Source organism: Actinomyces vulturis (genome assembly GCF_001687305.1).
GTDB lineage: Bacteria > Actinomycetota > Actinomycetes > Actinomycetales > Actinomycetaceae > Actinomyces > Actinomyces vulturis.
In genome coordinates, this window is record NZ_LZRK01000004.1 from 115,344 (window position 1) to 173,014 (window position 57,671).

Annotated in this window: 49 protein-coding genes and 2 tRNA genes (2 of these 51 cut by a window edge); 18 read left to right on the forward strand and 33 right to left on the reverse strand. The window is 53.6% G+C overall.

Features of this window, described 5'->3' with window-relative positions; genetic code table 11:
• The 3 genes from A9753_RS07335 to rpsT form a co-directional block, all read left to right on the forward strand.
• Positions 1-6 carry the end of a hypothetical protein gene (locus A9753_RS07335; protein WP_067782634.1) on the forward strand. The gene continues 600 nt to the left of window position 1, outside the view, so 6 of the gene's 606 nt are visible here — the last part of the coding sequence; the start codon falls outside the window, past its left edge; it ends in the stop codon at positions 4-6.
• 136 nt (positions 7-142) lie between these two features.
• Entirely contained in the window at positions 143-754 is a 612-nt protein-coding gene (locus tag A9753_RS07340; protein WP_067782637.1) for a type II toxin-antitoxin system PemK/MazF family toxin, read from the forward strand.
• Positions 755-1,060: 306 nt separating this feature from the next.
• Complete coding sequence (gene rpsT, locus A9753_RS07345) at positions 1,061-1,321, forward strand: 30S ribosomal protein S20 (protein ID WP_067782640.1); 261 nt, start codon at positions 1,061-1,063, stop codon at positions 1,319-1,321.
• A gap of 220 nt (positions 1,322-1,541) precedes the next feature.
• On the opposite strand, the gene holA is transcribed toward rpsT, so the two are convergent.
• The 4 genes from holA to A9753_RS07365 form a co-directional block, all read right to left on the reverse strand.
• Positions 1,542-2,480 carry a DNA polymerase III subunit delta gene (gene holA, locus A9753_RS07350; protein WP_245637426.1) on the reverse strand — a complete coding sequence of 313 codons (939 nt, stop codon included), beginning with the start codon at positions 2,478-2,480 and terminating at the stop codon, positions 1,542-1,544.
• Positions 2,393-4,354 (reverse strand): ComEC/Rec2 family competence protein, encoded by a 1,962-nt coding sequence (locus tag A9753_RS10055; protein WP_083090402.1) that lies wholly within the window; start codon positions 4,352-4,354, stop codon positions 2,393-2,395. The genes holA and A9753_RS10055 overlap by 88 nt, the downstream gene beginning before the upstream one ends.
• Before the next feature lie 9 nt (positions 4,355-4,363).
• Positions 4,364-5,383: a ComEA family DNA-binding protein gene (locus tag A9753_RS10060; RefSeq protein ID WP_067782648.1), complete on the reverse strand. Its 1,020-nt coding sequence runs from the start codon at positions 5,381-5,383 to the stop codon at positions 4,364-4,366.
• 100 nt (positions 5,384-5,483) lie between these two features.
• Positions 5,484-6,644, reverse strand: coding sequence for a DegV family protein (locus A9753_RS07365; protein WP_176702762.1), 1,161 nt, complete (start codon positions 6,642-6,644; stop codon positions 5,484-5,486).
• 96 nt (positions 6,645-6,740) lie between these two features.
• On the opposite strand from A9753_RS07365, the gene A9753_RS07370 reads away from it, so the two are divergent.
• A complete protein-coding gene (locus A9753_RS07370; RefSeq protein WP_067782654.1) occupies positions 6,741-8,657 on the forward strand; it encodes a helicase HerA-like domain-containing protein in 1,917 nt (638 codons plus the stop codon).
• A gap of 389 nt (positions 8,658-9,046) precedes the next feature.
• On the opposite strand, the gene A9753_RS07375 is transcribed toward A9753_RS07370, so the two are convergent.
• The 3 genes from A9753_RS07375 to A9753_RS07390 form a co-directional block, all read right to left on the reverse strand.
• Positions 9,047-10,093, reverse strand: a complete 1,047-nt coding sequence (locus A9753_RS07375) for an aldose 1-epimerase (protein WP_067782657.1) — start codon at positions 10,091-10,093, stop codon at positions 9,047-9,049.
• Between the two features lie 287 nt (positions 10,094-10,380).
• A complete protein-coding gene (locus A9753_RS07380; protein WP_176702763.1) occupies positions 10,381-12,144 on the reverse strand; it encodes a hypothetical protein in 1,764 nt (587 codons plus the stop codon).
• A 462-nt stretch (positions 12,145-12,606) separates the two neighbouring features.
• Positions 12,607-15,546 carry a leucine--tRNA ligase gene (locus A9753_RS07390; protein WP_067783310.1) on the reverse strand — a complete coding sequence of 980 codons (2,940 nt, stop codon included), beginning with the start codon at positions 15,544-15,546 and terminating at the stop codon, positions 12,607-12,609.
• 180 nt (positions 15,547-15,726) lie between these two features.
• Between A9753_RS07390 and nhaA the strand changes: the two genes are divergently transcribed.
• The gene (gene nhaA / locus A9753_RS07395; RefSeq protein WP_245637404.1) at positions 15,727-17,247 is read left to right on the forward strand and encodes a Na+/H+ antiporter NhaA; all 1,521 of its coding nucleotides are present in this window, start codon (positions 15,727-15,729) and stop codon (positions 17,245-17,247) included.
• Between the two features lie 265 nt (positions 17,248-17,512).
• Here the strand turns inward: nhaA and A9753_RS07400 are convergent, their stop codons facing one another.
• From A9753_RS07400 to A9753_RS07420, 6 genes are all read right to left on the reverse strand, one after another.
• Positions 17,513-17,944, reverse strand: coding sequence for an HIT family protein (locus A9753_RS07400; protein WP_067783316.1), 432 nt, complete (start codon positions 17,942-17,944; stop codon positions 17,513-17,515).
• Positions 17,945-17,996: 52 nt separating this feature from the next.
• Entirely contained in the window at positions 17,997-18,761 is a 765-nt protein-coding gene (locus A9753_RS07405; protein ID WP_067782666.1) for a metal-dependent transcriptional regulator, read from the reverse strand.
• Positions 18,762-18,772: 11 nt separating this feature from the next.
• Positions 18,773-19,696: a vitamin K epoxide reductase family protein gene (locus A9753_RS10065; protein WP_067782669.1), complete on the reverse strand. Its 924-nt coding sequence runs from the start codon at positions 19,694-19,696 to the stop codon at positions 18,773-18,775.
• Between the two features lie 68 nt (positions 19,697-19,764).
• Entirely contained in the window at positions 19,765-20,541 is a 777-nt protein-coding gene (locus tag A9753_RS07415) for an HAD-IIB family hydrolase (protein WP_067782672.1), read from the reverse strand.
• Between the two features lie 190 nt (positions 20,542-20,731).
• A complete protein-coding gene (locus A9753_RS09550) occupies positions 20,732-20,884 on the reverse strand; it encodes a methionine/alanine import family NSS transporter small subunit (RefSeq protein WP_089024758.1) in 153 nt (50 codons plus the stop codon).
• A 1-nt stretch (position 20,885) separates the two neighbouring features.
• Positions 20,886-22,448, reverse strand: coding sequence for a sodium-dependent transporter (locus A9753_RS07420; RefSeq protein WP_067782674.1), 1,563 nt, complete (start codon positions 22,446-22,448; stop codon positions 20,886-20,888).
• A gap of 257 nt (positions 22,449-22,705) precedes the next feature.
• Here A9753_RS07420 and deoD point away from each other — a divergent pair, with 257 nt between their 5' ends.
• The gene (gene deoD / locus A9753_RS07425) at positions 22,706-23,431 is read left to right on the forward strand and encodes a purine-nucleoside phosphorylase (RefSeq protein ID WP_067782678.1); all 726 of its coding nucleotides are present in this window, start codon (positions 22,706-22,708) and stop codon (positions 23,429-23,431) included.
• Positions 23,432-23,723: 292 nt separating this feature from the next.
• On the opposite strand, the gene A9753_RS07430 is transcribed toward deoD, so the two are convergent.
• The 7 genes from A9753_RS07430 to A9753_RS07460 form a co-directional block, all read right to left on the reverse strand.
• On the reverse strand, positions 23,724-24,422 hold the full coding sequence (locus tag A9753_RS07430) for an N-acetylmannosamine-6-phosphate 2-epimerase (protein WP_067782681.1): 699 nt from the start codon (positions 24,420-24,422) through the stop codon (positions 23,724-23,726).
• An 81-nt stretch (positions 24,423-24,503) separates the two neighbouring features.
• The gene (locus A9753_RS07435) at positions 24,504-25,619 is read right to left on the reverse strand and encodes an ROK family protein (protein ID WP_083090436.1); all 1,116 of its coding nucleotides are present in this window, start codon (positions 25,617-25,619) and stop codon (positions 24,504-24,506) included.
• A 2-nt stretch (positions 25,620-25,621) separates the two neighbouring features.
• A complete protein-coding gene (locus A9753_RS07440; RefSeq protein ID WP_067782684.1) occupies positions 25,622-26,548 on the reverse strand; it encodes a dihydrodipicolinate synthase family protein in 927 nt (308 codons plus the stop codon).
• A gap of 46 nt (positions 26,549-26,594) precedes the next feature.
• Positions 26,595-27,428, reverse strand: a complete 834-nt coding sequence (locus tag A9753_RS07445; protein ID WP_245637405.1) for an ATP-binding cassette domain-containing protein — start codon at positions 27,426-27,428, stop codon at positions 26,595-26,597.
• Entirely contained in the window at positions 27,425-29,629 is a 2,205-nt protein-coding gene (locus A9753_RS07450) for a dipeptide/oligopeptide/nickel ABC transporter permease/ATP-binding protein (RefSeq protein WP_067782688.1), read from the reverse strand. Before A9753_RS07450 ends, A9753_RS07445 begins: the two co-directional genes overlap by 4 nt.
• Positions 29,629-30,594, reverse strand: a complete 966-nt coding sequence (locus tag A9753_RS07455; protein WP_067782691.1) for an ABC transporter permease — start codon at positions 30,592-30,594, stop codon at positions 29,629-29,631. Before A9753_RS07455 ends, A9753_RS07450 begins: the two co-directional genes overlap by 1 nt.
• Positions 30,595-30,834: 240 nt before the next feature.
• Entirely contained in the window at positions 30,835-32,454 is a 1,620-nt protein-coding gene (locus A9753_RS07460; protein ID WP_067782694.1) for an ABC transporter substrate-binding protein, read from the reverse strand.
• Positions 32,455-32,563: 109 nt separating this feature from the next.
• Here A9753_RS07460 and A9753_RS07465 point away from each other — a divergent pair, with 109 nt between their 5' ends.
• Positions 32,564-33,310 (forward strand): FadR/GntR family transcriptional regulator, encoded by a 747-nt coding sequence (locus A9753_RS07465; protein WP_067782697.1) that lies wholly within the window; start codon positions 32,564-32,566, stop codon positions 33,308-33,310.
• Between the two features lie 79 nt (positions 33,311-33,389).
• Here the strand turns inward: A9753_RS07465 and A9753_RS07470 are convergent, their stop codons facing one another.
• On the reverse strand, positions 33,390-34,499 hold the full coding sequence (locus A9753_RS07470; RefSeq protein ID WP_067782700.1) for a sialidase family protein: 1,110 nt from the start codon (positions 34,497-34,499) through the stop codon (positions 33,390-33,392).
• A gap of 312 nt (positions 34,500-34,811) precedes the next feature.
• Here A9753_RS07470 and A9753_RS07475 point away from each other — a divergent pair, with 312 nt between their 5' ends.
• From A9753_RS07475 to A9753_RS07510, 8 genes are all read left to right on the forward strand, one after another.
• On the forward strand, positions 34,812-35,435 hold the full coding sequence (locus A9753_RS07475; protein ID WP_067782704.1) for an MptD family putative ECF transporter S component: 624 nt from the start codon (positions 34,812-34,814) through the stop codon (positions 35,433-35,435).
• The gene (locus tag A9753_RS07480; protein WP_176702764.1) at positions 35,432-36,265 is read left to right on the forward strand and encodes an energy-coupling factor transporter transmembrane component T family protein; all 834 of its coding nucleotides are present in this window, start codon (positions 35,432-35,434) and stop codon (positions 36,263-36,265) included. Before A9753_RS07475 ends, A9753_RS07480 begins: the two co-directional genes overlap by 4 nt.
• Positions 36,262-37,926, forward strand: coding sequence for an ABC transporter ATP-binding protein (locus A9753_RS07485; RefSeq protein WP_067782710.1), 1,665 nt, complete (start codon positions 36,262-36,264; stop codon positions 37,924-37,926). Before A9753_RS07480 ends, A9753_RS07485 begins: the two co-directional genes overlap by 4 nt.
• The gene (locus A9753_RS07490) at positions 37,923-39,770 is read left to right on the forward strand and encodes an ABC transporter ATP-binding protein (RefSeq protein ID WP_067782713.1); all 1,848 of its coding nucleotides are present in this window, start codon (positions 37,923-37,925) and stop codon (positions 39,768-39,770) included. The genes A9753_RS07485 and A9753_RS07490 overlap by 4 nt, the downstream gene beginning before the upstream one ends.
• Positions 39,770-41,587, forward strand: coding sequence for an ABC transporter ATP-binding protein (locus A9753_RS07495; RefSeq protein WP_245637406.1), 1,818 nt, complete (start codon positions 39,770-39,772; stop codon positions 41,585-41,587). Before A9753_RS07490 ends, A9753_RS07495 begins: the two co-directional genes overlap by 1 nt.
• 15 nt (positions 41,588-41,602) lie before the next feature.
• Positions 41,603-42,316: a TetR/AcrR family transcriptional regulator gene (locus A9753_RS07500; protein ID WP_067782716.1), complete on the forward strand. Its 714-nt coding sequence runs from the start codon at positions 41,603-41,605 to the stop codon at positions 42,314-42,316.
• A gap of 194 nt (positions 42,317-42,510) precedes the next feature.
• Positions 42,511-43,899, forward strand: coding sequence for an LssY C-terminal domain-containing protein (locus A9753_RS07505; protein ID WP_245637407.1), 1,389 nt, complete (start codon positions 42,511-42,513; stop codon positions 43,897-43,899).
• Between the two features lie 115 nt (positions 43,900-44,014).
• Positions 44,015-44,773 carry an NAD-dependent protein deacylase gene (locus tag A9753_RS07510; RefSeq protein ID WP_067782719.1) on the forward strand — a complete coding sequence of 253 codons (759 nt, stop codon included), beginning with the start codon at positions 44,015-44,017 and terminating at the stop codon, positions 44,771-44,773.
• Between the two features lie 121 nt (positions 44,774-44,894).
• Here the strand turns inward: A9753_RS07510 and A9753_RS07515 are convergent, their stop codons facing one another.
• The 4 genes from A9753_RS07515 to A9753_RS09830 all read right to left on the reverse strand — a co-directional run bounded on the left by A9753_RS07515 (position 44,895) and on the right by A9753_RS09830 (position 47,337).
• Positions 44,895-45,815, reverse strand: coding sequence for a hypothetical protein (locus A9753_RS07515; protein ID WP_067782722.1), 921 nt, complete (start codon positions 45,813-45,815; stop codon positions 44,895-44,897).
• Positions 45,816-45,967: 152 nt separating this feature from the next.
• Positions 45,968-46,309: a cupin domain-containing protein gene (locus A9753_RS07520; protein ID WP_067782725.1), complete on the reverse strand. Its 342-nt coding sequence runs from the start codon at positions 46,307-46,309 to the stop codon at positions 45,968-45,970.
• Between the two features lie 203 nt (positions 46,310-46,512).
• Positions 46,513-47,166, reverse strand: coding sequence for a hypothetical protein (locus tag A9753_RS07525; protein WP_067782728.1), 654 nt, complete (start codon positions 47,164-47,166; stop codon positions 46,513-46,515).
• 30 nt (positions 47,167-47,196) lie between these two features.
• Positions 47,197-47,337 carry a hypothetical protein gene (locus A9753_RS09830; protein WP_176702765.1) on the reverse strand — a complete coding sequence of 47 codons (141 nt, stop codon included), beginning with the start codon at positions 47,335-47,337 and terminating at the stop codon, positions 47,197-47,199.
• 1,292 nt (positions 47,338-48,629) lie between these two features.
• On the opposite strand from A9753_RS09830, the gene A9753_RS07530 reads away from it, so the two are divergent.
• Positions 48,630-49,322 (forward strand): hypothetical protein, encoded by a 693-nt coding sequence (locus A9753_RS07530; protein WP_067782731.1) that lies wholly within the window; start codon positions 48,630-48,632, stop codon positions 49,320-49,322.
• A gap of 204 nt (positions 49,323-49,526) precedes the next feature.
• Here the strand turns inward: A9753_RS07530 and A9753_RS07535 are convergent.
• The 8 genes from A9753_RS07535 to A9753_RS07570 all read right to left on the reverse strand — a co-directional run bounded on the left by A9753_RS07535 (position 49,527) and on the right by A9753_RS07570 (position 54,932).
• Positions 49,527-49,602 (reverse strand) — tRNA-Ala (locus tag A9753_RS07535).
• Between the two features lie 49 nt (positions 49,603-49,651).
• Positions 49,652-49,724, reverse strand: a tRNA-Ala gene (locus A9753_RS07540).
• 85 nt (positions 49,725-49,809) lie between these two features.
• Complete coding sequence (locus A9753_RS07545; protein WP_067782734.1) at positions 49,810-50,427, reverse strand: histidine phosphatase family protein; 618 nt, start codon at positions 50,425-50,427, stop codon at positions 49,810-49,812.
• Positions 50,428-50,587: 160 nt separating this feature from the next.
• The gene (rsfS, locus tag A9753_RS07550; protein ID WP_067782737.1) at positions 50,588-50,965 is read right to left on the reverse strand and encodes a ribosome silencing factor; all 378 of its coding nucleotides are present in this window, start codon (positions 50,963-50,965) and stop codon (positions 50,588-50,590) included.
• The gene (locus A9753_RS07555; RefSeq protein ID WP_425394254.1) at positions 50,962-52,290 is read right to left on the reverse strand and encodes a hypothetical protein; all 1,329 of its coding nucleotides are present in this window, start codon (positions 52,288-52,290) and stop codon (positions 50,962-50,964) included. The genes rsfS and A9753_RS07555 overlap by 4 nt, the downstream gene beginning before the upstream one ends.
• A gap of 28 nt (positions 52,291-52,318) precedes the next feature.
• Positions 52,319-53,005, reverse strand: coding sequence for a nicotinate-nucleotide adenylyltransferase (gene nadD / locus A9753_RS07560; protein ID WP_281180972.1), 687 nt, complete (start codon positions 53,003-53,005; stop codon positions 52,319-52,321).
• Positions 53,002-53,847: a class II fructose-bisphosphate aldolase gene (locus tag A9753_RS07565; RefSeq protein WP_067782743.1), complete on the reverse strand. Its 846-nt coding sequence runs from the start codon at positions 53,845-53,847 to the stop codon at positions 53,002-53,004. Before A9753_RS07565 ends, nadD begins: the two co-directional genes overlap by 4 nt.
• A gap of 98 nt (positions 53,848-53,945) precedes the next feature.
• On the reverse strand, positions 53,946-54,932 hold the full coding sequence (locus A9753_RS07570) for an ROK family protein (protein WP_067782745.1): 987 nt from the start codon (positions 54,930-54,932) through the stop codon (positions 53,946-53,948).
• 379 nt (positions 54,933-55,311) lie between these two features.
• Between A9753_RS07570 and A9753_RS07575 the strand changes: the two genes are divergently transcribed.
• Both A9753_RS07575 and gnpA read left to right on the forward strand, forming a co-directional pair.
• Complete coding sequence (locus A9753_RS07575) at positions 55,312-56,097, forward strand: DeoR/GlpR family DNA-binding transcription regulator (RefSeq protein WP_067782748.1); 786 nt, start codon at positions 55,312-55,314, stop codon at positions 56,095-56,097.
• 233 nt (positions 56,098-56,330) lie between these two features.
• Positions 56,331-57,671, forward strand: partial view of a 1,3-beta-galactosyl-N-acetylhexosamine phosphorylase gene (gene gnpA, locus A9753_RS07580; protein WP_083090406.1) — the 5' portion only. 876 nt of this gene lie beyond the right edge of the window; only the first 1,341 of its 2,217 coding nucleotides appear in the window; its start codon is at positions 56,331-56,333; the stop codon falls past the right edge of the window.

Consider the following 57,671-nt stretch of genomic DNA (forward strand, 5'->3'; position numbering starts at 1 on the left):
GTCTAAGTAGGAACTAATCCGAGCGTTTGTTACTCAGGGATCTCAAGCGAGAGTTGACCGGCGATTGGTCATCGCCAGGTTGGCCCATTCATGCACTCGCTTCTTCACTTACCCACGTCTCGACTATTTGAAGGCTCCAGACATGTCCATCCTCAGCACCATTGCCGAAGAGTTACTTCAGGGAATTATTCAAGGTGTCTTGGATGTCCTTGCACCATCCAAGGCGAAGAAACGGCGAACCTCATCTCGCTCTTCGTCACACTCCCCCAAGTCCACGAGCCGCAGAAAGTCCAGTAATTCTTCCCGCTCAACAGGGTCGGGGAGCACATCGTCAAGCACTCGCCCGTGGGATATGAGCAAGGGATTGCCGACGTTCTCTTACGAACCGCACCCCGATGGTGATGCTGACCCTGGCGAAGTGGTGTGGACGTGGGTGCCGTTCGAAGAGGATGCCTCGCAGGGCAAGGATCGTCCCGTTGTGGTTCTTGGACGCAATCGAGGAAAACTCATCGTTGCTCAGATGACGAGCAAGGACCATGTCCATGACCGTGACCAAGAAGCTCATTGGGGCCGTTACTGGGTGGCCATCGGTTCTGGCCCGTGGGATCGTCAGGGACGCAAGAGTTCAGTCCGTATTAATCGCCTTCTCGTTGTGAATCCCGATGAGGTTCGCCGTGAAGGTGCCACCATGGATAAGAAGACTTACGACGTGGTGGTCAACGCCATTACTCAGCATCACCGTTCTCACCGCTGACGAGTCTTTACGTTCTCCCCTTCTCTCCACCTCCCGCGCGGTCTCTGGCATCTTTCTCTACGGAGATTTCACATCGCTTAGTGCATGAAAAACGTGTGAGAGTTTGATCTAATTCACGTCGCTCTACCACGCCTGTAGAGGCACGTAATTAGCCAAAGATGCTAAAGTCTTCCCTTGGACCTCTGGCCTGGCCGGCTTCGGGGTCCAGCGGCAACCGAGCCACGGCACCCCCACGCCATCACGTCCGGTTGATCGCGAACCCTCTTTCCGGCCACTGTCCACATCACGACCGACGAAAGTTACACCGTGGCTAACATTAAGTCCCAGATCAAGCGCATCAAGACCAACGAAAAGGCTCGTCTGCGCAACAAGTCTGTTAAGTCCGAGCTCAAGACCTACGTGCGTCGCGTTCGCGAAGCCATCGAGGCTGGCGACAAGACCGCTGCTGAGGAAAACCTCAAGAAGGCCTCCCGTAAGCTTGACAAGGCCGTCTCTAAGGGCGTCATTCACAAGAACCAGGCTGCAAACCGTAAGGCCAAGTTGGCCAAGCAGGTTGACAAGATCTGATTCTTCTCAGAACTGTTTAGTGGTGGCGAGACCTTCGGTCTCGCCACCACTGTTTTTATGCGGCTACGCTGACAATGAGCAATGAGGCTCATCGAAGAAGAAGTGCTGAGTTGGTATGGGTCTAGGCTGATTGAGACCTGGTTGATCTAGGTCTAGGGTCGCTGATCTAGGTCTAGGGTCTTCGAAACCTCGGTTGGTATAGGTCTAGGTTGATAGTGGTCTAACGACGCCGGCCTGAGGCCAGACGAGCACGGCACGTAGTAATCACAGCGCGTTCCACAGCATAGACCGCATCACGAGCCCCACCTTTCACGTCACTATCAGCCTGAGCAATGGCGATAAGCGACGTTGCTAGTGCCTCGTCCGACCACCCAGACAGTTCCTTGCTGGCACGATCAATCTGCCAGGAGGCCATTCCCAAACTTTGCAATGAGCCGCCTTTACTTCGCACGGCAGCAACGCGAGCAAGAGTACGGATCTTCATCGCTAGAGCACTAACGATGGGCACAGGATCAACCCCGGTGGATATTGCATGGCGCAAAGCAGTAATGGCTCCAGCCACGTCTCCCTTAACTGCGCAATCAGCGACCGTAAAGCCTGTGGCTTCAATTCGGCCAGCGTAGTAGGTCTTAACGTGGTCAACCGTGATGGTTCCCTGAGTATCAGCCATCAACTGGCTGAGCGCACTAGACATTTCCATCACATCATTGCCCAGGGCATCTACGAGAGCAGCAAGTGCAGCAGGGTCTGCTTTGCGGCCTGCACGAGTGAGTTCTGCGCGAAGGAAGTCATTCTTATCTCGAGCATTTTTCAAGGGCGGGCAGGTCACTACAGGGAAGGGCGAAGCAGCAATTGCATCAAGGAGTTTTTTGCCTCGGTTACCGCCTCGATGCGTGGCCACAACAAAGACATCAGGTGCCGGTGCACTGACATAAGTGAGCATGTCCTGAAGCAAAGCATCAGTCATTTGCTCAAGATTCTCAATAAGCACCAGGCGTGGTTCGCCGAAAAGGGATGGCGAAGTGACCATGTCGAGTTGATGCGCTTCATATGATGCAGCATCAATTCGTGTCAGTTCGGTGGCTGGGTCCTTTTGCCGGGCCTGTGCGACAAGACGTTCTTGTGCTCGTTGGCCAAGGACTGGTTCACCGGTTTTAATGAGGACAACGGGAGCGAGAGTGACTTGGTCCCAGGTGGGGCCGGTGGGGGCGGATTGTTTCCGTGCTCGTGTTGCCATGATCTAAGCCTGCCATGCTTCAGTTGGTGGGTGAGAACTTTAGGGCCGTGAAAAATCGCCCATAAGAAGATCCCGTGAACAACAACTAGGATCATCACTCCCTTAGCCCCAGAAACCCACGGAATCTGTGAACCAGGTAGGCCAACACAATGCTCCGCAACACTGACGATCCACTGTGCAGCCCATCTGCCAGGAAAAGAGACCAGATGAGCCAAATTGGGCGAGAGTGTCGCGATGATAAGGACCCCCACGGCGTCTGCCACCAGGATGATGATGGCAGGCGACGCAGCCACATTCGCTGGGACAGTCCACATATTCACTGCACTCGTGAGATTGAGAAGGAGAGGTGCGGTTGCGAGTGCAGCACTAAGGCAGATGCTGAGGCTCGCTGCTAGCCAGGGTGGAAGAAAGGCGAATCGGTGGAACAGGGGTTTGCCCCACGCCATAATCGATGCGGTGGCAAGAACCGATAACTGGAATCCGAGATTGGTCGACTGCCACGGGTCGAGAAGGATGAGTATCCATACGGCCAGGCTGAGGGCGGGGAATGACAGTCGTGTTCGACCACCCCAGAGCGCACTCATGGTCAGTAATCCCATGACGCAGGCACGAAGGACAGAAGCACTCGAACCAACGATAAGGGCAAAGGCGAGCATCCCGGCGCCACCGCCAAGTGCTCGAGTGAAGCGCGAGCGCCGATGGAGCAAGCCGATCCATAATCCGCTCACGATCGCCACGTGTTGCCCTGACACCGCCGTGATGTGTGCCAGACCGGTACTTCGCATCGCTGTTCGCAGTTCATGGGGAACTGCTGTTGTTTGCCCCAATGCAACGGAGAGAAGAAGGGAGTCTGCAGGATGGTCGGAGCATGAATAGGTGGTGCAGTGCAGAGCCTGTTGCATCCGCGAACGCAAAAATCCTCGTAGGCTGGCTATCGAGTGCGGCTGCGGAGAGCGAAGAAGTACGGGGCCATTGTGTGTATGGATCACTCCCCCGTACGGTTTACTTGGTTCGGCGTGCTCGATACACGAAGTCAGACTGACCACGTCTCCTTCCCTCAGTCTCATCCATTCATGAGTGGTAATGACAAGAAGGTTTTGTTGCGAGTGATGTAACGGATCATTAACGGTGCTGCGCACAGTGTCAACAGCAAGAACAACGCGGACTTGTGGCCGTCCGGAAGCGGTAACAATAACTCGTGGTGTGGAAACGAGCCGTCCTGTTATTTCAGTGATTGTGCCGTTATTCGCTGCAGTGGTCAGTGGATCTGCCTGTCGAATTTCCTTATAGGTGATTGCCACCAGGGCGATAGATAGAATGCCTGCCATGATGACGGCACTTAGACCAATGAGTGTGTCATGTGTTCCCTGTTGCTCACGGCGCAAGTGACGGCGACGTTGTGGCAGGTAGGTGCGTGCCGAATACCAAGAAGTGGTCACTGTGCCTACCGCAATAAGCCCTATGAACCACGGAGCGACTCGGTGGATCTGCAAATAGGGCATATTGACACCAAGAAAAGCAGTCAACCAGGATGCCACAGCCAGAGGAACAAGTCGCAGATCATGAGGCATAGGGGCAGGCTGAAGGATGATGGAATCATGAGCCTTGTTTCGCTTCGCCGCTTGGACAACACCACCGTCCTGTGGTGTATCAATCCCGCCAATTCCGGTATGTCCATTTGGTCTGTCTTCGCCAACTTGAATATTCTCGGCGCTCTCCGATAATTGAGGTCTCCGGGATTTGTTGCTGTTGTTAGCACTTTGTCTGAGGAAGGTATATCCATTCTTCGCTCTCATGGATTGGCCTTAGACTGTGGCCTGGGGACGAAGGCGAGTGAGTTTTGCTGGTCCTATGCCTGGTACACCAAGAAGATCATCAACTTGAGTGAAAGCGCCATGGTCGGTTCGATAGGTGATGATCGCTTGGGCGATTGCTGGCCCTATACCTGGCAGTGTCATGAGTTCTTGTTGATCTGCCGTATTGATGTTGACCAAGGAACTCTGGTTCGTGGAGTCGCTATGAGTTCCCTGCCCATTCCCAGGCATTCCGGCTTCTAACCCACCGGTTGCTTGGCCTACACCGTATTGAGTACCACGAGTATTCGCTGGATATCCGGCGCTATCTCCATTGTCGCCTAGTGGTGTATTCCCGTACTCGCCAGAAGTAGGCAGAGAAAAACCATCTCCATAGGTGCTGCCATCAGAATGTTGGAGTTCGGGTGGGTCCGACAAGTAAGGAATACGGATGTGTTCACCATCGTTCAATGGGCGCGCACGATTGATGAAATCCACCATAGCGTCATTTGTCAGTCCGCCAGCTAAGGAAATCGCATCATTCAACCGTGAATCACGCGGGAGACTCACGACTCCGGGTGCCACCACGGCACCGGCAATATCGACGGTAATCGTTGTTCCTGTCTTCCCTTTTGTCCTTCGCTGTATAAACACCTTGGCGGGGATATCAGTCCCACGATTATGGCCAACATCATCAGGAGAAGCAGTTCCGTGCTGTGCGTATCCTTGCTTGTCAGTATTTTCGCTTGGAGCACCAGGAGATGATGCGGTACTGGAACGGGGTGTGCGTGCGGCGTCGGCACTCGAAATACCTGAAGAGTCCGGAAAACCGTGGCCAAAGAACTCTGGATTAGTCACAAGTATCCACGCGGAGATGAGCAGAGCGAACACAATGAGACCTACTCCCACACCTACTGCCAGCCGCGGGTGAATTCCCACCCGGACATGGGAAGGCAAACCCTCGGGGTTCTGCGAAGTGCATGCAAGACGAATGTAGCGGCGAATATCGCCCGTTCGGTGCCGACCAGCCATGCACCAACACTGGCAAAAGGGTGACTTTGGAGTATATGCAGAACCATTGCCCAGTGGAGAACAGATCACCATCCATTCTTGTGGGGAATGCTAATTAAACTCAGACAGTCAGCAGAGAGATTGCTAGCCCTCCCGGACCAACATGGAGGGCGGTTGATGCCGCGGCTTGGGTAATCCAGGGGTCCACTGCATAGTCTTTACGCAGTTGATCGACGAGTTTCTTAGCGATGTCTGCTTCGTCGACGTATTCGACAGCGAGGCGCACCGTGTTCTTGATATCTGTCTGCCCAGCATCTATCTGAGCCTCACCACTGTTTCCCTGGCTAGTGTCTGGGTGATGCTCCCCCGGTCTGTCATTAAATCGACGTGACTGGACGGCATCAGATGACGACATAACAGAATCGTCATGAGCATTGCTTACGCACTGTCCGCTTTGAAAAGCACTACGAGTAACAACGGGGCAGCAAGGATCGGGGCTACGCTCGACAATGAGGTCGGCAATGTGATGGAGCATCTCGCGCCGCTGTGTTTTGAGCGTCTTGCATAGGTGATGCACTCTCATCTGTCCGTCATCCATCACCATCGTAGGGTGCAGGGGAAGGTTCAGTGCCTGCTCAGCGGCGTCGCGATCAATACGTCCACCATGAGCAGCATGAGTCATCGCAGCCATGCCCACAGTCATCTCGCTAGCAGCGACTAATTCCTGAGCAAGCGTCTGTACTTCATCCCTGCTGAAGTGAGCCGGTTGCCCGTTGACAGTTTCGGTCTTTAAAGCCCCGCTACCGTCATTGTGATCCTCAATAATCCCATCGTGGTGAGCAGTCTCACCCTGGGTATCACTAGTATCCCTAGCACCACTACCGAGATAACGCACCATCTCGCGAACAATTAAACCGAGTGCAGATCCTGCGGTTCGTGAATCTACCAGTACCATCCGCTCCCCTGCTGGGTCGCATTGGCGAGCCGCACACTCAGCCATTGCATACAAGCTTGAGAGTTTGGCGGACATGTGAAGGGCGAGCACATGGTCAGCCTCGTCAAGAGCTCGCCGATACACCGCAGCCAGTTCTCCTGTACTAGCGGCGGCTGTTGAGGGAATCTCTACCTCGCTATGAGCCAGTACCTGCTCACAACTGATGTCAGAGTCCTTGTAATCAACGCCGTCCATAATGACGTGAAGGTCCACCACGCGCACACCCCATTCCCGTGCTGTCTGCGGTGAGATAGCGCTGGAGGAGTCGGTGACGATGGCCCAGGACATGTGCGCAACACTACCTGCTCTGCGCCTGTCCACCGTGGAGGTAACGATCTCATGTTTATCCACCTGAATCATGCCCCGGCACCATAAGATGAGCGTATGACTGATGCTGCTGAGATTGCCCGACTCAAAGCCGCTGCTGCCCAGGCCGCCGCTGAAGCTGCCGCTGCCCAGGCCGCTGCCGCGCAAGCTGCCTATGAAGCTGCCCTGGCTGAGCAGGGAGAGTCCTCTGATTCTTCCGACGCCACCCCCGCACCCGCCGCTGCTCCTACCCCTTCCAGCGACGCTCCTGCCTCAGCTGAACCAGCCGCTCCCGTACAGGAACCCGCTCCTGCTGCTGAGACTGCTTCCGCTGATGATGCCCCTATGTTCGAGGGATACGCCGCTCAGGTTCAGCAGGGCTACTCCTTCGGTGGCGCCCCAAGCATGGAACTGGGCTGTTTCCTCGATGGTGATGAACCCGTGGGTGACGTGAAGGTCGGCATTCCCCTTTCTTTGCTCAATCGTCACTGCCTGGTGGCTGGTGCCACCGGTACTGGTAAGACTCGTACCCTGCAGTTGATGGCAGAGAATCTTTCTGCAGCTGGAGTTCCCGTGTTTGTCACGGATATCAAGGGTGACTTGACGGGTCTGGCCCAGGCTGGAACTAGCAATGAGAAATTAGAGGCTCGTGCGGCATCGATGAAGCAGGAGTGGAAGGGCGCTTCTTTCCCGGTGGAGTTCCTTGCCCTGGGTGGTCAGGGAACAGGCACAGCCGTGCGCACCACGGTGACCGAATTTGGACCAATTCTTCTGGCTAAGGTGTTGGGTCTCAATGACACACAGTCCAGCGCCCTGCAGTTGGTGTTCCACTGGGCTGATCAGCAGCAGTTGGCCCTTCTGGACCTCAAGGACCTACGCAAAGTCATTGAATACCTGACTCAGGATGAGCAGGGCAAGGCTGAACTCAAAACTATTGGTGGCGTATCTACGGCTACTGCCGGTGTGATTTTGCGTCAGCTCGCCGCTTTGGAAGCCTCTGGTGGTGATACGTTCTTCGGTGAGCCTGGCTTCGACGTGGCTGACCTAATGCGCGTGGCTAATGATGGCCGCGGCGTAATCTCCTCCCTAGAGTTACCTGACCTGGGTAACCAGGGCTCCTTGTTCTCCACATTCATCATGTGGCTGCTGGCTGAACTGTTCGAGACCCTGCCTGAGGTGGGTAACCCCGATAAGCCGAAGTTGGTGTTCTTCTTCGATGAGGCCCATCTGCTGTTCACTGATGCGACGAAGGAATTCCTCAAGGCTGTTGTTCAGACAGTGCGTCTGATTCGATCCAAGGGCGTAGGCATCGTGTTCATTACCCAATCCCCCACGGACATTCCCGACGATGTGCTAGCCCAACTCGGTTCACGCGTCCAGCATGCTCTGCGTGCCCACACACCTGCAGACGCCGCGAACCTGAAGAAAGCTGTAGCGACCTTCCCCACTTCGCCCCTGGATCTACCCCATGTGCTCACTTCTTTGGGCACGGGCGAAGCTGTGGTGAGTGTGCTTGATGCCAAAGGCCGTCCTACTCCTGTGGCTCCCACAAAAATCAACGCGCCCGCGGCTGTCATGGGCCCTGCTGATGATGTAACGGTGGCTGGCATTGTGGCTACCTCACCTTTGGCGGCTCGTTACCGCGATGCAGTGGATAACGTCTCTGCCTATGAGTTGCTTGAACAGCGCTTGGAAGAGCAGGAGCGTGCTGCTGCGGAAGCCGCGAAGGCTGAACAAGAGCGTAAGGCTGCTGAAGCGGCCCAAAAGGCTGCAGAGAAGGAAGCGGAGCGTCAGCGCAAGGCTGCAGAGAAGGAAGCGGAGCGTCTGCGCCGTGAGGCGGAAAAGGAGGCTCAGCGCCAAGCTCGTGAACGTGAACGTGAAGAGGCTCGTCGCCGCCAAGCAACCTCTCGCATTGTGGAGTCCACGGTACGCAGCGCCGGAACTCAAGTAGCACGCCAGTTAACCCGCTCAATCCTAGGCAACCTACTGCGCTGAACAGCTTCACTCATCGGGGAGTCCACGGTACGCAGTGCTAGAACTCAGGTAGCACGCCAGTTAACCCGCTCAATCCTAGGCAACCTACTGCGTTGTGGGGCCTGGCATAACCACCTCACTTAGTGAGGCGTGCTGTTTTGTGCAACGTGGGCCTATCGGCTCCACAATGTCTGGCTTACCGCTCATCGACGTTAGTGAGACTTATCCAGTAAACGTTGGGGGCCACAATCGCAACGCGATTGTGGCCCCCAACGTTTACAAACACTCGGTATCTCATTGACACAAGCGCCTTAAGATCTTCTGCATCTCAAGGTCACGAAGCCTCAGAGCCTCATCATCACGATCACCGTGTGTTCACGAATGGTCAGTACTGTGTGAACGGTTGCATTTTACGGGCGCCAGACCAGGCGTGCGTCAAGGATGCGCTCTTGTCCTGCTGCCAGGCGGATATCAGCAGCACATTCAGGGCGATTAAATGCGTCCGTCATAAATAGGCAAGGCTCCACAGCTACAGCACCACGGGGGCGGTGTGCCAAGGGCTCGCCGGTAAACATCTGAACAATGCCCACACCAGTGGTTTCAGCGGTGATGCGCTGCTCAAGTGTCATCGTGGCGCCGGTGCGGTTGGACAGGACAGTACGGACGATTCCGTCATCTCCGGGAACCAAGGTGGTCCACGCATCATCGAGTGCCACGTCGTTTAGGCTGAGGCGCTCGTGGTCTCGTCCGGAGGTGGGACGGAATGCAGCGTCTCCCATGAGCGGAATGTTGGCGTCATCGGTAATAACGTGGGTACGTGCGGGCACCTCAACGCTAATATCATCGAGGTTCTCCACGCCCACGTACGGGTGCCAGCCGATCCCCACGGGTGCGTCTGTCTGTGACATGTTGCGTACCACCACCTGGCAGTCCAGGCAGTGACCGTTATCTGCCTCGGAGTAGAGCACGTAACGGACATCCACGTCCATCGGCCAGGGGTAGCCGTCTACTGCTGGAAGGTGGGTATGAATCATCATGACGGACTCTTCAGGCGTCTGTTCACTCATTTGGAGTGAATAGGTTGCCTCTAGGCCAAGGCCATGATTGGCTTCGCGGATACCGTTGGGGTCCACACCGCGATCATAGGTAACGCCATCAAAGGTATAAGTGGCGTTCCTAATGCGGTTGGACCAAGGCACGAGGATGGCGCTACGACATCCATTGCCTTCATCAAGTTCTTCTTGGTTGCGGTACCCGTCGAGCAATTCATGCTCGTTTCCGTCTGGCCCTGTCACGCGCCAAGAGAGCACTACGCCGCCGCGTGCGCTAACGAGCAGTGTGGCATTGTCAGTCGCAATGGTGAAGGTTGGCGTGGTGAAGTCGGTGGCCAGCACCGGCTTGTCGCCGCCAACGGATGGTTGAGCGATGGACTCGGTGTTCAGAAATTCGGTAGCCATGGAACAACCTTAGTACCTGTCATGGCATGGCTCACAAGACTTTGTGCACCATTTGTTGTGTCGTGTTATCACAATGCGTTCACGAGGTCGGAGTGTCGTGAAGCGAAAAACTCGAGATTGCTCCACACACTCACCATCATTAGACGGTCTCACCAGCATGGCGCGTACCATCCACTTCTCCGCATCGATCGCCTCACATGACACAATCGCCGTCAATCAACACTCTTATCAAGGCTCTGTGTCCCCGCCATAACTCAACCAGGTCGTCAAGATTCCTGGAGATAGCATTAATGGACGAGTTCACAGGTATTGAGGTAGACGTGGCTAGGCTCAGCAGATTCTGTCATCGCAATCCAGCCGTCGGGACCGAAAACAATGTCTTCCCGCTGTGGATACTCGGGGTTGTCGGAGTACGGAGCCCGCTGTTCCCACCGCGCGTTCCACCGATTGTTCAACGACAGGTCCGTCAAGCACGCTCCGAGTCTCACGTCTGATGGTTCGGCGCTGTCCGTGTGTGTCATGGTGTAGATCGTCGGTGGGATGTCGCTATCGAGGAGGGCGATACCTGCGGCAGTGGGATCGGTGGAGCCCCTCAGTGCATACCCCGAATCGACGGTGGTGCCCACAGCACTGTGCTCACTGATCATGAGAAACATCAGTGAGTCCCGTTCACACCCGTTACTCAGTAAGACGCCGTAGGCCAGGTTGGTCCCGTCACCCACCGGGCCGATGCGACTGTCGATCACAGTGACATCCGGGCTGGTGATGGTGAGTGTGGGCGTATGTGCGGTGAGGCCCGCCTGTTTGGCAGCCTGTGCTGCTTCATGCACAGGTGCCAAAGTAATCGTGGTCTGGTGAGTGGAGAGCGAGGCTGTTGCCGTTATTGAGGTGGAGTAGAAGTCTGCAGCGTTAATCGCTCGCTGAACTTGTTCCGCCTCCTCTCCTGTCAGGGTGTCACTGTCGACTGCTTGCCCCTCGAGAGGGGTATATACCCAATAGGTTTCCCATGCGTCGTCATCGAGTGCAGTGTAATCATGGGTAAGAACACGAGGGTAGGCGGTCACGGCTTGAAGATCATGACTTTCTTTCATCGTGACTTCAGTGCCAGTGCCCGTAGCCGTGAAACGAGTATCAGGCAGAGCAATAACGGGAGAGGTTTCTGTTCCGTCAGGCAGAGTGATGGTGATGTCAGTGTCTATCCACCGTGGACGGGTATCGCAGTCGTAGTCACTCGCTTCCATCCCCCACGTCGATTCGGGAAGATTACGAGCGAAACTGGGGTACCACATGCTGTTCCACGTCAGCATCATGACAAGGGATAACACAATCATGACCGCTTGAATCACGATGACTCGTTGGATGAGAAGCATGTTCTCACCAAGATGACCGACGATGATCATGATGATGAAGGTGACGATGATGGGGATTGCTCGTGCCCAACTTTGCTGCGGCTCTGGCCAGCAATCTTGAGTGATACATGGAACTGGATCCATGGAAAATGGATGTTTTCGTTCATCAGCGGCAAGCAGCACTCCGAGAAGGGTGAGCACTAATCCGGTATATCCGAAAGTAAGAAGCCCAAGATCAGCCTGACGAGATCCCTGTCCTTTCCATCTACCTGCCACTAGTTTCACCGCAGCGAGAACGACAGCCAGGCTCAGCCACCAGGTCCACGATTGCCCCGCCCCAGAGGGGGTGTAGGGAAGGTCTATACGGTTTGCTGGCACCACTTTCACGGGCAATGCTTGAACGCGAAGCGTGGCTGGAAGAACAAAGAAAATCCAGAAAACCACACCAAAAAGTCGAGAGGCCCACAGCCAGTGACGGTGGGGTTGTCTGCCATTCTCAACAGTGGACGTTCCTGTGAATCGAGCGGGAGTGGACCGGACAGTTGGTTGAGCGGGAGTGGACCAGACGGCGTCATAGCGGGCGTCAGCCTCGGCGGCACTAGCGGAGATGGATGACGGCTGTTTCACCGGTGGAGCCCACTGTTCAGCGCTTTGATTAACTCCACGCTTTGTTGAACTGTATGTATTAGTCTGCGACGGCATACACGCGCCCGTCTGCCTTATTTCGGCACCAGACTGAGGGTAAATTCCGTATGTTTGCTGATTATCTAATGGTTGTTGAGAAGGTGTGTCCCCAGACTGTGGCATGCTGGCCCCCGGTTCATGCGATCTCGTCGGGATTCGGCGTGTCTTGGAAGCATGGTGACGGCTGAGATGGGTGATGCGGCGTCGGCTCAGTGGAGGGACCATGACACGAGCGTAAGCAGAGCGAACTTGCTCAGGCTGGCCCCCAAGAGCCTTTTCACAAGGCCGTCACACGACTCTCACGTCTTCTTCACAAATCAACGGTGGGGGGCCAGGGCAAATGCCCTGGCCCCCCACCGGTCACTCAAGATCGAGGATGTTTAAACGCTCAGGAGTGAGTTAGTCCAATCGCTCACAAGTGAGGTTGTCGAATCACTCAGGAATGAGGTTGTCCCATGACTCGGGAATAAGGTTGTCCGATTATTCAGGGACGATGCTCACGAGTTTAGGTGCACGCACGATGACCTTACGGATTCCGCGACCGTCAAGGGTACGTAGAACACCGGGGGCCTGGCGTGCCATGGATTCAAGTTCTTCGGCGCTAATCTCAGGATCCACCTGGAGCTTGTCACGGACCTTACCGGCCACCTGGATGACGCAAGTGACTTCATCGGCCTTGAGCAGGTCAGGGTCGGTGACCTGTGGGAAGGGCTCACGGGCCAGGGAGTGTTCATGTCCCAGACGTGACCACAGTTCTTCAGCGATGTGAGGAGCAATGGGAGAGGTCATAAGGACAAGTGCCTCAATGGCTTCGCGAGGTGCTGCCTTTAGACCGGTGAGGTGGTTATTGAGCACAATGAGTTTGGCGATAGCCGTGTTCAGGCGCATGTTCTCATAGTCGGCTTCAACACCCACAATGGTCTGGGCAACGAGTTTCGCAGTGGCCTTATCCGGAGCATCCTCACTAATGACAATATCTCCGGTTTCCTCATCAACCACGTTGCGCCACAGACGCTGCAGGAACCGCTGTGCTCCCACGGCTGCACGAGTTTCCCAGGGGCGGTCCACATCGAGTGGGCCCATGCTCATCTCGTAGACGCGCAGGGTATCGGCACCATAGTTATCGCACATTTCGTCAGGGGTGACGATGTTCTTCAGGCTCTTACCCATCTTGCCGTATTCACGGTTAACGGGCTGGCCCTGCCAGGTGAATCCGGCCTGCTCATCGCCTTCAACCTCTTCGGCGGGCACGTACTGGCCTCGGGAGTCAGTGTAGGCGTAAGCCTGGACGTAGCCCTGGTTAAACAGGCGGTGATAGGGCTCCACGGAGGAGACCACGCCAAGGTCAAAGAGGACCTTGTGCCAGAAGCGGGAATAGAGCAAGTGGAGCACTGCATGTTCCACACCGCCAACGTAGAGGTCAGCGCCGCCGGAGGTATTGCCCTTCTCGGGGCGCGGGCCCATCCAGTATTCCTCGTTGGCGGGATCCACCATAGACTCAGTGTCACTGGGGTCCACGTAGCGCATCTCGTACCAGCAAGAGCCGGCCCAGTTGGGCATGGTGTTGGTTTCACGGAAGTACTTCTTGGGGCCGTCACCCAGGTCAAGTTCCACCTCAACCCAGTCGCGCACGCGGCCAAGCGGCGGGCGAGGCTCAGAGGAGGCATCGTTGGGGTCAAGGCTCTGAGGTGAGTAGTCCTCAACCTCAGGTAGGAGCACGGGGAGCATGGACTCAGGCAGGGCATGCATGCCGCCATCTTCATCCCACACAATGGGGAAAGGTTCCCCCCAGTAACGCTGGCGACTAAAGAGCCAGTCGCGCAAGCGGTAGGTCACTGCGCCTTCACCCAAGCCACGTTCTTCCAGCCAGGCGATCATGGCTGCCTTAGCTGCTGCCTTGTCCATACCATCAAGGGTGATGGAATCGTTGGAGCAGTCCACGGCCACGCCGTCACCGGTGTAGGCAGCTTCGGTCAGATCAATGCCGCGGGGATCATCAGCGGGGCCGATGGTCTGGATGATGTCCAGGTCGTATTCCTTGGCGAAGTCAAAGTCGCGGTCATCGTGGGCAGGCACGGCCATGATGGCGCCGGTTCCGTAGCCCATGAGGACATAGTCAGCCACGAAGATCGGGACCTGCTTACCGTTAACGGGGTTCACGCCCCACAGGCCAGTGAACACACCGGTTTTGGCGCGGCCTTCGTCCACGCGTTCAGCATCGGAGGTGGAGGCTGCCTTGGCGCGGTATGCGGCCACTGCCTCAGCGGGAGTAGCGAATCCGCCCTTCCAAGCCTCGCGAGCACCGGTAGGCCAGGATTCGGGAACAGCCAGTAACTCGGCGTCATCGCAGGCGCCGCCGGCGCTTCCACCCAAGAGGGGGTGCTCAGGAGCGAGCACCATGAAGGTGGCACCAAAGAGAGTATCGGGACGAGTGGTGTAGACAGTGACAGTTTCATCACGACCGTCGCGCAGACCTTCCACGCCGAAGGTGACGTGTGCGCCTTCGGAGCGGCCAATCCAGTTACGCTGCATGGAGCGGACCTTATCTGGCCAATCGATGGTGTCCAGATCGTTAGTCAGGCGCTCACAGTACGCGGTGATGCGCATCATCCACTGGCGCAGGTTCCGCTTAAAGACGGGGAAGTTTCCGCGTTCACTACGGCCTTCAGCAGTGACTTCTTCATTGGCCAGCACGGTACCCAGCCCAGGGCACCAGTTGACCGGCGCAGAAGAAACGTAGGCAAGGCGGAAGGAGTCAACAATCTCGTTCTTCTCAACGTCAGTCAGGTCAGCCCAGTTGCGCCCATCGGGCACAGCAACAGTGCCATTCTCAAGTTTTTCACGTAGTTCGCTAATGGGGCGCGCCGATCCTTGGGAGCGTCCATCACGGCAAGGTGCCTCAGGATCAAACCAGGAGTTGAAAATTTGCAGGAAGATCCACTGGGTCCAACGCACGTATTCGTCATCAATGGTGGCCAGTGCACGGCGCTTATCGTGGCTCAAGCCCAGGCGGGAGAGCTGGCGAGCAATGTTGGCAATGTTTTCTTCCGTAGTGGTGCGCGGGTGGCGACCGGTCTGAATAGCGTACTGCTCGGCAGGCAATCCGAATGCGTCGTAGCCCATGGTGTAGAGGACGTTCTTGCCCTTCATACGGGTAAAGCGCGCAACGACGTCTGTGGCGATGTAGCCCAGGGGGTGTCCAACGTGCAGACCCTTACCAGAAGGGAAAGGGAACATGTCGAGGAGGAAGAACTTTTCCTCATCAGCCAGAGGGCCAGCGAGATTGCCAACGGGGTTGTCAGCGTAAAAAGTTCCTTCTTTTTCCCACTTTTCTTGCCAAGTGCTTTCAATGCTGCCTGCCAGGTCGGCGGTATAGCGGTAGGCGGTGGGGTTGGATGCGGCAGATGCAGAGGTAGTCACGATGCTCTTTTCTTCTGCGTGGTTGGGCGTGGACATACTGGGTAAAGACTATCGCTTTTGGACCTGCACCTGCCTCGGAATCTTGGGTGGGGCACGGGCCACATTTGGGGAGTGGAGTTGGCTTTTAGTATGCGGAAACCGATAGTCTAATCTTTAATCTCTGTGTTCTGAAAGGTTGATATGACTGCATCTTCACGCAGCCGACGCCCCTCTCTACGTAAGCGTTTTTCCCGATCTCACGACGCCGCCCACTCCCCTATATCCCAGTCTCCCACTCAGATGGATTCCTCAGTTGCGCGCACTGACGCAGCACACACAGGAACAATCAAAGCGGGTAATGACTCACGTAAAAAGGCGGCCACAACCCGGCACACGCACTCCACTCGCCACTCCGCTCGTGGTTCGATGCGTGAAAGTGCTCGTCCTGCCATGGGTAAAGTGCATCGCCCTCACCATACGCACCGTCACCCGCAGGCTACCCACAAGCCGATCCGTATGCACCGCTCATTGTCGCAGCGTATTCTCTCCATTCCTCACTGGCTGGAATCTGAGACCAACTCTGGCCTACTGGTGATGGCTTGTGCGGCCTTCGCATTGCTGTGGGCTAACTCCCCGTGGCGCCATACCTACCATGACATTGCTACCGCAGTCATTGGTCCTGAATCTCTTCACCTTAACCTCACTGTTGAAGCATGGGCAGCTGATGGCCTACTTGCCATCTTCTTCTTTGTAGTAGGCCTTGAACTCAAACAAGAGTTTGTGGTGGGGAGCCTACGTGACTTAAAAGAAGCAACGCTGCCCATGCTTGCCGCATTCTTCGGCATGGTGGGCCCTGCCGTGGTGTACACGATTATTCAGCTCGCTGATGGCGGTGACCTTCACGGCTGGGCTATCCCAACCGCAACCGATATTGCCTTCGCTGTTGCTGTGCTCTCCCTTGCTGGCCGCGGCATGCCACCTGCAGCCCGTACCTTCTTGCTGACACTCGCCGTAGTCGATGACCTTCTAGCCATCATCGTTATTGCTGTGTTCTACAGCGATTCCTTCCACTTCCTGGCATTACTTGGCGCTTTACTGGTGGTAGCGATCTTCGGTCTCCTTGTTCACAAGGGAATGACCCGCTGGTGGCTTCTTGCTCCCCTGGGCCTGGTGGCATGGTTCCTCATGCACGCCTCCGGTATTCACGCCACGATCGCCGGCGTACTGTTGGGCCTGACTGTTCCCGCTAAACCCACCCGCGCTGAGCCCACCGGTATGACTCATCGCTTTGCTCATGCTATGCACCCCATCAGTGCTGGTATTGCCCTACCGATCTTCGCCCTGTTTGCTGCCGGTGTGAGTGTGGTCGATGCTGGCGGTATTGGCCAGGTACTCGTCGACCCTGTTGCTCTGGGTATCTATGTAGGTATGCCCGTGGGCAAGATCCTAGGTATCTGGGGTTCTGTCATGCTGCTGGTTCGCTTCACTCCCCTACACCTGGGCCACGGTCTGGATGGCAAGGACGTGTTCGCAGTGTCTGCACTAACCGGTATTGGTTTCACCGTGGCACTGCTCATCTCTGTACTAGCCTTCGGTGAAGGCAACGCCGTGACCGAGCATGCTCGTGCCGCTGTCATTCTGGGCACCATGATTTCGGCTGGTCTTGGCACTGTGCTCTTGCAGCGTCGCGTCCACACCGCACGCCGAGGCCCTGGAGCCTAAGGCTGTACACTGACCGGCTAACCGTTACGCTTTCGCGATGAACGGGTTTGCCGGGAGGTATTGATATCAATAACAACTTGGGGGCGCCGCTGAAAGCGGCGCCCCCCAACGCGTTTGACACACATCGTAAGTTATTCACTTACACGCTGTATTTTCAGTTGTTACCCGTTGCCCTGTTCCTATCGCATCGTCTTCGACATTAGTCGTTGGGAAGCAGTGCTAGTTCATACAATGAAGCACTCGTCATCGACTCGTGCGTGATGTCTTAACGGACGGCGGGAACTTTGTTCGCGTATCCGGCCTCACGCAGACCTCCACGAATCTTCTCCATGGCTGCATTAATTTCTTCCATAGGCACATCGCTACGCAACGACGAATGGTCCAGTTCTTTGCCATCTTGCAAAGGCATCACGTGCAAGTGAAGATGGGGAACGCCAAAGCCTTCGATTGCCAGGCCTGCACGAGGCGCGTCAAACACCGTTTTTTGAACGTTACCGATGATCTTGGCAACGCTGATGAGATGAGCGAGCAATGCGTCATCAGCATCGGTAAAAGAGTCCACTTCCTCGCGAGACACCACAAGAACGTGACCGGCGGTGTGGGGTTCGATGGTGGCGAATGCGGTACACACGTCATCAGCCCATACAAAGGAGCCGGGGATGTCACCGTTCATAATGCTGGTAAAAATCGTAGCCATAACACCAGTATGCCCCATCTTCCTAATAATTCAGGGGGATCAAGGAGAAGGATCAGTTCGCGGGTTCAGCAAACTTGACGGTGATGAAGTCAGTATCAGGTGTGGTGAATTCACCGAAGTAATTGTGACGGTGCCCAGGATTGCAATGGTCACCAGCTTCCACGAACATGTGGTCTTCGGCCACGGAGAGTACGGTGCCGTTCTCGGTTTCGAGAAGCAGGTCCTTGGTGTCTCGTCCCAGCATGGTGACAGTGCTGCCTACACCCACTCCTGCCTTGCTCAGTTCACGAAGAAGTTTGGGGTCATCCACAATTCGTCCCACCACGGCGCTTTGACCGACCGGAAGCAATTGGATAGGGCACAGCACAGGCGCCTTAATAGTGCCGTCTTCAGCAGGAATGGGATCACCATGAGGGTCACGCGTAGGGTGATCGAGAATCTCATCGATGGCGGCAATAAGTCGATCGGAGACTGCGTGTTCGAGAATTTCTGCCTCGTCATGCACTTCGTCCCAGTCATATCCCAGGTGCTGAACAAGATACGTTTCAATCAGACGGTGACGGCGCACCATTTGGGTGGCGATAGCTCGACCTTTGTCTGTAAGCACCACAGGTCGGTAGGGTTCATGGTGTACGAGCCCTGCTTCGGCTAATCGCGACACATTCTCTGAGGCCGTGGACATAGCAACGTTCATGTGGCGCGCTAATTCAGTGATACTGGCGCCTTTCCATGACCACTCTTCACAGGCCCAAACGGCTTTGATGTAATCCTGGGTGACGGGGGAATCGACTGATGCAGTGGAGTTAGAGGTGTTCATACTGCCGCCTTTCATGACAGGAGCAGTGCCCATTGACCGGCAAAAGATATGCCGATAATAGCGATGACGATCAAAACAAGTGCAAAAGCCGCCCACCAGCGTGCAGCGAAAAGTTTTTCACCCGATACTGAGCAGCCAATTACGCCAAGTTTTCCTGCCCATCCCCATGTGGTAGTAGCAATCGGGATCGTCATGGACCAGATGATCATGCAGTAGGGGCAGAGTTTGTGGAAGGTCAGGACGCTCACGCCTAGGAACCACCCCACGAATACCAGGCCGCCTACGCATCCGGCGAGCATGCCCCACCACGCCACACGTGGCAGTCGCACGCCGAGCGCGCTCAGTCCACCAAGCACAGCGAGAGCGGCGAAAGCCATGGCTCCGATGAAGGCGTTGGGAACACCGAGGAGGTTTCCTTGCCACACATTGAGCGAAGCACCGCATGAGACCAGGGGGTTAATGTCGCAAGACAGGCTCCCCATGGGGTTCTTCAGTTGGTCAATTTCTGCCGCAATGAGGTGCCAGCACGAGGCGATGGCGACTAGGCTGGTGACCACCATCATCCAGCCCCAGCGTGGAGCAGGAGTATCGATGAGGTCGAGAGCCGCGCCTGCACGTCCAGGAAGGCGAGATGAGGCATCTGCGGTGCGGGTAACTATTGAGCTTGCGTCCTCTCCCCTGCTGCCGGCACTCTCAACGGTTCCAGCGGAACGTGAAGCGGCAGGTGAGTGTGCGGCGTCGGCACTCAATGAGTGCGAGGCGGCTCCAGAAGACGGAGAGCCGCCAGAAACACTGCTGCTGGAGTCGGACTCATGTGCAACCTGCGGTGCTGCATCAACGATGGGTGTGCTGACGGTGCCGGTAGCGAGGAATTCCTCAAGTTGTTCGGCGCTCATCAACTCAATCTCATCGTCGGTGGGCACGTAGCGGGCCACGGGAGTCCTTCCGAGTACGTAGTAAGCAGTGTTTTTGGCGGCGTACTGATGAAAGTCAGTGGGTGCGCTCAGGCGCGAGAGTCAGCGATCTGCTGGGCGAGTTCGGCAACGAACTCTGCGGTTTCTTCCCAGCCTTCAACTGCGTGGCAGGCAACGCCCATGGCCTTGACAGGGTAATCGTTGCCGTCAGGATCGAGGCGGTCACCCACGAAGAGCATGTCATCGAGGCTAATTCCGGTCTGCTCACTCAGAGCTTTCATACCGTATGCCTTATCTACGCCTTTGAGGGTGATGTCAACAGAAGTGGAGCCACCGGAGCGAACTTCTAAATCAGGAAGGTAGTGAGCCACTGCTTCGCGCAAGGTGTTCTTCTTTTCACCGGTGGGATCCCAAGCTTTCTTAGCATCCAATGGCGCTTCCTGGCCGAGTGCAGAAAAAGTAATCTGACTGCCGCGGTCTTCAAGAATGTTGCCCCAGGTCTTTTCCTCCCAGAGCCCCAGACGCCGTGCTTCGCGCTCAACTACGTCGAGAGCTTCTTCGCGCTGTGCGGGGGTCAGGTCATGGGCGTAAACCAAGAACCAGTCACCACCCGAGTGCTTGTAGTAGCGAGTGCCGCAGGTTGGCATGAGGTGAAGACGACTTAATTCTGTGTCATCAGCACCAAGGTGAGCCAGTACCTGGTCACGGAACTGAACAATTTGTCCGCCAGAAATGATGCACACAGGAACCTGGTCAAGCAGGGCACGAAGGGACTGTGCCATTTTTTCAGGCATGGCGGACTTAGAGGGAGCCAGGGTGTCATCAAGATCGAATGCCACCAAGGCGGGGATAAAAGAACTGGTCATGAAGTTATTGTCTCCTATTAGTTAATGACTTACCACTGGCCTAGACCCCTTGAGAGTCTATCCACACCAAACTGGCCCTCGACCGTCAAGACGGTCGAGGGCCAGTGATCTGGTCACACCTGCTCGTGTGATGATCGCGGTACTGTGTCTCGATGGTGCCACTCAATCACCATCGAGGCTTGGCTTGTGCTCAGGCTTGAGGCTCCTCTTCCTTTCGCTGATGAGCACGTGCTGCAGCGGCTTCACGTTTACCGCGCAGTACCAACGCTGTGGTGGAGGCTGCTAAGCCGCCCCAAACAATGAGGATGGTCAACAACATGAGCAATACGGCAGGTCCGGTCATGTTAGTTCTCCTCAACTTCGAGAGATTCGGGGGTGAAATCGTCAATCGGCTTAGACCATGCGGCCAGGGTCAATACAACGGTGCCCACGGCAGTGAGAGCGAGCATGCCCCAACCGAAAACGATTTCAAATCCGCCAGCGTAAGACGGATCGTAGCCGTCATTAATGAACGTGATAAGTGCTTGTCCCAGCATGATGATGAGCATGACCGGCACCACTCCCGCCACGAGAATACGCCACCATAAACCGATGGAGTTACCCACCTCAGAAACCACATTGAGGTGACGAGCCAGAATGGGCAGTTTACGGAGTACAAGAGCTACAGAGATACACATAACTAGAGCACTGCCCACTACACCGATCTGATTGATATAGGCATCAACAACATCAAGTGCGTATAGACCGGAGGTAGTAGCAAAAATGCCAAGAGAAATTACGGCCGCGGGAATACCCACAACCATCGCGGCGCGAACCGGAGTGAGATCAAATTTCTCGGCCACGCCTGCAGCAACAACTTGCACCAAAGAAATGATGGAAGTCAGGCCTGCGAGGGTCAATGACAGGAAAAACATGACACCGAAGATCATGCCACCGGGCATTTCAGCAATGATAGTGGGGAAGGTAATAAAAGACAGTGAAATGCCCGTAATACCTTCAAGATCAGCCACAGCAACACCTTGCTGATGCGCCATAAATCCAAGAGTGGCAAACACTCCAAAGCCTGCGAGAACCTCAAAAGAAGAGTTCGCAAACGCCGCTACGATGCCGGTACCAACCAAGTTGGAGCGAGGCTTGAGATACGAGGCGTAAGTAAGCATGATGCCGAAGCCTACGGAGAGAGAGAAGAAAATCTGCGCGTACGCTGCCATCCACACCTTGGGGTCAGCAAGGATGGAGAAGTCTGGTGTCCACAAAGCATTAAGACCGTCGAGGCTTCCGGGAAGGAAGAGTGCGCGCACTACAAGGGCGAGGAAGAGTACGGCCAAGATTGGGAGGAAGATCTTGTTGGCACGCTCTACACCTGCGGTCACGCCCTTGGCGATGATGACAAGAACAGCACCCCAGATGACAAGCAAGGGAATAAAGACGTTCCAAACGGGCTGTGCTGAATAGGTGGGGGTGTCTGCGATCTTGATGAAATCACCGAAGAAAAATCCTGCTGCACCATCGGGGTTGGAGGTCCATGCGGTGGAGAAGGAGTAGAAAACGTAACGCAATGACCAGGCGATAATCACGGCGTAGTACGTCATGATGACGAAACAGACACCTACCTGCCACCAGCCGAGCCATTCAAGTTTCTTGCTCAGACGACGGAATACCGTGGGTGCGCTACCGCGGTAGCGGTGTCCGAGTGCGTAGTCCAGAAGCAGGATCGGAATACCTGCGGTTAGCAGCGCGACGATGTAAGGAACCATAAAGGCACCGCCACCGTTGGTGTAGGCCACGCCAGGGAAACGCCAGATGTTTCCCAGACCGATGGCAGAACCGATGGCAGCAAGAAGGAAGCCAATCTGACTTCCCCACTCTTCACGTTGATGCTCACGAGAATCAGGAGTTTGACTCATTAGTGTCTCCTTGGTTTGTGGCCTGTGGGGCGCTGCGTGTGCATAGAGTAACCACGCTCATGCATACTGATACATAGAGGTCCACTATGTGGACACCATGAGATGCATTCATGCACTAGTGCACTACCTAGATAAAGGTATTCGCGAAAGACACCGTCAACTCTCGGCCCTCAACACGGCCATGCCCCCTCTATGAGAGGGAGATATTTCTATGCGAAACTTGGCTGAACACGACCTCAATTTCTGGAAGGACTCCGATGCCAACCCCACACATCGCAGCCGAGATGGGCGATTTCGCTCCCGCTGTCCTCATGCCCGGCGATCCCAAGCGCGCCGAGCGCATCGCCAACCTCCTTATGGATGATGCGCGCCTAGTTACCAACGTGCGCGGCATGATGGGCTTCACGGGCACCTGCAACGGCAAGCCCCTGAGTGTGATGGGTTCCGGCATGGGCCAGCCTTCTTTCACCATCTACGCCACCGAACTCTTCAGCCAGTTCGGCGTGGAGCGCATCATCCGCGTTGGCACCGCCGGCGGCATCGCCCCCAGCGTCAAAGTCGGTGACGTAATCGTTGCTACCGGCGCACACACTGACTCCTCTATGAATCAGTTGCGTATCCCCGGTGTGAACTTCTCTGGAGTTGCTGACTTCCGCCTAGCCAACGCCGCTTGGCAGGCCGCGCAAACCCCCGAAGCTCACCAGGATGGCGCCGTACACTTTGGCACCGTCATCAGCCGCGACCACTTCTACTTCACCCCCGAAGGCCAGACCGAGCGTCTAGCTAGTTACAACGTACTTGGCGTGGAAATGGAAGCCGCAGCGCTCTACGGCGTGGCCGCAGAATTCGGTAAGCAGGCCCTGACCGTACTCACCGTTTCCGATCACCTGCTTGATCACTCCGGTGACATGAGCGCCGAAGAACGCGAGACACGCTTCCAAGGAGCTCTCCGCTTAGCTGTGGCCGCAGCCCACAGTGAGTGAGTCTTTGCCCTCCAGATCAACACGAGTGCTGCTCTAAGTTCACGAACGCTTTTTACTCTGTAAAACTGCATAACACTCGAATGGCTACAAAGGCGATTTGCTCAAGTAGTTTGCAGCGTTCGTTATTTTGTTGATGCTCGAACAAATGGGTGGGGGGGCGAGACGCTATAGCGTCTCGCCCCCCCACCCATTGACGTTGTTGTGGCAACACCGCCGCGCCACCATACATTTACTTTGACCAGCTTATATGGCTGCGAGGTAGCACCGGCGCGTAGTGGTGTACGCGTTGGGATTAGCGTGTTACTGCCTGAACAAACCAGCGAGTTATGGAGGTTGGATGAGTGATGGCTGTTCCTACCACCACTGCTAAGGGGCCACGTTTCATCGCTTCACTTGCCTGCTCAAGAGTGTGAATACGCCCTTCAACAATGAACGGTACCGTCACGCGAGTTGCGAGGTCATCAATCAGTTCAAAGTCAGGACCATTGGTAGCAGGACGTTCATCGGTATATCCGGCCAGCGTTGTCCCCACAATGTCAGCGCCCGCATCTTGTGAATACAGCGCGTCTTGCGTACTACCGCAATCAGCCATGACTAAAACGTTGGGAAACTCTTGTTTCAACCCATTAATTGTTTGAGCAAGAGTCAATCCGTCGGGACGCTCACGACGGGTCCCATCAAGGGCCACAATTTCACAGCCCGTGGTGGCCACCGCTGCAGCGTGACGCAACGTGGGAGTGATGAACACGCCGTCGTGGCCGTCTTTCCATAACCCGATCATGGGTACTTCAAGGACTTCACGCATAAGAACCAAATCAGCAATTCCTTGTGCTCGAATCGCTGCTGCTCCTCCTTCCACGCATGCTTGAGCAACTTCGCACATCGTCCGTGGATCGCGCATTGGCTCACCGGGATATGCCTGTGCCGAGGCAATGAGTTGTCCACGCAGGTGGTTCATAGTTTCGTCTGGTTGAAAACGGGGGGTAGTCATACGATGACTCGATTCTTCGCTTGTCTCATTGAATGATGGTCATGATGGATATTCAGCACAAGGTTCCGCTTATCTCATCAATTAATGATTGGATGCATTAAGAGCACGGTTCATGCGTTGTACTGCCGGTAGTTGCCAGCAACTTGCTGCTGCGCCAATGATAGGCGCTGATGTCCCTGCTTCCCCGGGGATAAGAGGGATAGTACGCAAAGGTCCAATCAGTTCGTTACGGAAAGTTTCTCTGAGCGGTTGCCACCACAGTTCTCCTGCTCGTGATAGTCCGCCGGACACCACAATGCATTCTGGATCGATCACCGTAGCCAAACCTGCCAGGGCTTTGCCTAATGCACGGGCCGACTCTTCATAAACACGCAGTGCGATGGCATCACCATCGTCAGCGCGTTTTTCAACGTCTCGAGCATGAAGTGCGCAGTGGTCCCCTCCTAGTGCAAGGTAACGACGGTGGATAGAGGGACCAGCGCATATAGCTTCAAGGTGTCCTGTGCGTCCGCAGGTGCATGGTTCATCCATGGCTAGTGCAACCGGCATATGTCCGACTTCTCCGGCAACATGGTGCGCACCTCGCCATACAGTGGAATTCAGTACCACTGCCCCACCTACGCCAGTGCCCACAGCGGCCATAATCATTGATGAGTAGCGTCGCCCTGCTCCTGCAACAGCTTCCCCCATCGCATAAGCGTCTACATCGTTTTGGATGTGAATACGTTCGGTTCCAATAGCAAGTGGTGCGTAGGAAATATCTTGTCCCACCCCCGGTGCTATCGACGCCGTATGCGTCCGTTCTCGCGTCTGAAAAGCCTTCACACGCCTTGCTAATTGATGAGCAAGATCTTTTCCCAGATGAGTACCAGCCCAGCCGGTGATTGCGTCAGTTGCGGATACGATCATTTGATCGTCAACATTTACCACGCCGGCGGTTCCTACCCCACAGCCTACGAGGGTTACGCAACGACCTTGGCAGGTTCCATGCACCAATCCAGAGGTTTCGTACACCTTAACGATGAGGTCGACTAGTGCACTGACCATAGCTTGTGGGCCATCGTGGGCTGGAGTAGGAATACTGACGGGTGTGGATAAGAGGCTGGGAACTGGTGCAGGGTTGACAACCGCTGCAGCCATTTTTGTTCCGCCGATGTCCACGCCAATCATCACCGGCTGGGTCTGGTCTTTCATCATGATTACTGCACCATGCCACACTCACGCATAAGGTTCACGATCGCTTCCTTGGTCTGGCCGGTAAGTGCTTGGACAGGAGGAGCCATCGTGTTGGTGGCAATAACACCGAGTTCAGCCATGGCGGTCTTAAATGCACCCACGCCTGCAGCGTCACCACTGCGACCAACAGGTAAGAACACCATTTCGAATTCTGCGCAAATCGCATCTTGAATCTCACGGGCCCGTGACCATTGACCTGCTCGTGCGGCGGCCATGAGATCGGCGTAAGGACGAGGATTGACATTGGCGTAGCCAGGAACCACGCCATCACCACCGAGTAATAACATGCCATCGACGACGCATTCGTGACCGGTCAGCAGAGCCAAGGGGTGACCTGCTGCCTCGTTGGCTGCCACAAGACGTCGGAAGGCAACATCATTACCACTGGAATCCTTGACACCTGCAATCACGCCTTCTTTTGCCAGTGTCATCAGCAAAGGCAGACCAAGTTTGACGCCGTTGAGACGAACAGGCACATCATAGGCAAACAGAGGCATCTCACCGATGACACTCTTGATCATGCGGAAATGATCAGCAATTTCGCTTTGATCATTCAAAGCATAGAAGGGGCAGGCTGCGACAATGGCGTCGACGCCCAGTTGCGATAGAGCAACTGCTTGCTGTTGAGCACGACGAGCAGTGCTATCAATAGCCCCGGCAAGGACTGGGACGCGGCCAGCAACACGAGTTACTACACGGCGAGTAATTTCTTGCCGCTCGGCGTTGGTCAGGTAAGCAACTTCGCCAGTGGAGCCCAGAACGAATAGCCCATCCACTCCCCCTTCGAGAAGGTGATCGACGACGCGGTCAAGTGAGTCAAAATCAACTAAACCGTCAGGAGTAAATGGTGTAACAACAGGTGGAATGACTCCGGTGAAACGGGTATCCATAATTTTCTCGATTCTTCACATTGTTGAGTGATGAGAATGATCGGAATTAATCCGTCATAAGCGAAGGAACAGCAGACAACAACATTCTTGTGTATTCGTCTTGAGGATTCGTGAAGATTTGCTTGGTAGGCGCTTCTTCCACGATACGTCCGAAATACATCACCGCGATTCGGTCAGAAACGTAACGAACGGTGTTGATGTCGTGACTGATGAAAACTAGTCCCAAGCCAAGGGAAGCTTTGAGATCTTCCAATAGATTGAGCACTTGGGCTCGTACAGACACATCGAGGGCGGATGTGGGTTCGTCGGCCACGATGATGTCAGGGTCCAGCGCTAAAGCGCGAGCGATAGCCACACGTTGACGCTGTCCGCCAGAGATTTGCCGGGGCATCACATGCATAGCGCTCATAGGCAAGCCCACAACCCCCAGGAGGTCTTTGACTCGGGCTTCACGTTGAGCTGGTGTTCCAATGCGGTGCACATTGAGCGGATCAATCAATGTGTCATGGATCGTCATACGAGGGTTGAGTGCAGTTGCTGGATCTTGGAAGACCACGGAAACACTGCGCCCTAACGCTCGCCTATCTGATGCGCGATGGCCAAGTTTACGGCCTTTGAAATACACCTCGCCTTTGGTAGCAGGTTGCAGACCTACCATGACGCGAGCAGTGGTGGACTTCCCGCACCCTGATTCTCCTACGATGCCGAGTGTTTCACCTCGACGAACGCTCAGTGAAACGTCATTGACAGCGTGAACTGTGTCAGGCTTAAATAACGAGCCAGTTCGTGACTTGTGAATCACGTGAACATGTCGCAGTTCAACGATGGGTGTGTCTTTAGTAGTCACTGACGGTGTTTGCGTCATTTCATCTGTATTCATGACTGCTCCTTCGGGTCTTCGCCCAGCGCCAATCCAAGGGCAGCGCGTGCAGCATCAAGCTCAGGGGTAGTGGCGTAAACGTGACCGGCGTGACCAGGCACATCAACGAGAGTGGGACGCGTATTAACACCGATATTGGTCAACGCACTACGCGGGGAGAAACGGTCACCGATAGCAAACTCACGAGGGCTAGGAACCGTTCCGCGAACTTGGTGGAGTCGGTTCGATCCAGCTTCAATAGAGAGAACAGCCCCAAGGAGCCCTCGCGTGTATTCATGAATCGGATTGATCAATAGTTCACTGGTTTCTGCCTGCTCTACAACCTGTCCGGCGTACATCACCGTAATACGGTGAGCCACCTTTGCAACAAGTGCAAGGTCATGAGAGACGAACACCATGGCAAATCCGAGTTTCTCACGAAGATCGTTGAGAAGATCGATCACTTGCTTCTGAACCGTGACGTCAAGAGCCGTCGTGGGCTCATCTGCAATAACGAGTGCAGGGTCACGGGTCAATGCCATCGCGATAAGAACGCGCTGGCGTTGGCCACCAGAAAGTTCGTGGGGGTAAGAGCGTAACGTCCGTGCCGGATCCAGACCGACGAGTTCAAGAAGTTCTTCAGCACTACGTGTTCCGCCGCGTTTGGTGAGCTGTTTCATTTGGGAACGAATCAGCATGGACGGGTTAAGTGAGGACAAAGCGTCCTGGTAAATCATGGACATGCCAGTTCCACGCAGAGCGTTATGTTCTTTCGCACTGAGCTTGAGCAAATCCTGGCCATTGAACATGATTTCGCCACTAAGGCGTGCGGTAGGTGGAAGAAGCCCCATGATTGCCATGGAAGTAATGGACTTACCACACCCAGATTCACCAACCAGCCCCATTGTTTCACCGGGCCGGACAGAAAAACTTACGTGGTCAACAATATCGGTTTCGCCATGTTGCGCAGGGAATGCAATGGAAAGGTCTTTCACCTCAAGAATTGGCTTGTCATCACGGGTATAAACAAGACGATCGTGACGTTCGCGCTCCGCAATCGCAAGATGCTCAAGTCGAGTAGCCAGCGGTATATCAGCAGCTGCAGGACGAACAATCTGGGTTAATTGACTCATGCCTTCAATGGCCAATGCTGAGTCAACCACGGACGTATTCTTGGTTACTTGAGGCTGTGCAGGAGTATCAGTAGCAGTCACTGCCTCGTGATCCCCTTGGTCCATCGAGTCGCTGGTGTCAAGAGCTTCTTCATCAGCAGTCACATTCACATTGACCTTAATACGTGGAGAGGCCATCGCATCGGTCAAGCCTTCTGCCAACACGTTAAGGCACAAGGTGGTAATAAGAATCATCATGCCAGGGAAAAATGTGGTCCACCAGTGACCAGACAACAGCAATTCTTTGCCTTCAGACAGCATATTTCCCCACGTGGGAGTCGAAACCGAGGCAATGCCTGCTCCGATAAAGGACAAGGATGCTTCAAAAACGATGGCATCAGCAACGAGCACTGTTGCGAAAACCATGATGGGTGCCACGCAGTTACGTGCTACGTGTTTCGCTAAGATCCACCAGGACGGCGCCCCCATCACCTTCGATGCCGCAACGTAGTCTTCACCAAACTGCGAAAGAACGTTAGCTCGAACTACACGAGTAAGTTGCGGAATATAAAGAATAGCGATTGACACAATAATCACTGGAAGCATGGGAAGACGCGTAGACAACGCAGAAACCAAAACAGCTGCCAGAGCGATTCCGGGGAAAGACATCAAAATGTCTAAACTACGCATCAGCAGCTCTGATACCCATTTGCGTGACGTAGCCGCAATAGAGCCAAGCACTGCGGCGATCACCAGTGCCAAACCGGTTGCCGATAAACCCACGATCAGGGAAACTCGGGCCCCCACCATGATTCGACTAAGAATGTCACGTCCTGCACCGTCAGTTCCCATCGGGAATCCACTACGTGGAGAAACAGAGTTATCCGGAATAACTTGGTCTCCCACGCCCTCAATATGGATCGTGTGCTCAACACTAGTGAGACCTGATGCACTAGGGTTGTGAGGTGCTAACCACGGGGCCAGGATCCCCATAAAAGCCACCACTAGCAACAAAATGATCGAAATCTTCGATGCTAATGGAAGGGCACGCCACCCCTGGAACCGCAATCCTGGGGCCTCAGTTTTCTTGAGAGTGCTGCGGTGGAACATCACACACTCCTAATACGTGGATTAACGAGGACATAAAGCATGTCAACAACGATGTTGATGAGGATGAAAGCAAGCGCCACAGTGAGCGTCACGCCTTGGACGACGTTGACGTCACCGCGTGTGATCCCTTGGAAGATAAGTTGTCCCATTCCCTGAATGTTGAAAATCATTTCGATGACCACAGCGCCACCCATCAGGTAGCCCACGCGTAAACCAAGAACCGTAATAGGCGTGATCAGTGCGTTACGCAGTACGTTACGTCCCACCACAATTGGTTTAGGAATTCCTGCACCAATAGCTGTACGGACATAGTCCTTATCGAGTTCTTCCACCATCGCCGTACGAACCACACGGGTAAGTGATCCGATCACAGGAATAGCGAGTGCGACAGCAGGTAGGAAAATCTGGTGGATATATCCTCCTGCATCATCAGAAAAGTGAATCCATTTCGTGACAACGGCAGGGAACATAGCGGCGCCACCGGGGATATCACCAAGCCACTGAATAAGCAGCAATGCCAGCCAGAATGACGGCGTAGCTAAGAAAGCGATCGAAAGAACACGAATAACTTGATCGGGCCAGCGATCACGATAAAGAGCAGCGATAATGCCAAGAATTGTTGAAAATACAACAGCAACAATTAGACCAATAAATGTCAACTGAAGTGTGATAGGAAAAGCGGTTGCGACCCAATCAGAAATGCTCACCCCAGTGAACGACTGCCCTAAGTCACCTTTGAAAAGGCCCATAAGATAATCGCCGTAGCGAACGAGAAGAGGATCATTAAGATGGTGAGCGATTCGGTAATTCTCAAGAGCATCGTGACTAGCGGATTCGCCCAGCGCCATGCGGGCCGGATCCACAGATGATAAAGACATCACCACGAATACCAAGAATGTCACGCCCAAAACCATCACAGGTAACGCCAGCAGACGGCGTCCAATGAGACGGACGAGATTGGACACGTAATGTTCCTTTGCAATACACGCGTCAAACGCAATAGTGGCTGATCTGTTTTGTTCAATGCTGGCTTATCGACGCCATCGTTGGCGCACAGCCATCACTTCACTGGTGTTTTAAGCGCTGAATGTTCCTTTCTCAAGAAAGATCACGCATCACACCGTCAATAAAGTCCCTCATATTCGAGGAGTTTCAGAGGTGTGGGGCTCACGCTGGAAGCATGAGCCCCACACCGAATGAGGTCATCACGACTCAGTGGAACCCACATCAATAAATGACAAACCGGTTACAGCGATCGGCTGGAAGTCCACAAGAGTTTCGCCGTTGTATGCGGTCGGTACCTTGCGATGGAAAATGGGGTAGAGCGGAATGACGTCAGAAACAACATCGAACGTCTGGTGCCAAAGGTTCTTTTGGTCATCACCAGTTGCTTCACTTGCCTTGTTCAGCAAATCCTGAACCTGGTTGTAGGATTCCTCGCCCTTCCAGTGCATGCGGGAATCGGTCCAGGTATCGCCTGCGTACCACCAGCGAAGCAGAAGATCTGCGTCATCTCCGAATACTGAGGGGTCACCTGGTGCTACGACAATATCGTAGGCATCGGGGTTTCCATCAATAGTGGAGTAGACGTCAGAAGACTTCTTTTCTTCATAGTTAACCTTCAAGCCTGCGGCTTCAAGGTTTTCCTTGATAATGGGGCGCACCGCAGCAAACCAACCGTGATTAGAGCACAGAAGGCGAACTTCAGTCAGACCTGTTTCAGCGAAAAGACTCTTTGCCTTGTCAACATCGTGGGTGTAAACAGTCGATGCTTCCTTGTAGGCAGGATGTTCTTTTTGGACAAAGCATGTAGCAGGGGTAGCCAAGTCAGACATGCCAGTCTTACAGATCTTGTCGTAGTCCAGTGAGTACATCACTGCCTGACGATTGCGCACGTCATTCATTGGCGCAGAGCCACAGTTGAACATAGTAAACAGCAATCCAAAGCCCTGCTTAGCAGCAACCTTGAGCGGTTCACTCATGGTGCCAAGGTTTGCTGCTGGGACAGAATCGATAGCCTGAACAGTTCCGGAACTAATGGCATTGGTACGAGTAGTTTCATCGGGGATGATCTGCCACACCATGCTTGCGGCCTTTGCAGGATGCGCACCGTTGTAGTGCTCATTGGCTTTAAACTCCACCTGCTGGCTCTGTGCACCATTGTCCGTCATGATGTACGGGCCACTACCTACAGGATTTTGATCAAATGCCTGAGGATCAGCCTCGACAACAGCCTTAGGAACGATCTTAACGACGCTCAAACGCTCCGGAACAAGAGAGAAGGGGTACTTCGTAACGACAGTGACTGTTTTGTCATCCTTTGCCTGGACAGAATCGAGGAAAGGAAGGAAAGCAGCGTAAAGGCTCTTGTTCTCAGGGTTGAGCACGCGCTCAAACGAGAAGACGACGTCATCGGTGGTTACCGGGGTTCCGTCAGAGAAAACAGCCCCGTCACGCAGAGCTACTTCCCAGTGAGTGTCATCAATCTGCTTAGGCATGTCAGCGCCGAGAGCTGCATAGCATTCACGGGTGACAAGATTGAGTTCAGTTAGGCCCTCGAGAGTATGCCAGTTAGCAGCAAGTGTGAGTGCCGATGTTGTGGTCATGGGATCGTAGCCGTTGGTACCTAACTCGTATGAGATACCCGCAGTAATCTTTCCCTGGCTGTTAGCAGTGGCAGTGCTTCCGGATGAATCGCTTCCTGCTGCATCCTTCTTGTCACCACAAGCGGACAATGTTGCAGCGAGGGCTGCTGCCGCGCCTAATGCCGAACTGACCTTGAGAAATGAACGGCGGCTGGCGCCGCCCAGGGGTGTATTCACCATTGAATGCTCCTGAAAGATATTTGTCAGACATCCTATGTCTGACGTCGTTGGCAGAATCATAGTAGCATGTTCTTCAGCAACAGATAGCACTATTGGTGAGGTAATTTACATGCCGGCTTTGCGCTCAGTTCTAGCCTCTACTGCATTATCGAGCCATTCAAATCCTCGCTCTGCTGCAGAACACACGATGGCTGCGATGAAGCAATACATCATGGATAACCATCTCCAACCAGGAGATCCTCTTCCTACCGAAGCAACAATGTGCGATGTTCTGGGAGTGTCACGCTCTTCTGTACGCGAAGCAATCCGCACACTCGCCGCCCTTGACATTGTCCACGTTCGACATGGTCACGGCATGTTCGTAGGCGAGATTTCTATGGACCCTATGGTTGAGCAATTGGTGTTCCGCGCAGCACTCAATCCTGGGGAAGATCGTCGCGCGCTCAAAGATATTGTCCAGATCCGACGCGCCCTTGATCTCGCTGCAGGCGAAGATATTGTCCATGCTTGGCAGGGGCGCGACGTATCGTCGCTAACAACATACGTGTCAGCTATGGCTGAACAGTTGCGTGCCGGCAACTCGATTACCGCCCACGATATTGCCTTCCACCGCGAATTATTAACTCCATTGGACAACAAACTTCTGGGCCAACTTACCACTGCTTTTTGGGAAGTCCATACACGTCTGACTCCTCGCATGGGAATCCCAACTCCGACCGATTTAGATCAGACCGTTCATGCCCACCAAGCGATGGCAGATGCTGCTACGTCGGGAGATCTTCACGCTTACCATCAAGCAGTACGTGACCATTACGCTCCGCTACTTCGTATTATTGACTCGTCAACTTCCGCTTAATGAGTCCGTTTTCACCCCTCGTTAACGCCAGCCCCATTCACAATCACTACGTTTCCTAAAGCCAACACCACTAGACGAGTCAGTTCGCGTTCACCACCGGCGGCTTAGCGACAGCAGCGCATCCTTCTTGGACACCTCGAGGACTCAGAGTGACTCGATCACTATCCCATGACCAACAATCGCCGTTTCTCATTAGACCAAGTTCAGATAACGAATAAATCGCACACTGAAGAGTCAGATAGTCATCCGCTTCCCACACCACCACAACATGATCGTCATCAAGTGCGGTCATCACAGAGTAGGCGCACGCTCCTTCATCAATAATGATCGCAGGACTCCACGTTCGACCATTATCGACCGACACATGAATCCCTAATCGTGTGCGCTCGCTAGGGTCATCACACATCGAAGCAAGCATCACTCCCCCACATTCACACAGTCCCCCATTACAAGCAGGGTCAGTTAGCGATAGATCCGACTGTGGTGAGGAGAAATGCTGCGCATCATCAGTGGAGATTGCCCAGTAACGGTGAGGACGTGAACGAGCATGCATCAGTATGGAATCATCAGGTAATGCGATCACCTTGTTTTCATCGCAATGCGGCCCCACAGGTTCCCCCATAGACCACGTGTCACCATGATCATAAGAACGCGCGGTGATCGCCCAGTTTTCATCATCAATTCGAGCAACAAATGGCTGAAGAAGTAGCCCACCGTGCCCAACGGCACCATTACCTGAGGCGGTAAACATTCCTCCAACATTCGCCGGACGCAGGAATGAAAAGTCGCGATGAGACCAAGTTTGACCATCATCATCCGACGTAGCAAGCCAAAGCTCTAATCCTGGACCGCCAGGACGAGCCGAAAAATACGATTCACCAGTCGACCCCACATACCAGCACAATATTATTCCACTGGATGGGTCATACGTTAACGAAGCATCTCCGAAGCCATGTCCCGGCGTATGGGCTCGCAGGGGACGCGGGCGTGACCATGTCTTACCATTGTCATCACTCACCATATAGGCAAGGTCAAAGTCAGCAGGAAGATCTCGCCAGTCTTCCCTCACGTCAAAAGCGACGATGAGTCTGCCCGTCCCAGTTCGTGTGAGTGCTGGAATTCGATAAATCGGCGAAGCAAATGCCGAGCCTGGAAACGGCGTACCTGCAGTAGCGAGGGTAACTGACATGGGCAAAATTATACAATCACCCGTTTTGAGAATATGTATTTATTGAAGTAACCTCCTGAGTTTTATTGAAGTAACCTCCTGAATCTTCAGGATTTATCGAAGTAGTCCCCTGAATCTCCAGAACTCTTCACTCATACAGCAACCCCAACAAAAACAACCTTCCTCCTGGCGTCACTAACGCTTGAGCACCCATAACAAATCTGACTATATGTCAGATAATGTTTCTTGATGACAGATCTAGTTAGGTTGGGCTAACCTATCTCCGAACGGCATTCATCAATAGATTCGCCCCGATAAGAAATAGGTCGATTCATGTCTACACAGCCATCAATCCCTGCGCTAACTGCACGCTCACAATCGGCAACAACGGCACAAAAAGTCATGTACACAGGTGTCTTCACCGCGGTGTACTTCGTCATTTTCTTCGCACTGGGCATGCTGGGATTCTTTGGACCCCAGTTCATGTTTGTCTCGGGGCCGTTAGCGTTCCTTCTCGAAGGAACCGGCATCATGGTGTTCTTCTCCAAAGTGCGTTCCTTCGGCGCTCTAACAGCACTCGGCACAATCATCGGAATTCTCATGGTCCTTACCGGCCATGCATGGACCACTTTGGTTTTGTCTGTCTTAATGGCTCTCATCGCCGATTTACTTGCCCGCAGCGGCCAGTATGTGAACGCGAAGAAGAACATCATCGCTTACGCAATTCTTCAGTTGTGGTACTTCGGTGCCTGGCTCCCAATTTTCTACAACGCAGACGCCTACTACGCAGACATTACTCGACAAATGGGCCAGGTCTATTCCGATGAAATGCGTGCAATTTTCACGCCTACAGTTCTCATGATCTTCATCATCGTCGACTTCTTCCTCTCCCTCATCGGGGGATGGATCGGCACAAAAGTACTACGCTCACACTTCCAAAAAGCCGGCATCGCATGAGTTCTTTGGCCTTCGCTCCCCTCAGCAAGCCTGTCCCAACGACTCCCCACCACCAGTGGGAACAGAACCTACGAACATCGTGGAAACCGGTCCGCTATCTCCGTAACGATCCACGAAATACATTGCTCCTGGTATTCATAACCAATATTTGCGTCATGGGCGGTGCATCCACTCCTGTTTTGATTGTGGCTGCGTTTATCGCGGGAGTTTTATTCGCGTCTGTGTGTTCACTGCGTGGCCTGTTCATCTACATCAGTCTTGTCACGCTGTTCATTGTGTTCACCACTCACGCAGCAGTCATTGGCCAGTCTGCAATTCTTGCGTTTTTTATCAGCATGAGTTTTTGGATGTCACGTTTCACAATTACTACAACGCTAGGGATTTACGCCCTCTATTCGATCAGCCCCACGCAGTTAGCATCCGCTCTACGAAGCATGCGCTTACCACGCAGTTTCGTGAACGCAGTTCTTGTCATGCTTCGTTTCATTCCGACAATCATCGCTGAGTTCCGCGCAATTCAAGCGGCTATGCGTCTTCGCGGAATTCGTTTAACTGGTCGGGACACGATACTTCATCCTATTCGTACTGTGGAGTATCTCCTTGTTCCCCTCATGGCAGGGATTATCCGCATCGCTGATGATCTCACTGCGTCGGCGGTGATCCGCGGAATGGGTGCCAGAGAAATTCCATTGCCCCTCATCGCGCTACGGTGGCGTATCGGGGACGTAGTCGTTATCAGTGCCGTCATAGCTTTATTAGTTCTTCGTTGGTTCAATCCGGGAAGCATTCCTGACATGAATGCATTACATGAGGCAGTGATCGCGAGATGACAATTTCCCCGACTATCTTACTAACTGAAGGGAAAGATCATTCCAGTGAAAACGATCCTGGGAAGAGCATCCGCTCTACAAGCGACGGAAAAGTAACCTTCACTGACGTCACCTTCGCTTATCCAGCACCTCCAGGCGAAGAACCTTCCCTTGTTTTTCATGATCTTTCCGTCTCATGCACTCCAGGGACAATCACGCTATTTTGCGGACCATCAGGCTCAGGCAAGTCCACAGCACTGAAAATGGCTAATGGATTAATCCCTCACCTTCAACCAGGACACTTCTCCGGCGAAGTAATCGTCGATCGGCACACCATGAATGAGGTCGATCTCAACGACATCGGTCGTCACAGCGCTACTGTTTTTCAAAACCCGCGGACACAGTTCTTCACCGGTCAGGTGCTCTCCGAAATCGCTTACTGCGGGGAAAACTATCGTGTTGATCGCGAAATCCTCCTTCAGCGCAGCATCGATTCAGCCCGAACAACAGGGGTTGAGCATCTGCTCAATAGAAGTTTGCACGGGTTATCTGGTGGACAACTCCAATCTGTCGCTCAGGCAGCAGCACTAGCAGCAGAGGTTCCGGTCCTTCTCTACGACGAGCCCACAGCCAACCTATCTCTTGAAGCAATCGAATCGTTCACTCAGTTACTCGCAACCTTAAAACGTGCAGGAAAAACGATTCTCATCGCTGAACATCGGTTGTATTTCTTGAAAAACCTAGTCGACCAAGTCGTACTTTTCACCCCAGGGCAGCAACCGCAACTCATCGAAGGGGAAAAGTTCTTTACACAGAGTGATGAGCAACGCCGCACGGCTGGGCTTCGTACATTTTCAGCCCCTACCGAACTCCACTCATTAATACTCAATAAAACTGCTGACCAGAGAAGTTCTATCAGTACAAGTGAAGGCCGCCCCACTTGGCGTGAGCAACCACTCCCCCGCCGTGAATCAGATGTTGCCTCTGAAGGAGTCAGTATTCGAGGATTAGAGTTCACTTACCCAGGTCATCATGACTCCCCCACCGTACTCATTGATGCTCTTGACTTGCCTGCTGGTGAGATTACGTGCGTTGTGGGGAACAACGGCGTCGGCAAAAGTACCTTGGCATCACTCCTGACCGGTCTACTCACGCCACAACGGGGTGGCATCAGTATTAACGGTTCTTTAATCAAGCCTTCTCGTTTGCCTTCTCATGCCGCAATTGTCATGCAAGATGTTCACCGGCAACTCTTTTCTCAAACAGTGCAGCAAGAAGTACTAGTGGGAACTCGCCATCAAAATATCGATGTGCCAGCAATTTTGGATCAATTAGATCTATCTACCTGCGCTGTTCGTCATCCTCTCTCGCTTTCAGGCGGACAAAAGCAAAGAGTTGTCATTGCTGCTGCTCTAGCAACCCGGCGTCATCTCCTCATTTTCGATGAACCCACATCAGGAGTGGACTACCGACAGTTACAGGCAATTAGCAATGTCTTCACTGACCTCGCTTCACAAGGCCACACCGTTCTCGTCATCACACACGATGCCGAATTAATCGAATCATGCGCTCATCACGTAGTCCGGTTGTCTCCCCCAGCTACATCCCATGATGAGTCACTTCGCAGCGCTCACCTCACGCTCTTGACCCGCACCAACTCACTTCAAGGATGCTCACAATGAGTACCGTCGATATCACGTCATTGAATTCTCCACCTCTCGATGACGAATCCGTCCCGTTATCGAATAAAGAAAAAGATGCCGCTGGGCGACGCGCCTTTAAAGCCCTTGTTGCACCGATTAGAGGTCGCCTCCTTATCGCTCGGGCAATGGCTGTTATCTCGGGGGTACTCTCCGTAGGCCCTTTCATCGCCTTGGTCTGGTTAGCACAAACCATGCTCAAAGCATGGGAAAACGGAAGTATTCCTGATACTCATGAAGTCCACCGAGCACTAGTCGTCCTATTGAGTTTTTTCATTGCAAAACTCTTCTTCTACGTTGGTGCGCTCACAGTGTCACACTTTGCTGATGTACGCCTCAGGCATCACCTCCAAAACCACATTGCTTCACGAATGGCTCAAGCACCACTGTCATGGTTTTCTCAAACAAACTCCGGCCTTGTTCGCAAAGCAATTCAGGACGATACCCACGAAATTCATACAGTCATTGCTCATGCACCTGTCGATAACACCGTAGCAATCGTTAGCCCTTTAGCGTTGTTGGGATATGCATTCTCCATCAACTGGAAGCTCGGCCTTTTAGCAATCGCCACGTTGCCACTGTACCTCGCCGCAATGGCCTACATGATGCATGACATGGGTGAAAAAACAGCAGAGATGGATACTCATTTGGGTCGCGTCTCAGCAACCATGGTGGAGTTCATTACCGGTATTTCTGTCGTCAAAGCATTCGGTCGTACAGGTCAAGCACATGAGCGTTTTACTTGCGCTACTGAGGATTTCCACCGCTTTTATTACGCATGGTGTGGACCGATGCTCCGCATGTCAGCGCTATCCTACGCAACCATTTCCACATCCGTACTTGTTTTAGCGAATCTTGGGATTGGTTCGTTACTGGTGCACTCCGGACAAGCCCATCCAAGCAATTTAGTAGTCACTACCATCATCGCATTAATGATTCCTCAATCATTCGAGACCTTAGCAAATATGACATGGGCTCTTCAGTTAGCGGGCGCAGCAGCGTTGCGTATTCAAGACGTGCTGACTATTCCCCAAGTAGAAGAACTTGGGGAAACAATCGGCGGTGAACCGCACAATCACCAAATCGCTAACGAAGCCGAACCACCCGCGGTGAGTTTTTCTCATGTCTCATACTCCTACGGTCCGACGTTGGCATTGGACTCAATCACTCTTGAATTGGCACCGGGAACAGTTACTGCACTGATCGGCTCGTCCGGTTCAGGAAAATCAACCTTGGCTACCTTATTGGCGCGTTTTGATGATCCAGATCAAGGCCGCATTACGCTCGACGGAAAGGACCTTAGGGAGTTCTCCACTGACGAACTGTACAAACTGGTGAGTTTCGTTCTCCAAGACCCTCATATTCTGCGTTTGAGCATCCGCGATAACGTACGACTGGGAAAAACAGACGCAACTGATGAAGAGATTTGGCAAGCCCTTGAGGCTGCCCAAATTGCTGAGGAAATCCGCGCGCTACCGCGAGGACTAGATACAGTTTTTTCCACGGAGACCTACCTCTCTGGCGGGCAATGTCAGCGTCTTTCAATCGCACGAGCCATCCTTATGGATGCGCCGATTCTCATCCTCGATGAAGCTACTGCCCTGACCGACCCAGAGTCTGAGGCCTTAATCCAAGAGGCCCTCACTCAACTCGTCCATTCACGTCGTGAAGGTCGAACAGTTCTCGTCATTGCGCACCGTCCTGCTTCCGTTCGAGGAGTGGACCAAGTGGTCATCCTTGACCATGGACAGGTTTCATGCCAGGGCACGCCTGAACAAGTGGCCCATCACCCGTTGTACTCGGCACTGTGGGAAGGAACAGACTAATGTCCAGCGCCAGCACTTTGAGTAACGATTCTCTCCAGATGCCACCGCTCCCGGTCACCTCTTCGCTTACTGCGCCGCATAGCATTACTACACAGTTATTTCGCCTTCTCAGCGCACAAGGACAAGAGTTCCTTCGTCACGCTTTACTACTCTCCATCGTCAGCGGCATTATTCGTGGATGTGCGCTTGTCGTCTTCATGCCAGCAAGCGCGGCATTAATGATGGATCGTCCTGTATGGGGGCTGACGCTCCATGGCTGGTTAATGCTGCTCGCTATCATCGCCGTGCTTTCTGCCCTGTGCGAATACTTGTTAGCAATGGCGAACTATCAAGCAGCACTTGATGTGATGGAGAGTTTGCACGCCAAAATCGGTGAGCAAGTCGCCCGTCTCCCGCTCGGTTATTTCACCGATGACACCGCGGGGAAGTTCTCCCGCCTTGTTACCAAACAAATGATGATGATGGGCGAGTCTTTAGCTCACATGCTTTCTCCCATGGTGATGCATGTATTCACCATGCTGGTTCTTTTGGCTGGATGCTGGGTATGGTCTGTTCCGATGGGACTGATCTTGACTGCGAGTATTCCCGTCATGGCATTAGCCATCTATGCCTCACGCGCATGTGAACGTCATAGTAAGAATATCAGCGAGCCCGCTCTTGAAGAACAATCAGCACGTCTCGTGGAGTTTACTCAGCACCAGCCTGCGCTTCGAGCATGCGGTCAAGCAAAGCACTACGCGCCTCTTCACGAGGCCAATGAGTGGGCAGAACACAGTGCTATTCGAGGTCTCTGGTGGGGTCTCCTTGGCCAATTCACCTTGGGAAGTGCTTCTCAAACTATTGCGGTTCTCGCGATGGTGATTGCAGTCAGCCCCAGCATTGGTTTTTCGAATCCAGTAGCCACCATCGTTTTTATCGGCATCATGCTCCGATTCACCACATTGCTTTCTGAAATTGGTGGTTATGGCATGGGGCTAGAGAATTCTCGCCCACTCCTTAACACTGTGAACGCCATTTTGGATGAGCCCGTGATCGTTGATCCCCTCAATCCAAGGCGTGCTATTCATTCTGGCGCTATTGCCATGGAGCACGTCACCTTTGGTTACACGGCAGATAAAACTGTTCTTCATGACGTATCTTTCGAGGTTCAACCAGGAAGCATGACAGCTATCGTTGGCCCTTCAGGATGTGGAAAAACAACCCTAGCTCGTCTACTCGCGCGCTTTTATCCCGTTACCCAAGGACGTGTGCTCATTGGGGGCGTTGATGTCACCGAACAGCGACTCGAAGACGTCATGGGACAGATTTCTTGGGTATTCCAAGACGTCTATCTCTACGACGACACGTTATTCGCCAATATTGCCGTGGGAAATAAAGAAGCTAGTAAGGAACTTATCGAACAGGCAGCAGCGTTAGCCGGGGTTGATGAGATTGTTCAACGTCTTCCCCAAGGATGGGATACTCCCGTTGGTGAGGGTGGTCGCGCACTATCAGGTGGTGAGCGTCAGCGGGTATCGATTGCCCGTGCAGTCTTGAAAAATGCGCCCATCATGATTGTTGATGAGGCAACGAGTGCCCTTGATCCTGCCAATGAACAGCATGTGATGGCCTGCCTTGAACATATGAGAAAACAGTCCACGCTCATTGTCATTGCGCACAAGTTGAGTACCATCACGTCAGCAGACACCATTCTTGTTCTCAATAGTGAAGGACGTGTAGAGCAGTGCGGCAGTCATCATGATCTTGTTGGGGTGCCAGGCACGTATCATGATTTTTGGCAACAACGTGTCACGGCCCAAGGATGGTCATTAATGTAACGGAACGGAGACAAGATGAGCCTGCGAGCAAACACGAACGCTGCGCCAATCCGTCCGGGACGAAAAACGGGCCCTAAGCCAAAGTTCTCCGCAGATGATGTTATTGACGCAGCCCTCCAACTTGGTTTAGACACGTTCACCATGGCTCAGGTTGCTCAGGCTGTGGGCGTGGGTGCTCCCAGTTTGTATCGTCTTTTTTCTAGCCGTGATGATCTTGTTGGCGCGTGTCTCGACCGTATTGCCTCACAGATCCGATGGAATCCTCAACATAAAGATTGGCTCAATCTCCTCCGGTCATGGGCACGAATGTGCTGGGATTTATGCGAAACCTATCCAGGTTTCGATATCACTCTTTATACCTACCCCTTTCCTCAGGTTCACTTCATGGATTATGCAGAACGCGTATTCGCTGACTTCCGTGCAACAGGACAGGACAATGACACCATCACATTCATGATGGATTTCATCGGAGATACCGTTATTACGATTCATCTAGGCTTGGGGGCTTACCAAGATCGGCATGGCCATAGCCCTAACCAGCAATTACTGCAGCACAATCTAGAACGCTCACGCGAGCAGATCGATCTTGATGTGTCCGCCTTTACTCGACCCGATAATGCCTATGAACGAATGGTGCAGCCTAAGGTCGAGTTTCTCTTGGCAGCGTTAGACGCTGGCGTGACCCCCTCACCTACGTGGCTTAAAGACGATCCTTCCGCTTCTCATTAACTCACAGTTCGCGTTAAAGTCCTGCGTACTTTTCTGCCCTAGAAACGCCGGGCTGCTTTTCTGCCCTAGAAGCGCCGGGTTGCTTTTCTTCCTCGCGTTCCCGCCCACAACAAGAGTGTCAAAGTAATCGCTTTCAGAGCAGTCACCTCTGTGTTAACAATCCCTGGACCTTCACAGTGTGGAAGACTTTGAGAGTGCGTAAAGAACTGCGAATCGACGGCACGAACCGTTACCCTATTCCCACTTCTCCCCCACGTTATGAATCCGAGCCGAAAAAGGTCTCAGGAGAGAAGGCTCATTCTGTAGCGGATTTCTTTGAATTCTCATGTGTGGTGACGGCAAGTGTGCTCACGTTATGGTTGGCATGGTTGTTAGTTCAAAAAAGTAGTCATTGGGCGTGGAGTTCGCTAGGCTGGCTGATCGCATTTTGGGCTCTCATGGCTTATCTTGCCTTGCCTCGTTTGCATCAGTTCTTTACAGCACTTTATGTGCCGGACTATTTCATTGCTCGCACTCGCACAGGTGATGGCTTGCTAGGCGATCCAGTGAACTTGGCTGTTGACGGCGATGAGGTTGATATTCATATAGCGATGCGCCGAGCGGGCTGGGTTTTAGCCGATGAAATTACACTGCGCTCATCTTGGGGAATCATTAAGTCGTCCGTTCTTCGCCGTTCCTATCCTCAGGCTCCCGTTTCCTCGTTGTTCCTGCTTGGAAACCGCCATAACTTTGCCTACCAGCAGGAGGTGGATGGCAACGCGTCTCAACGCCACCATATTCGTTTTTGGAAGACTCCTGAGGGCTGGATGCTGCCTGGTGGGCACCAGGTTGGGTGGCTTGCTGCAGGCACCTATGACCGCGCAGTAGGTTTGAGCCTATTTACTGGCCAAATCACACACAAGATTGATGCAGATATTGATGACGAACGTGACTTCGTCATCAATACGGTGCGATATGCCGATCCACAGTGTGACGTGCAGATTATTGAGGACTTTTCTACTGCGTATCACCATCGCAATGGTGGTGGCGATAGTGTCCATACCGACGGCGATTTACCGGTTCTCGACGTCACCGCTGCTTCCCAGCGTGATCTGCCAGGTGACGAGAACATTGATCGTCCCCAGGATGTTCGTGTTTCTGACAGTCTCTCTGGTGGGTCTCTATCGGTGGCTGATCAGATGTCTGCCGCTGCCAACCATCATTTGCCTCCCACACCGTTTCTTCTTGCTGGAGCCATGATCGTGTTGAGTGTGGTCAGTGTTGCAATTGCGTGGCTGTTGCTCGCTGGTCATGGCTGGTCATGGCATGGTGAGGATACTTCTTTGAGCGTGGAGTTCATTGGTTTGTCTGTTGGCGTGCTCCTGATGTTAGTCCTGTGGGTTTTAACTGCTGCTCGACGCCGTTGGGCTCGTATTGCGCTGATGCTCATGACGATTGTTGGCTCCATTCAGGACCTTGGTTTGGCTACAGTGCGTGGCTCAATTTCTACGTCTGGTCTGATTTCCGCTGGTATCTCGGTGTTGATGTTATGGGCGATTTCTTCTGATGCGATGCGTCAGTGGGTGAAGCCGTCGTCTCGCTGAGCAATTACGTGCCTGCCCCCGTGTGACGCCCTAGCGTCTGGCAAGTAACAGTGATGGTTTCTTTTTCTCTGAGATTGACCGCAGAGAACCATTACACGCGAGTAGTGTGTGAACTATGAGTGATGAGGCAGCAATTGATCAGTTGGCCCAGTGGGTCAGTGAATCGAGTCGTGGCGTGTTTTTTGGCGGCGCCGGCGTGTCCACGGATTCAGGGATCCCGGATTTCCGTTCTGCTGCAGGCTTGTACTCCTCAAGTTCTGGCTATGACACTCCAGAGTATCTGCTGAGCGCTGACTGTTTGGAGCACGAGCCGGAGAAGTTCTATCGGCTCTACAAGAACGAGTTGGTTCACCCTGAAGCCAAGCCGAACGCTGCTCACATCCACGTCAATACCCTTATTGAGGCAGGGCATCTGACTAGCGTGGTCACGCAAAACATTGACAGTCTCCATCAGGCTGCGGGAACACAGAATGTATATGAACTCCACGGTTCGGCGTGGACGAACTACTGTGTGAGTCCGGCTCATCACGGTGCCTCGCTTGAGCAGGTCATGGAGGGCGACGGCGTGCCCTACTGCCCCGAGTGCGGCGCCATGGTCCGCCCTCACGTGGTGCTCTATGGCGAGGGCCTGGATATGGATGTTGTTGAGGGTGCAGTCAACCGCATTAGTGAGGCTGACTTAGTGATTGTTGGGGGCACGTCGCTCAACGTTTATCCGGCAGCAGGCCTTCTGCGGTACTACTCCGGCGATCGATTAGTGCTCATTAATGCCACGCCAACGGCTTGGGATAACGAAGCGAACCTCGTGATCCATGGTCGCCTGGGCGAAGTGCTCGGTGCAGTGGTGGATCGCCTTGGTCTCTGCCAACGCTGACTTTGCTCTCACTTCACGACGCTGATCTTGACCTTACTCCCATGCCTTTGCGCGCACTTGTATACGAGATATTTCTGTTCTTATTCAGACCATGGTGCACTGTCCCATGTAGTAAACGCAGTTAGATCTTGGCTCCGTGTTCACGGAGGAACTCCAGGTACATGTCAACTTCGCCACCGAAAGCATCCTCGCCTTCGAGCATATAGGCACGCATGAACGAGTCTGCTGCTTCTCTTTCTTGACCTAAGGAGAGGAATGATTCTCCGCGTAGTAGCCATAGCGCGTAATCTTCTACTCCTCCGGCGCAACTCATCATTTCCGACGTCGCACGCACGGCTTGGTCATACATCGTTTCTGAAATGCATCCTTGGGCTAGACCACGGTAGAGGTCTTTGGCAATTTCCCATTGCATGATGGGTTTAGGTAAGCATTCAAGGGCTTTGATACTAGCCTGGATAACATCTGCCCAGGCACCTTGTTCGATGAGTTGGTCAAGTCGCTCAAGCAGGGTCTCAAGTTCTTGACCGTTGCGTTCAATCACCTCGGCATCCGGTTCATCTCCCTCCTGAATGGCTGAGGGAATGTAGACGTCGTCGATCTGGGAAGCCTCGTTGTTCGAGAAAATCTCCCACAGTTCAGGGTGATCTTTGAAGGCTCGGCGACCATCCAAGTCATACATGGTCTGGAGGGTTTTGGCCCCGCGATCATTCAGGCCCAGCCCCAAGTAGAGACGTGCGATTCGGCTGTAGAGCGCTACAGTGTGGAGGTCGATTTCGTCACCGTTTGCTTCGATTTCGCGTTCAATCCACCGGTGGGCCAGGTCGTAACGCTTGGCGTTGATGGCTTCTTCGCCCATGCATTGGGCGAACAGGAGGGCGCCACCTCGAATCCACTGCTCACGGGGTGGCGGAAGGATTTCCCACACTTCTTCAGCGTGTGCGAAGGCCTTCTCGAGTTTGCCTTGTTCGAGGAGTTCGTTGACTTCATCCATGCCCTTCCATAAGGGCACTTCAAATTCGTTGGGAAGTTGGCGCTTTTCCATGAGGTCCCCACATTCGTTGGTGGAACCATTCGCAGATGGCTCCGGTACATCGTTATGTTGGGAATTATTGTGCCCAAGAAATCAGCGGAATGTGGCGCTTTACGGTGGGGAGTACTCCCCTAGGCAGCACAACTATTGGCAGGGTGTGCGAGTCAGTCGCTGTTCACTGCAACGAGCGTCAGTGCCATGTGCGAGGGCTCAAGTGCCTCGAGTGCGTGGCGCTCGTTGGGTGCCAGGTAGATAACGTCGCCGTCGGTGACTACCGAGGATTCACCAGCTACTTCAAAGCGGATGCGTCCGTGAATCATCTGGACGATGACAGCGCGAGGTGAGGCGTGTTCGGTAAGGACCTGTCCGGTGTCGAAGCTAAAGAGGACTTGGCGGAGCACGTCATTGTTGACCACGACGCGTGAGGTGGTGGCTTCCTGGACGATCGGCAGTTTGGTGAGGATGTCAGTGGTGACGGTGGACTGCGATACGGGTGTGGATGGCATGGGAACCCCTCACGAATTAGGTAACTTGGACTTTCTTAAATATAGACCTCTCCCCCAGCAAGTCAATGACTCGAACGTCACAGACCAACTGCCCACCACTAAATCCGAGTTCCCTTGGACAGCCAATCGCATTCAGAGAACACATGCGGGGCCTCTCAGCAACATGCTAAGAGGCCCCACACTGCTCGAGTTAGACGTACTAATTAGCAGGAGGTTCCGGTGGAGACTGACTTCATTGCCATGAAGATGATCATCGAGTTCACCTGAACACTGTCACTAACCTTGTAGTTCGCGTCTTCAGTGCTGTTGTAGTACAGGAAGGAAATCGAGGTCTGAGGAATGACATTGCCCTTGTCATCGCGAGGGGCAGTCCATGTCACGTCAACTGTTCCTTCAGTGTCCATGTAGTCATCAGTTACGCAGTAGTGAGTGGGTGCTGTAGTTGTGTAAATCTGCTTGCTCTCTTCATCAGCAACGAGTTTGGCACCGGGGGCGGGAGCGAACGTGAACGTTCCTTTGTTTCCGGTGAAATCGATGTGGTCACGGTATGCACCCATATTCTTGTCCGTGCCAGCGTTGATATCGGACAGGCCGAACACCATCTTGGTGACAGGTTCTAAGAATGAGATGGTGACGATCTGGCCGCCCTTGTTCTTGCCAACCATCCAGAGCATCACGGCATTAGGGCCGGCACTCGTTGCTTTTTCGGTGATGACAAGGTTGCCTTCATCGGAGATCTTAAATCCACGAGAATCGGTGTACAGAGGGCCGACTTTTCGCAAGCTCTTGGGGTTTGAGGTAGCCATGCTGATCGTTGCGGAAATCTGGCGACCATCAACCATGACTGGGGTGGTCACGGAGGCGATGATGTCTTTGGAGAGCAGGTCCTATGCGGGGTTCTGGATGAGCACAGGGCTGTCAACACAAGTAGATGCTGCGATAGCGGGCGCTGCTGCTCCCACAACGAGGGCAGGAACGGACCAAGCAAGACCGCGAGACACGGCACGATGAGAAGGATGGGAAGTCACTTTGTTCTCCAAACAGGGAATTTGAGAAAGCCCCGATCAAAGAAACTTCTTACGAGTTTCTCAACTTTATTTGACAAAAGTGATGAAGGAGATATTAGCGATGAGTCTCTCTATTCAAAATCTTAAGAGAACCTTCTGAAGGAGGCTCAAGAGTGTAGGAGTCCCTAAAAACACTCCTGACAAACCAAAACTGCAGATCATGCCGATAAATAATTAATCTATGCATCGAAATATCATACGAAGATGAGCGCAAGCAGCCCACCTTCGATACGCACTTAGAAGACGATCACACCTCTCCGAGCATTCGAACCCAGCACCAGAGAGCATGCAGCACCCTACTGCCCAACGCACAGGATTGATATTGCTACCCGCAGAGGCTCTAACCACGCTCGAACCTCACCCCTTCCACTCAGTTCAAATTAATTACACAAACGCTCACGACGAAATCATTCGCCGGAAACTAAGAAAAGGAAAACAAAACCACTACTACAATGACGGAGTATAGAAAAATAATCCGCAGCGAGACAACAACGTAAATCCACTTATAAATAAACGATAAATTGCCACCCTAATTCATGTGACGAGAACCAATATTTCCCCTCAAGAAAAATAATCTATAGTTACCAGGAACGAAAGTTTCAATTTAATAAAGGAACGAAAAGATAGGAAAAAATAAATTCAGTACTATTCTATTTAACAATTGAATGCCAAAAGAATAGATCAACTCAAAGTTCGAAAAAACTATATTTATTTCACACCCACTCAAAATGCCGCAACCATTTGCCGCCCAAAACATAATAAGGTAAGCACCCCCCCCCTTCCTCTTTATCTAAAATATATTAAGCCACCTAATAGAAAAATCTTTAATCACTTTATAAAACAGAATAATTCGACTCAAATTCGAAGAATTAGCAAATAAGAATCTACATTTATTATCTGAAAGTTAAGATCGCAAGATTTACGAAAACGATAGTGTGGAGAGGTATAAATACAGTCACTACGCACTACTTATGACGCTATTATTAACTGAATCAACAAATTTTTTGTTACAAAAGATAGAACGAAAGTATAATGAGTGTAGCGATCCGAGCATGTGACACTGAAAGTGTCACTCCTTCTCACACACAACTACTACCTCCAACTCCACGAAAACTAGTAGAGTTGAGCATAGACTGTGAGCGAGGTAACATTTCCCTCGTCACAGGCGCAGGCCATGGAGGGCAACAAGATAAAGAACTCAGGCCTGCTCCCACTTAAATTGATACGCACTCAAGAAGAGAAAGAGGACTGAAATGCGCCATCAAAATCCCGTTGACTGGGAACATTACAAAATTTTACGTGAGCGTTTTGGCCATGTTGGAAGTTTTGCTTATTGGAATTCTGATACGTGCAAGGTCCCTGACTGTATTCGAGCCGACTCAGAAGAAGAATTTCTCGATAAAAACCTTAATGAAATTCTCCATGCCGATATCGTTTTCTTAGGTAAGAATTTCGGCGTCAATGAAGATATCCAAAGAGTAATTGACAAAAATGAACCCCATGCAATTCTTGAACACTACAAAAACAATTGTGATCTTGAAAACCAATACGGTGGGAAATATGCAAAAAAGGCTCTTTACCCAACACTGAAAAATACCTGTCTTGAAGGAGCCTACATGACAGATCTTTTTAAGTTTCCATTAGAAGATAGTTCATATCTTGCAATGGGAATTCCCAGCAAGCGTCTTAATGATATTAGCGAAAGCATCACCAACAAACTTATCGATCACTCAATTAACGGATTAAGTTTTGAGTTACGAAATATTATTGGAGTAAAAACCGACCCAATTTTCGTGCTGTTCGGCCAATTTCCTTCAGGTATTGAAGATAAACTTTTAGATAAGTTTCCTGGAGCATCGGTTTACAAAATAAGCCATTATGCACGAAAGGGATATTCGAAGGACCAGTTCAAAAATGAAGTGAATCAGTTGATCAAGCAAATCTAGATTTACCACATCAGATTAACTAGGAACGAGTGGATTCCAGATTCGCTTCAAGCGTTCACAGTAATTTGAAATATAAGTTTTTAAAAAAGCGAAAATTAACACTGCTGAACGCATTCTTACGGTGGAGTTAGGGGGATTCGAACCTCTGATCTCCTCCATTGGGTATAAAAAGTGGCTCGGATTATTTCCAAGCCAGCATCCCTTTGGTGGAGCTAAGGGGATTCGAACCCCTGACCTCTTCCATGCCATGGAAGCGCGCTACCAACTGCGCCATAGCCCCGATTCACCATTGCGGTGAGGGGGATGAAACCACGAGTGGAATCATCTCGTGGAGCTAAGGGGATTCGAACCCCTGACCTCTTCCATGCCATGGAAGCGCGCTACCAACTGCGCCATAGCCCCGTTTGTTGGGTGCCACCCCGTAGAAAGGCGACGCCGATAATCTTAAGGAATTTCCCCCCTCAAGAGCAAATCAGCCCCGCGTGCCCTAGGACACAGACCCCACATTCTCGTTCCACGATTCCACATACCACCCAGGCGCCTTGCGAGCCTGGCGAATATGGCCCACATGCGCATTATTCAGGCCCTTCAACCCATGCCACACCTGCGCATCCAGCCCAAGAAACTGCGTGATCCCAGCGTTGATCGCGCTGCCGTGACTCACGGCCACAACCACCGCATCCTCATCCACGCCATCCATAAACTCCTGCAAGCACGCGGCCACACGCCTGCCCGTCTCGCCACAAAGTTCAATGCCCACCTCAGGACACTCCCCCGTCTGGCGCCACTGGGCATACTGCTCAGGAGCGTCAGCCTCGATCTGCGCTGCCGTCAGCCCCTCCCACTGACCGTAGGAGCGCTCAATCAGGCCGTCGAGTACCTGAACCTCTACGCCCACCAGGGAGGCCAAGGCCTGCGCCGTGTCAACGGCGCGGGCCAAAGGTGAAGAAATCACATGGGTCACGCCGCGCTCAGCCAGAACCTGCGCAGCCTTGTCAGCCTGGAACTTCCCATTGTCATTCAATGGGGTATCGCAGCAGCCCTGCAGGCGGCGCTCAATGTTGTAATCAGTCTGGCCGTGGCGCCATACATAGAGGGTCTTCATCGTCCTGTCCTTGCGTCAACGTCCCCGAGGGCTCATCGGTGCCCATTCATCGTTTCCTGAGCCTGCTGAAAAGCGGAACAACAGCGACTGGCGAGTGTCCGGCATCAGAGGGGATATACACAACTCCCCCACCACCCAAGGCAGTGAGGGAGCGATGCAATCATTCAGATTCGATGGACTCGGTAATCTCCAAGTCAATCTCCGGGCAGTCCTTCCACAAACGCTCCAGAGCATAGAATTCGCGGTCCTCTTCCTGCTGGACGTGGACAATGATGTCGCTGTAGTCCAGGAGAACCCAGTGGCCCTCAGTGAAGCCTTCGCGCTGCTTGCGCTTAGCGCCAGCCTTATGAAGGGCTTCCTCCACGGCGTCAACAATGGAGCGTACGTGACGCTCATTGTCACCGGACAGAAGGAGGAACACGTCAGTTAGAGCCAGGCGTTCAGATACGTCCAGGCCAATGATGCTTTCTGCTTTCTTATCCGCACCAGCCTGAGCTGCTGCGCGAGCGAGATTAATGGAGTGCTCGGTTGCGCTCACAAGAGTCCTAACGTTGATCGGGCCGATTCACCACAAGCCATGATGTGCGGCAGAACATCCGCCAGGGCACTGTGATCAGGCTGAATCACAAAGATCCACAGCAGTGCCCCAAGGAGTAGTCCCACCACAATAATGCCAAAGAGAATCAAAACGGTACGCAAAGTTGACGATTCAATGGGTGCATGCGTCACATCAGAATCGTCCACTTCACTATGTTCTTCCGGAGTAGACGCAGTCGGCGTACTCACTGCCTGAACAGGAGACGACGCCGCAGACGCCACCGCCGGACTCAAACCAGGTGCCGGAACAGGGACCACCGGTGAATTCTCAGGACGTACAGCCTTCCACTGAGGAGTTTCTACACCGGTGAAATCCTCCCCCACTACCTGGACCCTGCTCAGTTCCCCCGTGGACTCCACGGTACGCACACCATGAGCGGCAGTAGGGATACGGACCACAGGGCGGCGAACCGGAGGAATAGGATCCCGATCCTCCTCAGGATCTCCCATTTCCTGAGCAGCCTGCTCACCAACAGCCTCGGCGGCAACCTGCAACTCATCCGAATAGGTCAAACTCGTCAGAGCAGGTGCCGGACGAGTGGACTCAGCAAAACGATCACGCAAGGAACGGCGACGCGGAGGTGCAGCCTCTCCGTCCTCACCTTTCACCTCAGGTTCCGGAGTCGAATCGTCAATAGCAACATGTGGAGCAGTGGCTTCCAACTCCAGATCCTCATTATCCGCAGGCTGCGCAGACTCAGACGAACCGGCCCCCTCAGCGCTCACCTCAACAGACTCCACACTCTCAACTACCACAGTCTCATCGAGACTAGCCTCGTCGTCAGGCTGATCGGGAGTCTGGGGAGTTTCACCACTCAACGCAGCAACATCCTCAGCGGCTTCCTGGATAGAAGCATCCGCTCCCTGAGCACCAGTCTCAGGTGAGGAGAAAATAGACGGCCCCTGGGCGGCGTCAGCAGAAAAAACAGACGGCGCAGAAACAGCGGAGGCAGCAGAATCAGCAGACGCCGCACTCATGCCCTTGACTGGAACAGCAATAGGTTCCATATCGCCCACGCCCGTGGCCGCAGAATGCACACCATGACCAGCCACCACCGTAGCCACATCAGGAAGAGGAGCCAAAGGATTCTGCAACGCTTGAGCCTGCTCAAGCGTAATCTCGCCACGTTCCACCGCGTCACGCAGAGCCTGGGCCTCATCACGCAGACGCTTCATTTCACGGCGAGTCAGCAGCGGCTGCTGGCCGGTCAAAAACGCCTCGCGCTCAGCAGCACGCTCAGCTTCACGCTGGGCGCGTCGAGTCATGCGCGGCGCTGCGCCGCCTGCCTGTGATTCACTCACCGTCATCCTCCTCTAACAGGTTCTGCCCATCCGCCACACGTGCAGTCATCGACGTGATGTTCCGCGGATTCGTAATCTGGCGATACAAACCGTATTTGCGAATGTACTGCACAACGCCATCAGGAACCAGATACCACACCGCATCACCCCGAGACACGCGCTCACGGCAATCCGTCGATGAGATTGCCATGGCGGGAACCTCAAGAAGAGAAACCCCGTCTTTTGGCATCCCCTCAGTGTTCATCACATGGCCAGGACGAGTCACACCCACCATATGCGCCATAGTGAAAAGTTTCTCGGAATCCTTCCACGTCAAAATCTGAGCCAACGCATCCGCACCGGTAATGAAGTACAGTTCCGCACCCGGATACTCACGAGTCAAGTCCGTAAGAGTATCAATCGTGTAGGTCACTCCCCCACGATCAATATCCACACGAGACACAGTAAATCGAGGATTAGACGCCGTGGCGATCACCGTCATCAAATAACGGTGCTCCGCCGCACTCACCGGACGATCCTTCTTAAAAGGCTGCGCCCACGTAGGTACGAAAATTACTTCATCAAGATCAAAGGCTTGCTGAACTTCACTAGCGGCAACCAAGTGGCCATGATGAATAGGGTCGAAGGTGCCACCCATCACTCCAATGCGCAGGCGACGTTGAGTGTGTTCCCCAGTCACTCGGCGCTGCCCTCGCCGGCGTACCAGCGCAGCAGGCGCTCAACTTCTCCACCAATGACTTCAGAGCCTGGGCCCACATACTTACGGGGATCCACCATAGAAGGGTTCTCTTCTAAGATGCGACGCACTTCGCCGGTAAACACCACGTTGAGGTGCGTGGAGACGTTGATCTTTGTCATGCCAGCCTTAATCGCTTCACGCATGCCTTCATCGCTCACACCAGAAGAGCCATGAAGAACAAGAGGAACGGGAACAGCCTGGTGGATCTGAGTGATGAGTTCAGTATCGAGAACTGCACCACGGGTAGTCATCGCATGGGAGGACCCCACAGCCACGGCCAAGAGGTCCACATCCGTATCCTCAACGAACTTCGCAGCATCCTCAGGGTTGGTGCGTGCGGAAGGATCATGCACGCCGTTCTTGCCGCCCACTTCGCCAAGTTCAGCTTCCACACTCACGCCACGTTCGTGACACCAGCGAGTAATGTCGGCAGTGGTTGCTCGGTTTTCGTCATCAGGGAGTTTTGAGCCGTCATACATAATGGAAGTAACACCCAGTTCCACGGCAGCCTTGCACAGATCAACGTCCTCAGCGTGATCCAGGTGTACCACAGCGGGCACCTTTGCGGCACGGGCCAGAGCCAAGGTGGCCACTGTGATGGGTTCGAGCGCACCATGATATTTCACAGCGTTCTGGCTAATCTGAAGAATAATAGGCTTTCCTGCTCGCTCAGCACCTTTGACGAATGCTTCAGCGTGATCAAGGAGAACAACGTTAAATGCCCCTAGGCCCACACCGTGATCAGCGGCTTCCTTAGCCAGGGTACGAATATCGGCGAGCATAGAGAATTCCTCTCAAATTAGTGGTTCCGCACCGCGGGTAGCGGTGGGATGACAATGAGGATGGGCGGAGTTGCCCTCTACCTATCCAGCCTAGTAGGTCAGTTAGCACGCTGACCGCAAGGCACCCCGCAAGCTTCCAGAGCGCGTCCAGCACTCCCCAACGCTTGAGACCATGAGCCCAATGCTGCAGCGAGCACGTCTGGGACAGGAGCCAGAGTCAGGCGTTTTGCGATTTCCTCTCGCAGTGGCACCACGAAAACGTCACCAGCCTTCGCTAGGCCGCCACCGATCACAATGTCCAGAGGACCCAGTGCGCATACGGCATGAGCCATGGCTTCAGCCAGTGCCTCGATGGCAGAGTTCCAGACGTACGTTGCGTCCTTGTCACCATCCTTCATCGCCAACTCCACGCCAAGCGCTCCAGCAGCAATGACCTGATCCTTCTCATCCTCACTCTTATAGAAAGCAAGACGCTGAGCCAAGCCACCTGCACTGGTAACACGTTCAAGAACAGTGGTCTGACCAGGGCGGTCCGGATCAGGAACGATGATCTGACCGATTTCGCCAGCCCAACCGCCCCCTACACGGGGGTGACCATCAAGAAGAAGGCCTGCACCGATACCAGTGCCCAGGGCAAGATAGAAGGTGTTGTCACCTCCAGCCCCCCAACGGTTTTCTGCCCAAGCACCACAGCGCACGTCGTGACCAAACACCACGGGACCATCGAGAGCTTCTTCGAGGCGCTGAGCCATGGGGTAGTTTTTCCATTCCAGATTCACGCTAAGGACGGCCATGCCTTTGTGATCATCCACAATTCCGGGCACGTCTACTCCCACAACCGGAGCGAGAGTCTCGATGGTGCAGATAGGCGCCAATTCGCCGTCGGTTACACGCTGGCGCAGGGAGGCCACCAGGTTAGCCACGACTGCCACGAGTTCATCAGCCCCCTTAGGTGTGGGACAGGTTTCACTCAGGACCATCTGGCCAGAGGAATCAGCGATGACGTACTTAATGGTGGTTCCACCTACGTCAATTCCGATGCTGTGAGTTGGTGCGGTCGATGAGAGCTCGGCGGCTTGCGTCATTGGATAACCCCTTGCAGTTGCGGTGTAGTGCTAAGGATACTCAAGGGAGAGAGCGAATCACAGTCTTTTTGACTAAAAGTGATGTTTTATTGGCCAATTACGTCAATTTGTATCTCACACTCACCAAGTCAATCCTCACAATTTCTCACACAAATTTGCAATCTCTACCACGGAAAGTTCGTGACAGCGGCCACCATGACCGCTACTATGAGTTTCTATACGCGAAAGAACCTCTGAACTGGACCGAAAACCACAACCAGCCAAGCGGAAACTATCCACACAAAAACTACCGCCCCAACTGCACTACTTGGACCGACATGTTCCACCGCGTAATCACTAGCTCACCCACCATTCACGGACCACACAAAGGGGCCACTCAATGACGCGACATGACCGCTTGTCAGCCATTCTGGGCATAATTGTCGAAGAAGGCAGCGTCCATATCGATGACATCATTGACCGCCTCGGCATCTCCGCTGCCACCGCGCGGCGAGATCTCGATTTCCTCGCCGACCAACAGTTACTCACCCGTACCCGAGGTGGCGCCAGCGCCAATCCCACCTCTGCTCAACTCCCCCTGCGCTACCGAGCTTCAAAGATGTCGGATGAAAAAACCCGCATCGCTCACGCCGCTGCAGCCATGGTTCACAGCGGCGACACTGTTGGCCTCAACGGTGGAACCACCACCACCGAAGTCGCCCGAGAAATCGCCATGTTGCCCTCACAGACCGCCCTGGCAGAATCTGACGAGCCCATCACGGTAGTTACCAACGCCGTCAACATCGCCAACGAACTCACCGTGCGTCAGCGCGTGCGCGTCGTCGTCACAGGCGGCGTAGCCCGAGCACGCTCCTACGAACTCACCGGTCCACTCACCGAACTCATCCTCCCCTCCATCAGTATCGATGTGCTTTTCTTAGGCGTAGACGCGCTTAACGAACGCGGCGCCTTTGCCGCCCACGATGGCGAAGCCAAAGTCAACGCTGCCCTGGTCAACGCCGCCCGCAAAGTTGTGGTGGTATGCGACAGTTCCAAACTAGGCGAGTCCGCATTTGCCATGATCTGCCCACTGCCCAGCATCGACCGCATCATCACCGACTCAGGCGCTTCAAAGGAATCACTCGACATGCTGCGTGAATCAGGACTTGAAGTCACCGTCGTCTAAACACCTCAGTCACGTCACCCGTTTCACTGGCTTTGACACCACTGGCGTTCACCTCGTCACGCCAGGAACATTACAAAAATCCCCATAGGTCAAGGTCGGCAATCACCATGATCCAAGAACAGCACTACTGACTGAAGCAGACGAGTTCAGCACACTCCCTGCTTCGCCTTATATCGTTAATCACGCAGCACTACAGTGCTGCCCCGCCCGCCGCATAGGAAAAGGAAGTCACCGTGCCGCGTACCACTGGTCGAGTCACCATGCCCATTCAAGAAGGCATCGACGATGCCATCCGCCAGCTCGCCGAAGCACTCGGAGCGGACGCCGTACGCAACTCCGACGGCACCTGGCTACCCGCCATTGCCAGCGAACTCGTGGATACGGTCTACTCCACCTACTTCCCTGCCCGCGGAGACCAAGAATGGGCACTGGCCAATCCAGACACGCTTGTCAACCAGTACCTCATGAGTCAGCCCCATACCGCCATGAGTGACACCCCTTTAGTCATCGACGTACTTGACGGCTACTTCCGTGAACAATTCGCCATCCACCCCGAACGTCACGAACGCTTCTGGGAGGTCATCAACCGCACCACCGGCGAAATAGTGCCCACCAGCGGATGGAGTCTGAACGCCTCCAACGGACTAGTCACTATTGACTCCCCCACGCCCTTCCACGAATACACGGTCTCCTTCCTGGCAGACCAACTCTGGGATTCAACCCAGATGTACAACTACATCACCAACAACTGGTACACCGACCCCACACGCGTCAAAGAACGCCCCTACGACGTGCGCAAAAACAAGGTGTGGGAACATACCAAGGAAGCCCTCGCTCAATGGCTCACCAAGCATCCCGAAGTGGACGTGGTGCGCTTTACGACCTTCTTCTACCATTTCACTCTCGTCTTCAATGAGCAGGGCAAAGAAAAGTTTGTGGACTGGTTCGGTTACTCCGCCTCAGTCAGCCCCGAAGCCATCGACTCCTTTGAACAAGAAACCGGCATCGCCCTGCGCGCTGAGGACTTCGTAGATGGTGGCTACTACAACTCCCCCTTCCGCGTCCCCAGTGATAATTTCCGCAGGTGGATCGATTTCCAATCACGTTTCGTGGCCGAAAAAGCCCGCGGCCTAGTAGAGATTACTCATCAGGCTGGCCGCCGCTCGGTCATGTTCCTGGGCGATAACTGGATTGGCACCGAACCCTACGGTCCCTACTTCGCTTCCATTGGTCTCGACGGCGTGGTGGGGTCTGCCGGTTCTGCGGCCACCACACGCCTCATCGCCGATATCGACGGCGTGGACTTCACCGAGGTCCGATTCCTCCCCTACTTCTTCCCCGACGTGTTCAACCACGAGGGTGGAGACCCTGTGGGACAGGCCAACGACTCCTGGCTCACCTCCCGCCGCGCCATTGTGCGCCACCCCATCGACCGCATGGGCTACGGCGGCTACGTGTCCCTGGCTCTAGAGTTCCCTGAGTTCATTGAGCGCATCACGGATATCTGCCAGGAATTCCGCGATATTCACGAACTGACCAACTCTGAGGATCCGGCCAACGCCTCCTTCACCGTG

Bases quoted from the DNA above. Each gene is read 5' to 3' on its own strand.
- A9753_RS07340 (WP_067782637.1), top strand. From the start codon at position 143: ATGTCCATCCTCAGCACCATTGCCGAAGAGTTACTTCAGGGAATTATT.
- A9753_RS07475 (WP_067782704.1), top strand. From the start codon at position 34,812: ATGTCTACACAGCCATCAATCCCTGCGCTAACTGCACGCTCACAATCG.
- A9753_RS07510 (WP_067782719.1), top strand. From the start codon at position 44,015: ATGAGTGATGAGGCAGCAATTGATCAGTTGGCCCAGTGGGTCAGTGAA.
- A9753_RS07515 (WP_067782722.1), bottom strand. From the start codon at position 45,815: ATGGAAAAGCGCCAACTTCCCAACGAATTTGAAGTGCCCTTATGGAAG.
- A9753_RS07440 (WP_067782684.1), bottom strand. From the start codon at position 26,548: ATGGATACCCGTTTCACCGGAGTCATTCCACCTGTTGTTACACCATTT.
- A9753_RS07430 (WP_067782681.1), bottom strand. From the start codon at position 24,422: ATGACTACCCCCCGTTTTCAACCAGACGAAACTATGAACCACCTGCGT.
- A9753_RS07575 (WP_067782748.1), top strand. From the start codon at position 55,312: ATGACGCGACATGACCGCTTGTCAGCCATTCTGGGCATAATTGTCGAA.
- A9753_RS07490 (WP_067782713.1), top strand. From the start codon at position 37,923: ATGAGTACCGTCGATATCACGTCATTGAATTCTCCACCTCTCGATGAC.
- A9753_RS07465 (WP_067782697.1), top strand. From the start codon at position 32,564: ATGCCGGCTTTGCGCTCAGTTCTAGCCTCTACTGCATTATCGAGCCAT.
- A9753_RS07530 (WP_067782731.1), top strand. From the start codon at position 48,630: ATGCGCCATCAAAATCCCGTTGACTGGGAACATTACAAAATTTTACGT.
- A9753_RS07520 (WP_067782725.1), bottom strand. From the start codon at position 46,309: ATGCCATCCACACCCGTATCGCAGTCCACCGTCACCACTGACATCCTC.
- A9753_RS10060 (WP_067782648.1), bottom strand. From the start codon at position 5,383: ATGGCTGGTCGGCACCGAACGGGCGATATTCGCCGCTACATTCGTCTT.
- A9753_RS07415 (WP_067782672.1), bottom strand. From the start codon at position 20,541: ATGACCAGTTCTTTTATCCCCGCCTTGGTGGCATTCGATCTTGATGAC.
- deoD (WP_067782678.1), top strand. From the start codon at position 22,706: ATGCCAACCCCACACATCGCAGCCGAGATGGGCGATTTCGCTCCCGCT.
- A9753_RS07445 (WP_245637405.1), bottom strand. From the start codon at position 27,428: ATGAATACAGATGAAATGACGCAAACACCGTCAGTGACTACTAAAGAC.
- A9753_RS10055 (WP_083090402.1), bottom strand. From the start codon at position 4,354: ATGAGAGCGAAGAATGGATATACCTTCCTCAGACAAAGTGCTAACAAC.
- A9753_RS07380 (WP_176702763.1), bottom strand. From the start codon at position 12,144: ATGCCGTCGCAGACTAATACATACAGTTCAACAAAGCGTGGAGTTAAT.
- A9753_RS07545 (WP_067782734.1), bottom strand. From the start codon at position 50,427: ATGAAGACCCTCTATGTATGGCGCCACGGCCAGACTGATTACAACATT.
- A9753_RS07365 (WP_176702762.1), bottom strand. From the start codon at position 6,644: ATGTCCTGGGCCATCGTCACCGACTCCTCCAGCGCTATCTCACCGCAG.
- A9753_RS09550 (WP_089024758.1), bottom strand. From the start codon at position 20,884: ATGACCGGACCTGCCGTATTGCTCATGTTGTTGACCATCCTCATTGTT.
- A9753_RS07565 (WP_067782743.1), bottom strand. From the start codon at position 53,847: ATGCTCGCCGATATTCGTACCCTGGCTAAGGAAGCCGCTGATCACGGT.
- A9753_RS07450 (WP_067782688.1), bottom strand. From the start codon at position 29,629: ATGTTCCACCGCAGCACTCTCAAGAAAACTGAGGCCCCAGGATTGCGG.
- A9753_RS07485 (WP_067782710.1), top strand. From the start codon at position 36,262: ATGACAATTTCCCCGACTATCTTACTAACTGAAGGGAAAGATCATTCC.
- A9753_RS07420 (WP_067782674.1), bottom strand. From the start codon at position 22,448: ATGAGTCAAACTCCTGATTCTCGTGAGCATCAACGTGAAGAGTGGGGA.
- A9753_RS07460 (WP_067782694.1), bottom strand. From the start codon at position 32,454: ATGGTGAATACACCCCTGGGCGGCGCCAGCCGCCGTTCATTTCTCAAG.
- A9753_RS07555 (WP_425394254.1), bottom strand. From the start codon at position 52,290: ATGACTCGACGCGCCCAGCGTGAAGCTGAGCGTGCTGCTGAGCGCGAG.
- A9753_RS07570 (WP_067782745.1), bottom strand. From the start codon at position 54,932: ATGACGCAAGCCGCCGAGCTCTCATCGACCGCACCAACTCACAGCATC.
- A9753_RS07400 (WP_067783316.1), bottom strand. From the start codon at position 17,944: ATGGCTACGATTTTTACCAGCATTATGAACGGTGACATCCCCGGCTCC.
- A9753_RS07435 (WP_083090436.1), bottom strand. From the start codon at position 25,619: ATGATGAAAGACCAGACCCAGCCGGTGATGATTGGCGTGGACATCGGC.
- A9753_RS07500 (WP_067782716.1), top strand. From the start codon at position 41,603: ATGAGCCTGCGAGCAAACACGAACGCTGCGCCAATCCGTCCGGGACGA.
- A9753_RS07470 (WP_067782700.1), bottom strand. From the start codon at position 34,499: ATGTCAGTTACCCTCGCTACTGCAGGTACGCCGTTTCCAGGCTCGGCA.
- A9753_RS07370 (WP_067782654.1), top strand. From the start codon at position 6,741: ATGACTGATGCTGCTGAGATTGCCCGACTCAAAGCCGCTGCTGCCCAG.
- nhaA (WP_245637404.1), top strand. From the start codon at position 15,727: ATGACTGCATCTTCACGCAGCCGACGCCCCTCTCTACGTAAGCGTTTT.
- A9753_RS07405 (WP_067782666.1), bottom strand. From the start codon at position 18,761: ATGAACACCTCTAACTCCACTGCATCAGTCGATTCCCCCGTCACCCAG.
- A9753_RS07495 (WP_245637406.1), top strand. From the start codon at position 39,770: ATGTCCAGCGCCAGCACTTTGAGTAACGATTCTCTCCAGATGCCACCG.
- A9753_RS07480 (WP_176702764.1), top strand. From the start codon at position 35,432: ATGAGTTCTTTGGCCTTCGCTCCCCTCAGCAAGCCTGTCCCAACGACT.
- A9753_RS07375 (WP_067782657.1), bottom strand. From the start codon at position 10,093: ATGGCTACCGAATTTCTGAACACCGAGTCCATCGCTCAACCATCCGTT.